The sequence below is a fragment of the Bacillus sp. IBL03825 genome, from assembly GCF_024712505.1.
Lineage (GTDB): Bacteria > Bacillota > Bacilli > Bacillales > Bacillaceae_G > Bacillus_A > Bacillus_A wiedmannii.
The window spans coordinates 1-57,671 of sequence record NZ_JAMXKE010000003.1; the positions used below are offsets into that span (position 1 = coordinate 1).

The window sequence follows — 57,671 nt, forward strand, 5'->3', positions numbered from 1 at the left end:
TCTCTTACAGCTTGATCTTATAATCGTTTTTGTTGCTGTTGTTTTGTTAATCGATGAAAATACATCCGGGAGTTGAAATGCCGTTGAATCTAAAATACGAATACGCTTGAAAACAGAAGTGTATGGAGAAGAAATTGGTATAGATGTGGCCAATTTTTTGCTTAGTAGTTCGGCTAGTAGGTGTTGTAAAAGTTGGACGGCCGCCTTATTAAACCGTTGATTCAGTCCCTCAGGACTGATGAGTACTTCTGTTGATGCTTCTAAACAGCTAGATAACTGAGTTAAAGAAGTCATAGCTACATTTCGGCTCACCCATACACATAAAGCTACTAAATCTTTTGCTTGGTATTTACTGGTTCGTTGTACAAAACCAACATCTCTAGCAAGATCCCGCAAGGTATTTGGAGATAAAAAACTTTGAATCTCTTGAGCAAATAGCTGTAATTCGTCAGACACAGAAACAGACATAAAAAACGCCATCCTTTCCTATAATTCTACAGAAAGGATAACGCCTTTTTTGCTTTATGGATAGTGCAAAACCTTAGCTTTATAGCGATGTAATGCTACCCTATATACACCTTTTTTATATTTTCTTCATTGATTTAGCGATTGTAATTAATTCTTCTTTAGAAATTCGTGAACTAAACAATGTAATTATTGTTCCGTCTTGTACCCAAGTTAATTGACCACCCTTAACATCTTTAATTCTTTTTGTCGGTATTAAGGGATGAAATACACCATCTATATTTTTTACTTTTACCCTTTTCTTATGATTACCAGATTGAATATCATTTCTTTTTGCTGTTTTTTCAATAACCGCAACTTTTAATTTGGTACCAGTTCTATCTAGAAAGTGTATTTGTACTTTTCCCATATTTTCATGTACATGCTTTGGATATTTTAATTCAACTTTCCAGTCTTTTGCAATCTCAGTAGGAATGAAACAATTAAAAGATGTTTTCCCTTTTAATTGTTTCACAGAAAAAGTTTTATTACTCATTTCAGTACTTTCAGCGTAAATACTAGTAACAGAATTACTACATATTGCAAATAAAAAAAGTGATATAATCACTTTTAAAAAAATATTTTTCATGTGTTTTCTCCTAATTGAATAATTTTTACTAGTAGTATTAAGTTTCCTTGGAATTTTTACTCTTTTTTAAAGAAGGGGTTCAGCCGTGATATACACGTTATCTTGACTAAGAAAATACACGTATCTCGGTCGAACCCCCTTATAGCGTGATTGGGTTCCATTGCTACACAAACCCCATGCTCATCAACTTAAGAAAAATAAACGCCCTAAAACGAAAAAAATGAGCTGACTTCTCAAAGTAACTACCTGTAGAGAAAGAAAATTTTCGTTTAGGGGGTACTTCAAAACCTTAGCTTGATGGCGATGGGGTCTCACCAACAAAACGCGAATTTCGTACGCTAAGACAAAAAAAAGCCGATTTCCTGTACGTTAAGGGACCGGCTGTATTGTTGGTTTTGAATAAGGTTCGATCAAAATTATGCTGTGAACATTGATTTTATAATAGAAGAAACCCACGCGTTTTGAACAAAGATTAATCAAAATACGTGGGTTTGATTTTGCTATGGAATCGGCGATTCATATTCTCTCCTTATGGTGTGCCAAGTTCTAAACTATTTCTGGCTATTCTAGAACTTACGCTTTTACTTTTCTGTATTAAATTTTGCCTTCGCTCTATTGAATAATGAATCATTCACCTTTTTTTCGCGATAATTCACGAAATAAATACTTACACCTACTAATAACAGCCCTACGACAAGGCGGTAAGTTACCGGTTCATCTAAAAACACCGTACCAATGAATACTGCAATGATCGGTACAAGAAACGTGAATGTACCGACTTTGCTTGCCTCTCCCGCATTAATAAGTTTATAGTAAATGATATATGCCAGTGGAATGCCAAAAGTGGAGCCGTATCCGAGTCCAAAAAGGTACCTACCATTCCATTCAATAGCTGACCAGTTTTCAACAATTGTTCCAGTACCTATTAGAATAACTCCACCAATAATACACTTCAAAGACACCATCCAGAAAGCATCTACTTCGTTGCTCACCTTCTTCACATAAACCACACCAAGTGCCCAGCTAAATGCCATAAGCAACCCTAAGACAACACCAATGATCGATACATGAACGATTAATCCGTCCACACTTACAACTACAATTCCAAGAAATCCGATAATCAAACCCATAATTTTAAACGGCGACATGTACTCTCCAAGCCAAATCCAAGCAAACAATCCAAGTAGCACTGGCTGAAAATAGACAAGCACTGAAAACAGTCCTCCTGGCAAATAAATGAGCCCTACTGTCTGTAACCCAAAAAAGAGAATCGTATTAAAGAATGCTGAAATACAATATTTCGACCAATTTTCACGCCATTTGATCCTGTTCCTCATTTTATATATGAGGGCTGCTAGTATAAGACCCCCAATTACTGCACGCATACCTGCAAATAATAACGGGGGCGTATAAGGTACAGCCATTTTATAAATCGGCCAACTTCCACCCCAAAGAAAGACTAACAATAGTAATGCACACGTCGATTTTGTAAAGACCTTCGCCAATTGTCTATCCTCCCTTCAATAGTTGAATAGTAAACTAAGTCTATATTTAGAATTAGGCTTGAACTCTCCCCCCACCAATAGATTCTAGCCTATGTTAAGGGAAGATATCTGCACCCTTTTATTTATCCTTATCCATATCGGAAAAATTATCTTACTTCAGAACCCCTCTTTGTCCATTCTCCAACAAATTCAGCCTCATTATAAGAATAGAAGTTTTTTAGAATCTCCTCACGATTATCAGAGAACAGCTGGTCTGCCACAGCTGAAACTAATCTAGGTATCCCATATCTCATTCCCGGAAGCGAAGAGGCTGAGATACCACAGCTAACTACAGCTGAATAGTTAAAAGCAAAAAGCCCATGAAGAAGCTTTGTATCCTTTTTGTCTCGGCATGTGAAAGTAAAGCTAGGGCCAAGGTAAGGATACGCATCAAGCTTACCGTTGGCGATCTCAGCAGGTGCATTATAATAGTCATCCCAACGTGCAATATGGCGTTCGAAAAGCTTTAACTCTGGACGTAAAGAATAATCAGTCACAAGACCAGTGGAAATGATTAGAAAATCAAAAGTAAAATTACCTTGTGGAGTAGTGACAACAGCATTCTCAGCTTCATGCTGTACGTCAAGCCATGGTGCACCTAAGTGTAATCTAAAGCCGGGATATGAAGCTGCACGTTCAAATGTGTCATTTGTAGGAGGTTGATGCTTAAAGTAATGAGCCATAACGGAATATTTATCAGCATCAGATAGAACATGAAAACGTTCAATTAGACCTGATACCCCCATTTGTCGCATTGGGTTAATGCGTGGCATCTCCGTGCGGCGAACAAACACATGAGCCGAACCCACACCTTCAGATAATGCAAAATTCGCATTATCAAAAGCTGAGGCCCCACCGCCTAAAATTGCTATCTTCTTGGCTTTAAGGGCCTCAAAGTCAATGTCTTCTGAGGTGTGTGCATAGAGGTGACGAGGTAATGTTTCGGAAATCATAGATGGTACGTGCCATTCCCCTCCGCCTTGAATACCAGTGGCTAAGATAACCTTGCGGGCCAGTAATGTATTAGAAGATGCTCCTGCTCCTTCAATATGCAATCGATAAACATCTTCCCCTGCAGGCTCAATAAGCTTCATCTTTACCTCATTAACAACAGGTAAATTAAGAACCTTTCGATACCAACGTAGATAGTTCATCCAATCGTTCCGCGGAATCTTATCGATGTCCTCCCAACTTTTTGGTCCAAATTGCGCTTCCCACCAGGAGCGAAAAGTCAGAGAAGGCACTCCAAGATCAATGGATATCAAATGTTTAGGCGTACGCAATGTCATCATACGAGCGTAAGTTACCCATGGCCCTTCATATCCTTCAACGTTTTCGTCGATGATAAGGATATTAGATATTCTTTCACGCAAAAGCCCAAAGGCCACACCTAAGCCACACTGGCCGCCTCCTATAATCACTGTATCGTAGACATGCCCCTCAGGATGGTGGGTTGGGCATACCCAATCCTCTCCCCCAAATGCAAGATAAGAAAGATCCCTTTTTACTTGTTCATTTAAAGCTTCTAAACTCATAATTTTTCATTCCTTTCAATATATGACTTATTAACTTCTGAACTAATCGTTAAGTTATTCTTTACTTTATCTGAATGGCGGCTTTTTCTTACACCGTCTTATGAGCAGCATTGATCGATTTCAACAATTTTATTAAGATTTTCTGAAATCATCGACATTTCCTCACCTCCATAATTCCACAATACTATACCCCTCTATGGTATGTAAAGGACTTTTAATAAAAAGTTTAAAAATAGGTGTTTGACGAAGAATTTTTTTTACTTAGAATTTCCCCTTGACTGAAGTGCATCCTTATATTGTGGAAAGCATATCCCGTTTAGGGATAGTACCAGCGAAGCTGTCATAGACCGCAATAAGGATTTCAACCTTAATATACAAAGATTTTTAGTGTAGCAAAAACGACCGTTTTTGTTACGTTTTGTATTTAAAAATATGAAATATTCTAACCATTGGATTAGTTGTAACAAAATACTGTATCAAAAATAATCCGTAACATTATTAATAAAACGCCTTTTTGTTACAATGAAATCTGATAATGGAAATAAAATACAGACCGTGACCCATTTTTACACGTATCTCGGCTGAACCCCATGCCCATCAAGCTAACAAAGTAAATTACTAGATACGAAATGATCCTTGTTTCAAAACTAGCAAGTGATAAAAAAGTAGGCATGCTAAATAAGCCTATTAAAACGTGATTTTTTCGCTAGGCAGCTTGTCTATGCTTCACCGTCGTTTTATACACAATCCCTAGAATATCAAAGACGGTCATCTTCTTATGTCTATGACATTTACGACCGTTCTTTTTGAGCAGTTGATAAAGGCGATGCAGAATTTTTAAAAATTCTTCTGTGCCAACAGCTATCGCTTGAAACAGTAACGGAAAGTAATCTTTAATTATGTAAATCGCTTTGTATTCACTCAGCTCCTGCTTTTTCTTTTCAAGCAGAAACTGGCGCATTTGAAACATCGTAGAAGAACAGAGGAGAATGCCGATCAGTTGTCCATATAAATGGCACTCTAGGCGTTCTCTTTTTATATTTTGACATTTATCAATTTCAAAGAATGACTTCCACGTTTTAAACAAAATTTCAATCTGCCAACGAAGTGAATATAATGAATGCACGTAGTTCGTCGGTACTTCTTCTAGCGACGTATTCGTGATATATACATTCATGCCCATTAAACGTTTACTTTTATCCTTCATGACAATGCCTTTCTTCTTTTCGCGTATCGCTTGGTTTTTCAGACGTGTTTGTGTTTGATCATCGGTTAAACGATGGATAATGACACGTGCTGGATGTATTCTGTTTGCTTTTTTAACGTACCATTATTGAAGTATTCTGGTTCAGGGTTCTTGATATAAATGCGTGTATTCAACTTCAACCGTGAGATATAGTAAGCCTCTTTATCATGAATGGTTTGTAAGTCTCCTAAATCGAAGTAACCAAGATCACGTAAACACAAATCGCCTGCTTCTACGGTTTCAAGACAGATGGTACCATATGTTTTATCATTATTCTTTCCTGGTCCAAGCTGCACGTTAAGGAATTGACCACTAAGTAAATCATATTCCAATTGGATTTTCACGCCTGCTTTATTACTACTCCCACCTGAACCTTGATAGTCAGTGGCGAATTGATCAGGTAGTTGAAACACTGTTGCATCTAGAATACGGATACGATTGAAAGTAGAGATTATATGTGCAGAAAGTGAGTGATTTGAACAGAGTTTTTGTGTGAGAAGAGAAGTAAAGACTTCTCGAAGAAATGTGACAGCTGCTGGATTAAAGCGTTGATTCAGTCCTTCTGGACTTATGAGTGTGGATGTATTTGCATAAAGCTGACTACATAATCGAGTAAGAGAATCGCTTGCTACATGTTGACTAATCCAGATACATAAAGCAGCCAAATCACGTGCGCCATACTTACTTTTACGTTTTACAAAACCTGTCTCTTGTGCAAGTTGTTGAAGAATATGTGGAGATAGATATCGCTGTAGTTCTTTAGCGAATAACTGAAATTCATCCTGAATCGATAAATTCATAAAAGAACGCCATCCTTTCTGTGTATTTCTACAAAAAGAATAGCGTTTTTTTTGCTTTACGGATACACTTTTTTAGCTTGATACCGACGTTTTATATCTCTCAATCAATTGAAGAACCTCAGCCGTTTGTGTAAATAATTAATATCCCCAAATATCTACTTCAGCTGCTGAAGCAAATCCATTCTGTCCATTCGTTACTTCTACCTTCATATATTTTGCAGTAACTGGGGCGAATGTTGCCGTTTTCTTATTGCTATTATTTTCCCATGTTCCTGATGATACTTTGTTATATTTAACACCATCAACACTCGTATAAATATTGTATCCTAAAATACGGCCATTCTCTGACCCATCTTGTCGTGGAAGATAGTCCACTTTTGAAATTGTTTGATTTTTATCAAGTTCCAATGTTAAATTGTACGGATATTGATTTGGTGTCCAACTGCTGTGCCAAAATGTATCTGTTTTCCCATCAATTGCCTTACTAGCTGACCCACTTGTTTCCTCACTATTTGCACTTGCTTTCATCGTATTTTTAGGCAAGACGTATGGTTTCACAGATGGAGCATCAGTTAGAATATCTACTTCAGCTGCTGTGGCAAATCCATTCTGTCCATTTGTTACTTCTACTTTTACATATTTTGCAGTAACAGGATCAAATGTTGCATTTTTCTTATCACTATTATTTCCCCATGTTCCTGATGATATTTTGTCATACTTAACGCCATCAACACTCGTATAAATATTGTAAGTTAAAATACGGCCATTTTCTGACCCATCTTGCCTTGGAAGATATGCCAATTGTGAAATGGTACGTGTATCACCAAGTTCTAGTGTTAAATTGTATGGATATTGGTTTGGTGTCCAACTACTATGCCAAAATGTATCTTTTTTTCCATCTATCGCTTTACTAGCTGAACCCGTTGATTCTTCACTATTTGCACTTGCCTTCATTATTTTTTTAGACAATACAGCAAGTGGTTTTACAGGGTTAGCATCCGTCGCTTCCCATATAGGTGCAATTAGTATTGGGTTATTTAAAGCTTCTACTTTTTGTCTCGTTTCTTGGGTTGCCTTCAATCCCCACTGATCAAAAAACGGTAGTAAATTTTGCTTTGCTATTTTCGATGTATTGTAAATAAATTCCTGTATTTTATCTTCGTCTGTTTTGGGAAGTTGATCCTCTGGTGTCTCACGATATAATTTGTGGAGATTTGGATAAAAATCATCCCCATATGCCAAATGAAGCTGCCAAAGCATAACAAGTTTTACAAACAGATCGTCAATATTTTTATATTCTTTATTCGTTTGTTTTAAATACGCAAAAGCTCTATTATAATCTCCCGCTGTATCTAAACGTGTTGGTATATTTGGGTATATCTTCTTGAATGCAGCTAAAGAATATAGATTATTAGTTACTTCACCCATACCTCTTAAATCATTCCACGTCCATGGATATTGTTGTCGTGCATGTCCCGCTTCATGCATTTGTCCCCATCCAAACTCATTGACATTTAAAGTGCTTTTGATAGCTTCACCAGCAGTCGTAAAGACGGCTCCATCCCAACTTGCATACATGCCCCAACTTTGTTCGTTAGGATTTTCTACAAAGGCCCAAATACGACGAGTTGAACGATGTAAAGGATTAGGATCTGTTTCAGATAGTCCTGCTATCTTGTCCTGCGCTCGAATCATTTCATCATATTTATTTAATAGTGGCACAGGATCTTGATTTACAATATATTTATTGGCACTATCACGAGTTACAGTTAGTACTGCTCGTTCTGATTTCAATTGTACCGCATGTGCATTTGGATAGTTGTTCATCATGGCAACCCAGTCTTCTTTCGTGTGTTTCCCTAATTGAAAGAAAGGAATAGGACTACCGCCTTGCGTTACCTGCACCTTAACTGTTCCTGTACTTTGAAAATTATCTAACCCTAATACACCGCCGTTTGGTGAAGAGATAGTATTAGAGCCAGGAGAAAGATCAATTTCTTTTCCCCATTCTTTATCATATTGATGTGTCCCAATAATGGCTCTAATCTTTTGCGTTCCTGATACTGTAATAGTAACCTGTTCATTAGGTTTCACATAAATGCCTGTTGGCATATAATTTTTTTGCTCATCTCTTTTTTCTCTTTTTGCTTCATCCCAAAAACTGCCTGTACCTGGGAGGTCAAACTCTCTTTGTTCAAATTGAGTTGCATTTTGTGCAGTTTCAGCATGTACATCTAAATTGCTTGTCATAATAGGTGTAAATAACATAGTTGTCAAAATAGCGGATGTCGCAAGCACCTTTATTGGCTTTTGTAACCTGCCATTCTTTCTTTTATTCATATAAATCAATCCTTTCTTATTCCCGTTTTTTTAAATAAATATTTTAGATGAATTAAGATATCACCTGTATAAAATATACATTTTTTAGTAAAAAGTGGGTATTGAGAAAAAATAATTTACTTTAAGGGCTTTTTAATGGGGGAATAATTTGATTTTGACTATGAACTGTAAAGAAAAAACGTCTTCTATTCTAATAATCTAGCTTGTTTAAAAGTAATAATGATTTTTACACTTGGAGGGAGTTAGTATTCTTAAGTTGGTAGATATGCGGTACCGCCACATAACCATCAAATTGAGATATCAGTTGTTTCAAAACGAGCCGAACTTACATAAATAACTATCAAGAGATAAAAATTTAATTTTGGGGGTACTGCAAAATATTAGCTTGATGGGCATGCGGCTGAACCCCAATATAGCTTTTCCTTTCAGATGCTACATGCAATTGGGTGTCTTCTTGAACTGGTCTAGCGATTGACCTTATAGTACGATAGGGCGCGTTAATCGAGGATGAAGGCTAACGACTCTGAGGTTTTTTAAATATCCCTAATAAAAAATTGGATGTAAATATCAAATGGCTAAGTAAAGCCTTTTTAGAAACAAGCACCAAATCAAGCGCATATTTTCACTCACACAGGTAACATTAGTACTTGTACGATCCAAACACATCCCTTAGGAGGTTTTCATCATGGGCTTTTTTGATTTATTTAACGAAGAAGGAACTCGAAAGGAAACTCGAAAAAAGGTACGTGAAGTAGATCGCACTGCCGATACAGAATTTGCAGCAGAAGACGTACATCTTGATCTTCGTGCTGAAGAATTGGAGATCGACAAACACCGTGTGGAGACTGGTGATGTGACGCTTCATAAGGACATTGTTGAGGAAGAACAATCAGTGAATGTCCCTGTTTTACATGATCAAGTCGTTATTGAACAAAGAGCCGTTGATCACGAACCAACAGATGAACCAATTACAGAAGAAGAAACGATTCACATTCCAGTAACTGCTGAAAAAATTGATGTAGAAAAGCATACGGTCGTCACTGGTGAAGTCTCTGCTCATAAACGTTCGGTTCAGGAAACAGAACAAGTACGCGACGTACTTCGTAAAGAAGTTGCAGATGTTGAATCGCATGGTAATACAGATATTATCAAAGAGGACTAATTGTGCCTACCTACTTAACTTCTAGTTAAGTAGGTTTCTTTCCATTCATATATAAAAAAGAACTTCAGGAGGTCCTATGGGAAAGTATATTACTATTGGTGCGATAATCGGTTGGGTAACAGGTTTTACAATCGTAACGGGACTCGTTATAGGAGCAATCGTAGGCGGCATTAGTTATACAATGAATTCGAGAAGGAACATCGACAAACCGACTAAAAAAACAAATGAAATTAAAGAAAAAACGCTTCAATTACGAGAAGAGCAGCTGGAAATAAAAAAAAAACGAGTACAAACGGGGGAGGTAAAGGTTCATAAAGAAGTCGTCGAAGAACAGAAAACATTCACTGTTCCTATTAAGCGTGAAGTATTAGTAATAGAAGCAGGAAATGAGGAGGAACTTCGAATTCCTCTGAAAGAAGAAGAAATTGAAATAAACAAACACCCCGTGCAAGTAAATAAAGTATTGGTTACAAAACGTCAAATAGAAGAAATAAAACAAATAAAGGAAAAGCTGAAAAAAGAAACAGCACAAGTTTACGTTACAGGTGATGATGCGGATGTCATAAAAAAGCCGCCTTCTGTAACAAAGGACTAAACCATTTCCCGCTTTATTCGGGTAGGATAGGTGAAGGCGCTAACCAACCCCTGCTCCTTTTACGTAACCTTCGAGACCATCTTCGCCTCCAACAATCAACAGCGCTGCATTGATAACACTATTGCAGTCAACTGCATAACAATCGAATGAGGAGGTAACTCATGGTTGTGGCACGGCAAGAATTCGTTCTTTTTTGAGCCACTCAAATAAAAATGATGAATTAACAATGATTAACATCAAGAAAAAGTGTCGTATAACTCGATTAAATGAATTTAGCGTTAAAAAATCTCAGCAAATATCATTTAAATTGGTGGTTTTCTCAATTTATTCTTGAATGGCTCCAAAAAGTAAGAATTCTTGCCGTTCCCCATATATGACGAAACATCTAAAACGTTTTGGCGATTATGTGATTGATTTAAAAAACATTCCACAACCAATAGAAGAGAATATACCTGTATAAAAAATAAATGAGTCATATCATGGAAATAAAATCCAGTCTATGACCCATTTTTACACGTTATCTTAACTAAGAAAATTAAAAAACGAATTTAAAAGGGCCCTTACGTTGAATACATGTACTCAACGTAAGGGCGGATTATGTAAAATGACAATAAAGTTATTTAATTTTTGATGTGAAATACTTCACTGCACTTAAAAATACAACAATAAAGTCGTTTAAATCTAAGTGTTATTGCACAATCGCGCCCTTTAATTGAAAAGACATCTGTTATTTCACCCAATTATAATAAACAAAAGATAAGATTTGTCCATTCATACTAAATTCTTCATCACTTGTTGCTATATACTTAAAGTCGTTTTTTTCCAAGACTTTTTGGGAAGCTATGTTATTCACAGTAGTCTTCGCCGAAATCTGTTTTATTCCTAGCTTACTTGTGGCTTCTAATAAGAGTTTCAATGCTATTTTAGCAATCCCTTTTCCGATATATGCTTTTCCCACTCTATAACCAATATGACCTAAACCTTGGGATTTTTCAATATCTACTAAGTTCATTCTTCCAAGAATTAAACCATCTTTACTCTTAATTAAATAATAATATGATAACCCTTGAGATTGTTCATCCAACAGGGCTTTATTCCTTTTTTTGAATGTCTCGAAGTTATAGTAATCATCCCCGCGACTCGGTACCATTTCCTCAAAATAAGTTCTGTTCTCAAGCTCAAATTCAAATAATTTTTCAAAATCTACGTCATGTAATTTCTTAATTGTAATATCCATCATCATTACCACCAATTCAATGTTATTTTTTACGTAATAGCTAAATACAAAGAATATTTCCGCAATAAACCTACTATTTAGCCTAATACTATTTATTGCAAGCATCTGTTATTTCCACAAGGAGTTATTCCATTATTTGGCCCTTTAACGGAATAACATGACTGGCGTTTTTAAACATTTTTATTGTAAATGTAACGATTTTATTGTTACTCAACAGATTATCCTTCATAAATCTTACCTCGCAGGTGCATCAGTTCTTTTTTTAACCTTTTATTTTCATCTTCCAATTGTTTGATACGTTTGTTTCTAGCGGCAAGCAATATGTCTTTATTCGTATCTGTTATTTCATATTTAACTTGTTTAGGAGAAGGTAATCTCTTTTGCTGCTCACGAAGTTTATCTATACGCTCACGAATATCTAGATGATTATATAGATACGATTTTGACACTCCAGCTGTTATTGAAACACTGTTAAAGTTAATTTTCTCTTTATTTTTTATTAATATTTGAATTGCTTGATCGACTTTACTTAAGGTTAACTCACTTTTGAGTTTAGCGTAATTTTTAATACCTTCGGTATTTTTATAGTTATTTGTGTTCATGTTCACTGAAGTCCTCCCGGCTATATTCCCGTCCCTTTTTTCCTGCTTTATGATGAATTTTACCTTGTTTTAAAATTTCATAAATTGGTTTTAAACGGTCTAATTTCTCCTGATTCTTTTCTATCCATACAGGACGATTTATAGCTTTTCCACGTTCTATAACAGCCTCTGTATCTCTTATTTGACGTTCATACTCTTCCGTGAATTCCGGGGTTGTACATAAATTACGACAAGATAAACATGGATCGGATTGCGTAGGGCAGGGTTGTTTAATTGGTTTTGTACAATAACCAAGTGGCATGCGAACTGCATCTAAATTCGAACGAATATATTCCCATTCAATCATATCTTCATTTTCAATATCCGAAGGATGTATTTTTACCGGTTTACCAGAATCATTTATTCGGAATAGTCCTTTTGCTGTTGCGTCTTCCCATGATTTTCTCAGTGTCGTATCTAATATTTTCGCATAAGTAAGAGTCATTTCCGGTGAAGCATGAGCTAGCCACTTTTGAACATGTAATATATTCATCCCATTATTAATTAGTTCAACTCCTTTGGTATGCCTAAAAGCGTGGCTTTTAAAATGGAATACGTTCCCTTTATCATCGAGAATATTTTTTGTTTTGGCAAGACGATTTAAACTATCTTGAATTCTACGTGATTCTGGCGGGCGACCTTTTCGTCTACCAGAAAGTTGAACAAATAAGAATTTTTTTGAATTATTGTTCATGTCGCTTTTTTTCTTTATACACTCTACTACTGTTTGTACAATAGCTGCTACATCATCCGTAATAGGTACACGATGGTTTAACACTTGTGTTTTCATAATATCACCACACAAATACCATCCCTGTGCCGTTTGTTCTAAACAAGTATCATAATGAAGGTTGAGAATATCAGAAATACGCCAACCAGTCGCTCGAAGTAATATCACTACGGGAATATATTCTTTAGGAGTAAGATGTTCTAAATGGGTTTCTAATTGTTGAAGGATTCCCTCCGGGATATATTTAATATTGTTTTCAGTGCGATTTGAAAGGCGGGGGAGATCTTCCTTAAATAATAGTAATGATATTGGTATTTCGGTAGATTCTGCATATTGGAATTTTTCTGTAGTTTCCAAAAAAACTCGTAGAGTTATTAGATAATTCCGTTGTGCTTTTGGGTGTTGTTCTTGGTCTATCTTCTGCCATTCTAGGTAATTTTCCATATCTTTGCGAGATAGTAATGATAGATTATTCCAGCTTGGATATTTTTCATATATATAATTTAAAAAAAGACTGATAGAACGAATATCAAGGCAACACTGTCCGTGAGATACATACTGAATTCGAAACTTGATATAGCGTTTAACCATGTTACGAAACGGACTTGGAACACCTTTAAAATTTAATAGATAATGTGCTTCATGTTCAACCACTTTTGATTTTGCTATTTTCCTGATATCCCAAATGTCTTTTTCAAAATTATCACGTTCATCATAGAAATCTTTATAAAATAGATAAATCACTTTTAGGAAGGTTTCATACTTGGTAAGTGAGCCATCTCTTCGAATTTTCAATCCTTTTTTAACTAACATAGAACGAAGTTGAATCATTGCTTTGTTTAAATCTACATCAATGATACTATTTATGTAGGGATAATATTGATTTAATAAATCTGCAACATGTTTGAATGATGCTGCATATCGTCTAATCACTGTCTGATATAAACGTACATCATCAACTTTTAAACGATTTAAAATAAAAAACTTTATTTCATCTTTAATCTTGGATTCAAAACAAGAAAAATCAATTTTTTTATATGTCCGATCCCAGACTGTTTTTCGAAATTCATCAAAGACTGGATGGTAGGCACTCCATATATCATTTTCCCAATAGCCTTTTAAGAAATCGTTGATTTCTTGTTGCTTTTCCTTTACGATTGTTAATTTTATCGTACTCATTTCTAACTATCTCCTTTCTGAGAATTTATCTTCATTCGTTCTTTTGTACGTTCCCAATCCTTTCGTAGATCATCATCACTTGGATGAACATACATTTGGAGTGTGGTTTGAATATGAGCATGTCCCGCGCGTTTCATCAAATGTTCATCTTTCCATCCAGATTTTCGTAATTCAGTCAGTGAAGTATGACGAAGCATATGAGGTGTTACATGAATACCTGTTTTCTGTTTTAATCGATTAAATAAAGACACAACGTCTGTATATTCTAAAGGACGGTGCTTATTTTCTCCTGATAACTTAATAAAAACGTGGTTGGTATCTACTTCATCTGTATGTATTTCAGCTATATATTCAAAATAAAGATCCATTAATTCTTCAGATACATCAATTATTCTTGGACTATATACGGTTTTAATTTCCGCAAAATTTTCAAGTTCTCCACGATCACAAATATGAATCTTTCTTGCATCAACTTGAAAATCCTCAAGCCATAGGGAAAGAGCTTCACCGATTCGCATAGAACTTTCCCATAATAATTGGATAAGAAAGTGATCACGTATATTTGAACAGGAGTAAATTAGTTTTGCAACTTGTTCTTTAGAAATAACCTTCGGTTTTTCTTTTGGTACTTTAGCTTTGAGAATGTTAGCTGTAAATTTTTTATCTTTGTTAATATGATATAAGAAGTCTTTAAAATTCCTACGCGAACCGGTCATTTGTTTTTTTAATCGTTCTGATAGTTGAATAGAATAATCCTCATGACGCATTAAATAGTCGTAAAATCCTATTACAGTAGCTAAAACAACATTAATTGTTCTTGGCTTTCTTGATGGGGTAGAAATGGAAATAGATATTATTTTATTGTTTCCATATGGGTTTTGTAGCCACCCCATAAAAGATGCCATCTGATCAATACCAATCTCACGGTAATCCGATTTTTCTTGCTCTAGAAATTCAAAAAATAATTTCAGGTGAAAGCAATAAGACCGTAAGGTATTTCGTGCAGCATTACTATTATCTTTGAATCGTAAATACTGAAGAACAGGCTGAATAGGCTCTCCATTTTTATCTACTAGCATATAGCGTATCTTTCCGTTCGACAAAATGACTTCTTCTACTCTCATAGTAGGCCTCCTCCCGACACTACAACAATTAATAATGTTCTTATAATCATTAGCTGTATCCAGTGAAATTCATTAATACCACGTCCTTACCTTAAAATACTTTAAATACTTTGAAAAATCAATATAGTTATTCTTTATTTAAAGATAAATAAAAACCATAAACCTTACTTAAAGAACTATAAGGACTATGGTTTTATTTAGTATAGTTAATACACGTATCTCGGCTGAACCCCATCGCCATCAAGTTAAGAAAAGCAAATACCCCAAAACGAAAAAATGAGCTTTTTTGTTACAAGTTAGTACAAAATTTCGTTCTGGGGGTACTATAAAATTTTAGCTTGATGGGCATGTGGTGCTACACCCTTTAATACTATTTAGCAGTTAAATCATAGTATAAATATAAAAATAAGGAAACTGGTGATTTTGGCAATTGAGATTTAAGGTAGAATTATATATATATAAGAATCTATATATGCAAAATTGCATTTAAAATCTTCTATATTGATGTTATACTAAGATTAATCGAGAAGCATCTAATTAATTATGATTAATCACTACATTTTCTTAAATAGCATGTCAACGTATAAAAAGACACTTTAAGTAGTGTCTTTTTATACGTTTTGACCCCTAATACTAGGGTAGAACTAACACATAGTTATAAACTGTATAGAATCCCCTATTGTATGTTGTTTGCTTTTTTTATTATTATTCTGGTACGTGAAATTATAATGATTTTGTTTGTTTTTTTGTCACTTGTAAAAATTAATATAGCATTCTATATGGATTATATGGTAATATATAAGTAGAAAATTTGTTACCATTGTTTATACTCTATTGTACGTAGCGTGAAGGACAAACCTTACGCCCAGTTAACTCGGGCGAGGTTTGTCCTTTTTTTTATTTTAAGGAGGAATTTACTATGAAAAAAATGTATAAAATCGGAGCAGTTTTAACAACCTTATGTGTTGCTTGTATCGCGATCTTTACTTTAACTAAGAATGAATCAGTCAAAACAGAAACTGTAACACCAGAAAAAGCAATTGTATCTGCTGCAGATGCAGAAAGAGCACCAAAAAATATAAAAGATATTTCAAAAAAAGAATTAAAGCAAAAAATAGAATCCCATGAAGAGTTTATTGCATATTACTACCAACCAACCTGTCATTATTGCAAAAAAGCTGCACCGGATATCAATAGCATGTCAAAAAATCATGATAGAACCATCTATCGTATTGATATTTCTACACCAGAAAATCAAAGTGCATTTCAAGAGTTTAATATTCCTGGTACTCCAGTTGTTGTAGCCTATAACAGAGGAGAAGAGGTTGAACGCCTTGAAGGAGCAGTGTCAGCTGCTACATATGATGGATTCTTTGCGAGACGTAATTCGAGCGCTAGTTAATATAGTGCTCGTTTTTCTTTGTAAGAAAGGAGAATTTACATGCAACAAAACGCCCGTATTTATTCTTTAGACATAATAAGGGGTATGGCCATACTATGTATCCTATTTGCTAATCTACCTACTATGACGGGACTAGATCCCTTTAATCAAGCAGGTTACTCTGGTACAGATAAAGTGATTCGTTTTTTAGTAGATTTGTTTATACAATCAAAGTTCTATACTATTTTTGCTTTCTTATTTGGAGTAGGATTTTACATCTTTATAAAAAATGCAGAAGCAAAAGGATATCCTATGTATCGGCTATTTAGCCGCAGACTTTGTATCTTACTACTCTTCGGTTTACTCCACTTCATCTTCCTATGGTATGGAGATATTCTACATGCGTATGCTTTAGCCGGCTTTATCCTATTGTTCTTTTATAAGCGATCTACTAAGTTTATTTTTATAGCCGGTTGCTGTTTTCTACTTGCTAGTTATATACTACGTGTTCTTTTAATGCTACAAGCAAGCCCTTCTATTCCTGAAGAAGTACCAAATTACTATCAATATATGTTTACAGGCAACACCGCTAATCACACAGTGAATCTATTTATGCATTATTTACATCAAGTAAAAGCACGTTTCTTCTTTCTTATGACAGTGGAATTTCAGCAACTTCTAATAGGGATTCCGGAATATATAGGCTTATTTTTAATAGGATTATGGGCTGGAAAGAATAATATTTTTAGACGCGTATCGGAATTCAGAGAGGAAATTCAAGTTTTACAGTGGAGTTCGCTATGTATTGCATGCCTTCTCTCCCTCCCTATCATCTATTATTTTATAGAAACTGATGTTTATTACGCTAGCCATATCCAATTATGGATTCTTTTTGGGGGGAAAACGCTAGCTATATTCTATATTTGTTCCCTACTTTTAATTTGCGAGAAGAAAGGAAATGTAAAGTGGCTGCACCCCTTTATGAACGTAGGCAAATATGCTTTAACTAATTACATCACCCAAAGCATACTAACACTTGTCATTCTTTCGTGGTACTTTAAAGATATCTCACACGTATATTACTGGCAACTATGTATCTTCGGCCTTTTTATTAGCTTCGTACAAATTATATTCAGCAAGATTTGGAGTAAACACTTCCGCTATGGTCCTATTGAATGGGTATGGAGAAAAGGAATTTACAAGGGATAACCTATTTTTACTAATTAGATGCCATTAACTGAAAAATATGATAAAATATTATATGAAAGATTAAGGATATATTTGTGGTTTTAAAATGATGTTATTAAAATTAAAGTGGTTCAAGTCAGAGGAAGACACCTTAGGGTGTCTTTTCTTTATAGAATTTATGATTTACCCGTATAACGAATTGTAAGTGCGAATCCGCTGCTGTTTTATTCTGTAAAAGAAAAAAGCAGTTAAATTCCCATGGATATCTATCTTTTAGTTAATTACATACACCATTCCGTGATATAATTACATCTATATATATTGTTTAAAGGGTGATAATAATGAATTCATACAAAAATAAGCAAAAAACAGTACCCCTTATAATAGCTTCATTTGTCTTTTTCAGTTTTGTAGTAACTGGTATATACAATTTTGCACAACCAAATTTCTTTTACGTAAATTTAGGAGGTTTAGTCCTCAACAGTTTCATGTTATTTGTAGCAGCTAAAGCATTAATGAAACAAATTAAAAACTAAGTATATACAACGATAAAATAAATTTAAGCTTATTTGAGGTATCGCCACATCACGATCAAGCTAATAAAATTGACTTGGAGGATTCAACATGAATAATCTAAAAAACTTCTTAAACGAGAATCTTTTCATTAAATATTCTCTATATATAATATTAGGAGCTGGACTAGTAAAAACAGGTTATGAATTTGGCTATTTCATTACAAACTTCACGTTATAAAACAATAAGTGGTGTTAATTAAAATAACACCACTTACTAGTAGTCAGTAGATATAGTAATCTAACAAAATCCCCCATTAAAAATTGCTACATTATAGAACTTGAAACATAACAACAATTAAGTTCATACTAGCATGAACAAGAAATGATACTAGTAACCTATTGGTACGCACATATACTACAGCAAGTATAAGTCCGATTAGAAAGTATCCAAATATAAATGGAAAATCAAAATGCATAATAGAAAAGAAAAATGAACTTATTAGTATACTCCAGGTTTGTTTAAACTTTCGAGTTAAAATATTTATGGCCGCATAACGAAAAACAAACTCTTCTACTAAAGGTGCAAGAATTACAATTGAAATAAGAGCCACAGGAGATATAGTTGCAGCAGCGACTGTACTAGACGTATTTTCTGATTGCGTAGTTAGCTGGAATACACTCTTATCTAACATACTACCAACCATCTGCGCAAGAAATACTAATATAATCCCAATTAAAATCCATACCAATGAATTTCTTGATAATTTAATCGATAACCTTGGATCATTCATCATTTCTTTAATATATATAAGAAAAATGATTATCAACGTAAGTGAATATCCAATTAGTTCCCAATGCACAAGCAGTTGTTGGATTGCCTGCTGCTGGTTTCCCTTAATATCATACCAGCCTGTCTTCGCTAGCAATTGCACTCCTATAATTCCAACAAATTGAGTCATTATAAAATAAATGAGTATGATATAACCTGATTTATGTATATTACTATTATTCATGTTATTATATTCGCCTTTCATTTTTATTATAATATATAATTTTATTGATTACATATTTCCAATAAATCATAAATTGTAGCATCTACATGCTATATTACAAAAATCTTTTTATTAGAGTAACTACTACGTTTACTTAAACTATGGACTTCAATAGAAGGGAAAAATTTAATTTAGTAATTATTCTTGGATGCAATCTGGCTTTCCATCTTGATTTAAAACCGGTGTAATCATAGGCCCACTTGCTGCATCAGTATGCATATACTGACAACCCATCTTTTTATCTTTAAAAATAGTTATTTCTCCGCTTGGTCCTTTTCCTACACTGTCCTTCCCGATAACCTCTAATCTACCTAATGAAGCACCCACGCCTGAGTCTCCACACTCGCCTAATATTATAGCTCCAAATAATGCGACTCCAATTAACTTTTTCATAAATAAATCCTCCTAGCTTTTCAATTGAACATATTGGCAAAAACATGACTGTAGTGAAGCGTATATTACGCCTTTATAACTAAACTTTTATTCAAACATTTTAGAAGTTACTTCTATTCTAATTGTAATTCTCCATTTAAATCGGCATTCAAAAAGCATTTAACACTTTGTTTTGGTAAAGATAGCATTCTGATTCCTCCTATATTATTTCTATAATTTCTATATAGGGATTATATGTTTTTATACTCAAAATACATTCACCTACTACTAAATTCAAGCTGCTTGCAGGTGCTTTAAACCTATCTCTAACGCGCCTGTTCCACCAAAACCTTGATTAAATAAAAGCGGGACATCATACTTCTTTGCGTATTCTTTTGCTACATCAATAGACACATGACCACATGCACCTTTCTGCACTACAATGACATCACATTTTTTAATGACACTACGAAACGTCTTCTTTACGCCACCATGATTCTTTCCGTCATGAAAAATCACCTGACAATCTCTTTTTTTCGCTAGTTTTTCTAACGTCCTACCATTTGATCCACCTAATACTAGAATTGTATTCATTCCCACTCACTCTCCTTATTTTTCTGTTTTGTATATGTACTTGGCGATGTTAGCAGTACAAGGGTACAAACTACAATATTCATTAACACTACGGCTACTACAATTAATATGGCAAAGACCGGCAACAACATAAAAATAAAAGCACTTACGACCAAGCATACAAAGATGAACCCATTACTCATGTCTTCATAACCGTCTAACCCTTGCACTATATTTAAACTATGCATCCAAACCGTGATAGCATCCCAATGTTCTACTAATAGATATCCTCCACCCAAAAACAAAGCCCATCCGAATAATGTCCCTAAAAATCCTGCTCCCCTTCCAGAAGAATATCCCGCAAAAAAGTTTGCTGCTGTTCCAAATAACATTCTCATTTTTTCTTTCCTCCATATCTATTTCAAATCAGTTATATATATAGATTTCATTTAGCTATCGTTTTATTATATCGGAAAATTATGAATATTCAATGAATATTTTTAGGGTACTCTTTATTTTTTTAGAAAGGGTTGTGTTTTTTCTTCCACAACCCTCATTTTCCACCTAATCCACTGGTACTTCTTCTTGCCCGTGCGGAATTTGTTCAATTGGTGTTACAATTTGTGCATATTGATTGACTTGCACTTTAAATTGACGTGGTTCAAGGAAATTCACTTGTTGAATTTGAACTTCAATGTGGTACGTATCTACTTTTTTTCCGCGTTCTATTTTTGTAATACGAGCATTATAGAATTTATCTCCATGCAGGAAATATCGTTGTACAGCTTCTGTAGCAAGCATGCGCTCATTACTTGTCATTTTCATTGGCTCAATACCAAATCCAGCTTTTGTAAACAAATACGGTACATCATAACTACTGGAAGATATTTTTCGTAGTAAGTCTTCTACTGTTCTTGTTTTCGCGATATATTCCTCTTCTTTTGTATCAAATCCCTTTGGCTTATCTCCAAGCATCTCTATTTCATCTTGATTTACTTGTTCTTCCTCTTGTACTTGTGATTTCATCATGTAACGATGAATGGTATTATAGGTAGCTACACCTAGCACTAAAACTATGACCCCCAATACCACCAAGTACTTACGAGGCATATTGGACAAAATATTGATTACTTTCTTCATCTTCTCTCATCCTTTATCAGTCTATAACATTACGAATTTGAGTCATATGTTGTCCTCTTGCCGTATAGTTTAGACCTGTAATTTGTACACCCTTATCATCACCAATATGAATCATTTTCTGGTTCCCCATATAAATTGCAACGTGTCCTGGGTTTTCATAGAAGATGAGGTCTCCTGGTTGTGCATGATTGATGTCTGGTACTTGTTTACCTTGTCCAACTTGAGCACCTGTCCACTCTCCAAGTTGCACACCTATACTTGTTCTAAAGACATACTGCGTAAATCCTGAGCAATCTGAAGTGCCACCCGGTGGATTACGATCCCCTAATACATATCTCACTTTTCCTTGACCAAGCCATTTTTTTGCTTCTGCTAATACTTTTTGTCGTTTGTCATTCATCATAATAGGTGAACCACCAGATGATAGTCCTGGATTATCATTTTTCTTAAAGAATTTCATTGGATCCGTTGGTTGGTCGTTAATACGAATTTGGAAATCTAAATGAACAGCATAACCAGCCATATTAAGGAAACCAGTATCTCTATCATAGTTAGAACCGCCCATCTCTCCAATGATTTGTCCTTTCGTCACCAAGGTTCCTGGTGCAACTGATATTTTACTCAAATGTAAGTAACGGGATACAATACCATTTCCATGTTCTACATAGACACCTAGACCACCACCATTTACATTTCCTGTTTGGGCTGTTACAATACCCGCTTCCATTGACCATACGGGGTCTCCAGCTTTTCCAGCGGTCATGGCCCCAATATCCACTGCATTATGTTGCTTTCCACCACGAACCGCATCAAATGTATCTGTAATGCGTCCTGATTTCGTTGGCCATTTCCAACCTTTATCAGACACCCATTCTCCATCTCCAGACGCTACACAACCTAAATCTTTGTAAAATTTCAAAACTTTGGTAACGTAGGTATAATCCCCATAACACGCTCCAACTTTGGTTCGGAAGTTATTAGGATCAGAACAACCACCCGGATTTAAATGTGCCTTACTTCTTGAGAATTCAATGGCTGTTTCCTCTGAATAACCACCTTTTGCTAATGCATAGCTAATAAAACCACTCCCAAATAGTGATAGGTAAGGTTTTGACATCATCTCCACCTTTTCCCCCACTTCACACCGTACGTGAGACTTTCACCTCATACGGCGCTCCATCTAATTCAATTGACCAACTTTTGTATTGAAGAAAAGATAGGATGTCGACGCGCTGATATTCTCAGCTTGTCAAACATCACTTTCTTATCTTCAATAATGTCGTACTTATTTAAGATTGATTTTGCCTTATCTGAATCATCGCTATGAATTGCTAAGTGTATATCTTCTAGTACAATTACCAGATTCTCATAATTGTCCTGTCCCCCAAATTCCAACGGAATTTTATGATGACAGTGCCAACCTACTAATCCAACTTCTTGTTTCGTAATGGCACATTTTCCATACTGTGCAATAAACTTTGCAATTCTGTTATCGTTGTATTCTACTGTTCGATGCTTCATATAAAAACGCTGTACATGTCGGAGTGTCTCCCTATCTACGGCTTTTAGCGTATCATGTATTTTCTCTCTACCTTCTTTTGTATAATTTGAGATAGACTGAGTAAAATTTCTAGCCGGTTTGTGCTTCTGCGCATGGATAGGTAGTAATACGATGTCTTTGATTTTATACAATTTAGGATTGTATCGTTTATATCTTTTCTTTAATACAGTCGACATGTCACTCTTAGTGGCTTTTTTCCAATCTCGCCTCAGTCGATTATAGAGTGTTCTTATGAGATGGCAACTCATGTGATCTAGATCGTGATTTATATGTGTGGCGGCTGAATAATAATTTTGTATTCCCATTACAGTCGTGTTAAATCGCCGTACTGATTCCGGTGTTTGTTCTCTGCTTATATCTTTAACAGCCTTTTTCAGCTTGCTATACGCATGTTTTCTGGATTTCACACACATTCTGCTATGAGCCACATGTTTGTTTCCTTTCTTATTTGCCTTAACTGTAAAGCCTAAAAAGTGACTCGCTTTTTTCCTCAAATTTATAATCTTTGATTTTTCAAGGCTAATATCCAGATGTAGGCGTGTTCTAAGAAAGTCTTTTGTTGCTTCAAACATTTTTAAAGCCGTTACATAATCACGACATAATATTTTTGCATCGTCTGCATATCGAATTAAGAAACATTCCTTTAATTTGCTTTTCTTTAGCGCTCGATATTTTTCACTATTTCCCTTATATGGATGTGAGGTCTTTATCGTTTCCCATTGGTTACTTACCCACCAATCTAATTCGTTGAGTACGATATTAGATAGAAGCGGACTTAGTATTCCTCCTTGCGGAGTACCTTTTTGAGGAACACCCTCATTTACAATTTCTGCTTTCAGTAGTCTTGAAATGATAGAAAGTAATTTCTTATCTCGTATACCTATCGTCCACAATTGCTTTAGAAGTTTTCTATGATGCACATTGTCAAAGAAACCTTTAATGTCTATATCCACACAGTAGTGAAATCCGTTTCCTTTTCTATTCACTAAAGATTTCATTCTCGCTAGTGCATGATGTGTACTTCGGTTAGGGCGAAAACCGTAACTATGGTTATGAAATTTCGCTTCACATATTGGTTCCAATATTTGCAATACACATTGCTGAAATAATCTGTCCCATATGGTTGGTATCCCTAAAGGTCTACGGTCTCCATTTGGTTTTGGTATAAATACGCGTCTTACAGATTGTGGTTCATACCAACCAAACATCGTTCTTACTTTTTCTATCACTTCATCCGTTGAAAGCATTTTAATATCATTAATTGTCATTCCATCTGTTCCAGCTGTAAGACTTCCCATATTTCTTTTTATATTTCGATATGCTAAACGTATGTTTTCATCCATCTTCATAAGCTCTATTAATTTATAAAAGTTGTTACCGTTTTGACTTTGCTGATACAAGTCATCTAGTGTAGACTGCATATCATAATATTCAGCGTGTCTAAGCTTTTCAGTTTTCTTTATAAGTCGGATCTCCTTTCAGAGTTTACCTTTTTTAGTCTCACAAGAACCTTATAATTCGACTGCGTAGCTTTTTGAAACGGTTGGTCAATCTTTCATCAGACTAACGGCTATCCCTCTGCAATGTTTCCATTGCTTCACCGGTACTATGCCATCACTCTCACCACCATAAATGAAGGTTATACGTTTGCTAATCTCACAAACACCTTCCCTTCAAACACTTCCTCGAAGATAAGTTCTCCATGTTGGTGGCTTTCCACGTTCCATTATTTCTATCTATGCATAACACTTTTAGGGTTCTCCTTTAAGCCTACTGACTTGATGTCGCCTATAACGACATATGGACTTTCATAACAACTATTTTTACTCATCCACATCAGCACCACGCTCGTGGCACACACATTTCTATGTGTCATCGTTCTAGACCCGTACATTCGAAGATTCGTCAGATTCTGCCTACCCGTTGGTTTTGTTGAATCCATTCTACCCATGAGTGCTTTTTAGACTCCCGGCCTATAGGCTACACCATCCACCGCTGGACAGTTTTCGTAGTATCGAGATACTTTAACGGTAGCTCTCAGCCGACTTCACCGAGCTTCACACAACTACAGGCTTATCTTTTGTATGCTGCATGTCGGAGTATCAGAGGAAGCCCTTCAAGGCGTTACCCTATCATTTGACTTCTCGAAATAATAGTTCTGCTGAATATTGAATCAGCGCCTAACCTTTTCAGTTAGGAACGTGTCGCACAATTATATGACTGTAAGGCGAGAGCGACGTCACCATTCGCTTGCCCTAGCACATCTTTAAATTCCTGTACTCCTGCTTCAATAGAAATATTCGGATCTGTAATACACCCCATTCGAGCATTTCCTTTTACACCTATACAAGATGGACTCAAGTCTCCATAATGACCCTCTGATGATTGCATTGGGTCATTACCTGCTCCAGCTGATTCCTGCATCATTTGAGCTGCCAGAATACCAACATATTGAGCAACACCATGTTTTTCTGCCATCTCTTTAATTTTGGGAAGATAACCTGTTACTTTTTCATTGATATTAACAGGCTCTCCACCAGGACTAACAGAACCTACGCACATGCCCCCGATAAATCCACCAGTTGGGGCTAGATGTCCATACATTCCCTCTAACATCCCTGCAGCTAATATCTCACGCGCACGATCTTTTTGACTCTCACTAAATTTTGCAAGTTCCATCGCTTTCTCTAGCCCATGAGAAGAGGTTGTCACCTTTTTACTACCACTAGCATTAATCTCATCTATTTTTTTCTTAAAATCTGTATCTCCTAAAATCTTTTTTACATCTGGTCCGGAGTAACTCTCAGATTTTGTTTTTTGCATCTCCTTTTTCTTTTTTTCACAAGGACCGTTTGGTCCTGCCTCACATACCTCTTTTTCCGTATATTCTTCATATTGGATATCCAAAAAATATGAAATCGCATCATGTGGATCTTTACCGGTGAGATCATTATCATACCGTGCCATGTCAAAAGCAACAATCTCTTTCCAATCCACATTTAGAGCCATTGAAACTTCCATATACTTTTTTACTTGTTCTTCTGTTTTACTTTCATCTTTTGTAAACGGTACAAATGATGCTAAAATGACACACACCACAATAATCAGCGACATAATGATAGCTGCAGGTAATCCAACCGCGGCTAATATTGACCCTACAATTTTAAGTGTTGCCTTTTTTAGCAGTTTGGCAGCAGCTTTCGCTGCCGCCCTTCCTGCTTTTCCTGCCAATTTTGCCATTTTCCCGCGAGCTTGCATCCCTTTTTTCTTGATAAAGTGAGACGCTACATCTTTTAAGGGATTGCTTTTTTTCTGTTCATTTGGATCGTTTGGGTTCTGACTCATAGACTTGTCACACCATACTTTCCATGCTCATTATTTCGTCTTTTTCGCTGTGCTAAACGTGGGTTTGGCGCAAATGGAATCAGATTTTGCGGATCATATTCTGATAAATTCAGGTTTGTCTCTGCACGTACGGTTTCGTCTTGTGTGTGTGTAACCAAAATTTCTTCTCTTGGTTTAATGCTACTATCTTTTACTTCACAATTTCTTTCAATTCTTTGGTTTGTTTGTAAACGTGTATCTCCTTTTCCGAATGGTGAGATACGTGAGATCGTACCATCTGTTGTAGTAGCTACCATATAACTACGGTCTCTTTCTACGACCATTTGTACATTCTTATATCCACCCTGGTCTAAATCGGACATGTAGAAATTCCCATTGTCTACTTTATGATTCACAGTGATTGGCGGTTCGCTCATTACTGGTTTTTGTTGTATTGGTCTTGGATTTTGATTTCCTACCAATTGATTTGGATTTGCATTAATCGAGCGATTTATACTAATTTTCCCACCACTTGAATCTTGTATATATGCTGGAGAAGCTTTCATACCATTTCGGTACTGTGTCAACTGCCCGTCTGCAATATTTAAATCTTGATATACCATTTGTCCGGAACGAATACTGCTATCTCCACTACCATAACGAGATACAACTTGTGTCATCCCACTGGAATCTTTTGCTTCAATCCATGACTTGTTATTCGTCGTAACTAAACGTACAGCCCCTTTGGCAACAGATTGCGTTCCTGTATGGTCTGTTGTCGTTGGTACCATTCTCTGAATCTCCTGAATCTCTTTTGCTTCAGTTTGAACTGCTTTATTGTACGGGTTATATTTACTTACCGTACGTGCAGCTGCTTGGTAAGCACCTGCGCCACCAATCACACCAGCAGCATAGCTTAATCCTTTTGTGACGTTGTAATGGCGTTCTGCCGCGTTACCTCCTAATGAAGTATGAACAGCGGCTGCACTTCCACTTATCGCTTTTTGTACTGCATTCCCTCCTGCCTGCTGAACAGCATCTGACGCATTAAAGTATGCTTTTGAAACATTCTCTAGTGCATTTGTAGGCATAAAATGTTTGACACCTTCCATCACACTCATGCCAACCTTCGTACTTTGCTGTGTCATACGTCCCACAGCTGAAGTGGGGATAGACATTTTGCCAGCACTTTGTGCAATACTTGCTACACCTGCAGACGCATCTGCATACGAACGTTGAATTTCAGCAACGGAAAGATTTCCTGCACTCGCCATACTCGCTTGCGTTTGTGTAGCTGCATACACAGCTTTATTGATTGCACCACCTGCAGCAACACCGTGTGATCTAACTCCTTGAATAGAACTTGTAATCCCAGAGCTTACTTGTTGGCTCACTGTCCCAAGGGTTGCATGACTCTGTAAGCCTTTCGTTAATTGCGAAGCAAAAGCATCCTTATTGATATACGACTGGGCATGTAGACTCTTACCACTCGTATCTTTTGCTTGTACTGGCATCGCTCCAGTTTGTACTGCTGCTTGCTGAGCTACTGCTTTAAATTCATTTCCTTTTTGGTTTAAATGTGTCTGCCAAGCCTGCTCTTTTTGCGGTTGAGACATGGTTGGGGACAAGTTTTTCATAAAGGTTGCTTGTTGTTCTGCCGCATATCCCTGTTTAAAGGATTCCGTAGAAGCTTGGACCAGGTTCCCAACATTACTTACTTGTTTGGCATTCTGGCTTCCATATCCACTTGTCAAACCATGTGTTTTCACGCCATTGACTGCCTTTTGAATGCCTGCAGTACTGGATACACCCATTGCATTTAAGTTTGGATTATTTTGTAACTGTTGTGATAAATGAGAAGCGAAAGCTTTCTTATTCGCATAGCTTGTACCGTCTTTTTGCTGAACAATACCTGCTTGCTCCGCAGCTCTTTGGGCATAATTTTCGAACCCTTGTACTTTGTGACCTACATGCTTGTTCCATGCCGCTTCTTTTTCTTGTTGTGGTAAATCCGCAGGCAATTGCTTCATAAATCCAGCCTTATGATCTGCAGTATATGCTTTCTTAAACGCAGCGGTTGAAGCTCCTACAAGAGCACCAACCTGTCCCATGTTTTGATGGCCACTCTCTAACGTTTCCCCTTTTACATCCTCAACTGCTTTTCCGACTTTTCCTAATGCAAGTTGAGAAGCAAAAGCATCTTTATTCACATAGGACTTATCAAACAAGTTATTTCCTTGCTTATCTTTTGCATCAGCTGGCATTGCTCCAGCTTTTGTTGCCGCCTGTTCTGCATGATTTCTAAATCCTTGTACTTTTGAGTTCAGATGGTCATTCCATTTTTTCTCTTTCTCTTCAACTGGCATACCTTCTGGCAGTTGACTCATAAACGTATCTTTATGGTCTGCCTCATATCCTTTTTGGAATGCATTTGTTGCTGCATTTACTAGATCTCTAGCGTTTCCATATGGTGTAGCGTTTTTCTTCATACTTTGTAAATCTTGGTTACGCTGATTTTTGAAATGAGACATTTGATCACTATTGGTTTTCGCTACTTTCTTAGCAATTTCTGCATCGGAAGCACCAGGAAATGCTTGTTTTAATCGACTCGTAACTGCTGAATCAGGATTATCCGCTTTCCAAGATTCAAAATCTTTTGTAGCTAAATCCTGTGCAATATCTTCATCGGTTAATTCTGGATAGGATTCTCCATTTAAATTTGAATACGTGTCCGCACCCTTCTTCACACTTGAACCAATATGTTTCCCTAACGCTACAGCTCCTTCGCCGACTGTAGCAGCAGTTCTACCAGCCACTGCACCAGTAATTCCACCCGCTTTACTACCAACCATTGTCCCTATTGCCATTCCTTCTGGACCAAGCCCAGCTCCTGCGGCCATACCCGCAAGTCCCGTTGCCGCTTTACCAATTGAACTTCCAATTTGCCCTGCTTTTAACATACGAGCTGCACGAGATGTTGTACCAATATCTGTTCCTAAATTCGCTCCCAATGCATTTTTGGGATTGTCAGCATCTTCTTTTGTCTCTTCTTTATTCCCTTTATCATTAGGTTTCGCTTTCGAATTACGGTAGTCATCACGAACACCTTTAACCAGCCCAGCCACACTTGCTAAGGCCCCCATACCCATCATCGTACCCGCTTTATGAATACCACCTGATGCATTGGTACTAAGACCAATAAAACTTTTCACAATCTCACCTATTGGGATAAACATAGCAAGTAACATTAATTTGAGTAACGGACTATTTGCTGCTCCAATTAAAGAAATAATGAGCCATAAGGTAATCGCATGAATCGCTTGTATGAACACTGCCCCCATAAATTCACGTATCCAATATAATGTCTGTTGTTTCTTTTGTGGGAATAGCCACATACCTACCATTAAAGGACCCATTAACATTAAGACATATAGTGACACCGCACGCATTAAATAGTAAAAGTTTGCCCAGACGATGAGACCAGCTTCTATAAACAAACCAAATATAATAAACATATAGTCATTTTCATGACCCTTCAGACTCAGCTCAGTAATTGTAAGTCCAGCCCCACCAAATCCAGGCTGTAGAAATTTAGTACCCTTATCCGGGTCAAAATTCCCACCACTTACTCCATTGATAGCGTCTCTGAACTCTACTATTACCCACGAATTGATATCAAATATAAGAGTATAGAAGTAATCCAAATGCCAAAGACAAATCGAGATAATCATTAAATCTTTCGCATACTCTATTAATGCCGTTCGATTATTCGGATTAATAGCTGTCGCTGAATATTTTGCTGCCGTAACCACTACACTGATGAGGACACAAAAAGCAACAAACTTAAACATGACAGGCATACCTGTGTCTAATACTTTGGTTAGAGAATCTCCAGAAAATAAGAAATCTAAATTTGTCCCTTTTCCTTCTGTCCCATTTCCCCCAAACACTAAGACTGGAAGAGGATCCAAAGTCGCATAAACCGGACCAAGAAAAGCCTTCACTAAAACAATAATTAGGCCTCCGACCCACTCTACTATTTTCTCAAGCATAATTTCACCTTCCTTTTCAAAGGTACGCTATTACCCCGCGTACCCTTGTACTTTCTTCATGTTATTTAAAAGCTCTTGTAGTACTGCTTCATTCGATTCAATGAACATCATTTCTTTGTCTGATGGATCTGTTTGAATCCAAACCGAACTATCCCCTACACGGAAGATTCCTTCTCCTTTTCCTGGGTTGTTGAGAATAATATCAAGCTCCCCAGCAGTTAAGTTAAAGTTTTCTTGGATCTTTTTCTTATCGATCTTATTTTGTTCTAAGAAGAAATAAGAGAAAGTGGATTGCAAGATACCACGTGCTTTTACATTTTCTAAAATACGAACAAAGTCCTGACTTGCCCAACACATACCTGCATTTCTCTTACGAGAGCGGCGTGCTACTTTTTCTAAGAAGTTAACTGTTTGTTCATAGTCGATAAACTGCCACATTTCATCCACATATAACACTTTTCGTTTGATAGCGTGTTCTGGGCTCTTAATCCAATGCTCCCAGATATAGTTCAGGATAACGTGGAAGGCGATTGGTTTTAAGAATCCTTCTTCTAAATGACTAATATTAAAGTTAACAACACGTGATTCATTTAACTGTGTTTCCACACCACGGCCAAAATGACTTTGTCCATCAAATAATGGTTTTGAACCATCACGTAAGAACGGACGAATCGCGGCAATTAACTCTTCTGCTTTCACATCGTCCCCATGATGTTCTACTATTACATCGTAGATTTCTTTTAACTCTGGCTCAGGCTTTCTCACTTGAGACTGAATTAATTGTCCATCCACCTTTTTTACTTCATCGGTATATAAAGATGAAGGATGAGACGTAATACCATGTTTATCAAACACTTCGCGAATCGCATCTTCCAGCATCGTACGTTGGAATACATTTAATCCTGGTTGATCAAAATCTTGTCCGCGAATAATAATGTCAAAGAATCCTAGTATTTCATTAATTTTCTCTAAAATTGGTACGAACCTTACATACTTCACTCCATCACGTTCTATGAGTTCTTTCTTATCATATTGTTCAAGAGCTTCTAGTTCTTCATCTTTATCTGTAATCTGAAGTTCTGTTACAGCAATCGCACAAGGGTTGATAATGATATTACTTTCAGGTGAAATATTTAAATTAATACCACCTAGACGTTTTGTAATCTTTACGAATTCTCCCTCTGGGTCGATAATCATTGCATGTGTATCTGCAAGTGACGTTTCACGAGCTAACTTCATTTTTAAAAGTAAACTTTTTCCCGAACCCGAAATCCCAGTCACACCAATGTTATAATTTGGTGGGCGATAATCTGCATTCCCGAACGAATTTAAAAATTCTATTTGCCCAGTAATTTTGTTCTTTCCTATTGGTACACCACCATTAAATCTTCCGGATCCTGACACAAACGGTGCAAATGTACATAAGGCTCGTCTATCGATATTTCGATATGTATCTTGCAGTGTATTCGGTGCCCCTAGTGGCATAACCGCTTTTAAACCACTCTTCACACGATTCCAAGTACTTGCTATCTTAAAGTGTGATGCTTGCATTTCATCCTCAAGATACTCACATAAAACGTCTAATTCTTTCTTTGATTCTGCATACGCTACAGCCATCGTACTCACCATATAGGAATCATTCTCATTAAATTGAATTTCATCCATTAAATTGTTTGTATCTTGAATTTTTGCATCTAAGTCTTTTTCTTGGTCAATGTTTCCTCGTGTGCGTTGGAAAGAAAGGTTTGAACGTAACATCGTTAGCTGCATATCTAACGATCGCATCGCTTTCGCTTTTGGCTCCTTATGAATATCAATCATGACATCGACTTCCCCAGCTGAAGTTAACATGTTCAACCAATTGGTTTGCATCATACGAGGGTATCCATCACGTGGAATATAAAACGGACGGAAAAAGGTATTACTTCCTAAAGACTGCTTAATCACCCCGTAGTCTTCTGCATCAATTTTCATGCCTTCTGGGGCAATGACATCAAACACGGTTGTTTGATTATCTAATTGAGTGGGTACCTCTTCTTGCTCCTGCTCTTCCTCCTCTAGTTCCAATTCATCCTTCTCTTCTGCTTCTAATTTCTTTTTTTCTTTTTTCTTCTTTCCAAACAACTTCATATTTACGCCACCCCATTATTTGATTTTTCAGCTTTTTCTTCTGCTAGAACTTTCTTTATTAACTCTAGTTTTCTCTCATTTGTTTCACCTGTTGAATACAGAGAGAAGTTTTCATTTTCAATTAAATCTTGGAAACGTGCTTTCACAGCTTTACGACGATTAAACGCTACGTATAAGAGTTCTATCAATTTATCTTTCGTTAACATTTCTACATTAATTTTTGCTTTTGATAATAAATTTCGCGAAGCATTATAACGACGATATAATTCGTTAAACGCTTTATCTACAATCTTTTCTTCCAATTCTTCCTCTGTATCAGCTGTAATCGTACTAATATCCACCTTGTATGGGTAAATTAAATAACGTTTTTGCTCATATCGGGGCTGCGAACGTTGCCAGTACTCTAAGTTATCGATAACTTCTTGACCATATAGTATTGTCTCTGGTGTAAGGTCCTTCGCACCTTTCATCGTTTCTGTCATTTTTCGTACAGGATCTGTTAAATCTACAAATTTACTTTGTATATATACTTTTGTATTAAACTCTAATGTTGTTAACCATGATTCAATTTTGATATCAATTGCTTCTTGTTCCATGTTGGAAAGTAAGTAATAGTTTACTGGATGTGCTTCCGCGATTAGGACAAATGTGTCATCATGATATCGAATCATATGATTGTCAATTTCCTTAATGTCTTCTACAAAAGCGCTAAAGAAATCAACATTATCCTCATCAATTTCTGATTTAGGAGGCATATTCTTTTTATTTTTCTTTCCGCCGTTTTCAGCAATGTGTTTCTCTATCCCACCCTGGTTTTTCCCCTTTTTTTTAGACCCAAACAGCGGTTTCCCGTTCATTTTCCGATAAAAGAAAAATCCTACAATGGCTATCGCCGCAAAATATATCATTTCTAACATCTATAACGTCTCCTTTACCCATGTAGTTGGCTCGTACCCTTTTCTCCACTTGCCTTTTTCAGAACGGCTACGCATTTTGATAAGGAAAAACTTATCTAGATACATGTGTTGTTTCTCTTTATAAATAAAAGCAAAAGCTATTACACCTACTACCGTTGGTATTGCTAAAATTAAGCAAATAAAAAATGCTACTACCGAATTAAAAGGTGCAAATAGCCGCCATAAGAATGGTACATATAAATAAAGGGATGCTCCGCCACCTAATAGATAAATCAATTGGCGTTTGCTCAGCACACCTAATAGTGTTTTTTGTTCCGAAGTCATATCAACAGGAACGGTTACTTTTCTCATTCTGCTTCCTCCCTTGTATAAGAGAAGCTCTCCCCAAATAGAGGAGAGCTTTTACAAACTCTTATGTTAGATTTTTGTAACCCAAGCAGCGATGTCGTATGCTTTGATCATGACAAAGCCTCCAATTGCCGCACAAGCTAAACCAACCATGGCTTGTGTACGGTTTTCAGGGTTCTTCCCTTGTGCACCAGAAAGTTTAATACTTGCGAATACAACACAAGCAACTACCCAAATACCACCAAAACCAATTAGTGTTGTTACAAGGGTATTCATGCTTTTTTGTACAGTTTCAGCACTCGTACCACTGGTGTGCCCAGAAAGACCCTTCTCAAAACTACTTTTTGCCAGTAGAAAATCTCCTACCGATGTTGTCATAAGCTTTGCAGACAACCAATTCAACATAATTCCTGCACCTCCGGGTGTTTTTGCTCGCAAAACGCAAAAAGACCCCAATACACGCACACGTCCCCTAAGGACATGGCGCATATTGAGGTCTTCTCTTATATGCGAACTGATTAATTTTTTATTTTATTGTTAAATCCTATTACGTTTATATTATAGCAATGCGATTTTTAAAACACAAGACTTTCTTTACATATTTAACAAAAATAAAAGCAAGATAGACATTTCTTCTGCCATCTTGCTTTTATTTTTGCTTATTGTCTTTGTTTGGATCGTATAAGATCATTTGAATTTGGAAAATGTCACTGTCCGTAATACCTAAAACATTCTTTTCTTCTTTAAATGAACGCCATGTTTCTATTTTTATGGATTTTGTAGTTTTGTCCTTTAGCGTATACACATTTATATAATATTCTTCTTCTTTCTTTTTCATAATAACCCCTAACATCTGCATAATGTAGTAATAATTAAGTAAATAAGTATGTGAAAATTACATACTTAGCAAGTATAATATAATTATTCTTTCTCCTCAAAAAATAAATCTAACTTTAATTATAGCGTATTCAAGTTTGTAGCCAAGAAATATACTTTTGATTTATGAGAAAAGAACATAAAAAAACAGGTAATTGTGTGTATGTCACAATCACCTGTTTTTTTTTCTTATATCTACTCTTTATTTTTGTAAAATCTCATTAACCTCTTCTATACTAATTCCAGCAGCTTCCGCAGCATTTTCTGTAGATATTCCTACTTTAATCATGTTTTTGACTAGTTGTTTTTTAACTTTTTCCTTTGCTTTTTCTTCTGCTGTTTCTATTTCAGATATTCTATCTTTAATCGCCTTTTCTTTTGCCTCATAGTAACGCAGAAAACCCTTATTATTTCTTAAACGTTCCCAATCTTCTATTTCTTGTTTGAAAATAGATTCTTTTTCCATTACAATCTCCCCTGAAATTTTTGTTACCTTCTCATGTTCCTCACAATACTACTTACTTTTTAAAATTTCATTAACCTCTTCCACACTTAAATCAGCAGCTTTCGCAATTTGTTCTATAGGCAACCCCATTTTAATCAAATTGTGAATTATCTCTATCTTAGTTGCAATTTTAGTCTCTTCTTCGGCTTTTTTTGCAGCTTTTTCTTCTGCTGTTTCTATTTCAGATATTCTATCTTTTATTGCCTTTTCTCTCGCCTCATATAAGCGTAAAAAATCCTTATCGCTACTTAGACGCTCCCAATCCTCTATTGCCTTTTTCAAAACTGGATCTTTTTCCATCGCGATTCCCTCCAGGATTGTAGTTAATTTCTCATCTTCATATGCAGGAAATAATAGTAGCCAACGTGCTAATATATCATCCCATGGATCCATTCGATCTTCTTGCCATTCTCGAATTACTTTTGGAATCTCAAGAAAGTGCAATTGCATATTTTCAGAAATTATGTGCTCCGATTTTTTGTTCATGACTACACCGACATTATGAAAGTCTTCTTCTTCTGGAAACAAAATGAAATCCACTATATTAATGCAAATAGTTGGTCTTAATTCTGTATACTTCATCCCCTGAGTCATTTGGGAATAATACATGCCAGCCCAGTAGAACAAAGATCGCTCGATCATGTCTTTTTTGTCGCGAACCTGTATCTCTATATTTAATTTTATACCACTATTAAGGGTAGCTCGCAAATCTAAAATAGATAATTTATCATCCTTTTGCTCCCTTGGAAGATGCGGATCATCTAAATGCAAAGAAATAATTTCTTCATCTAAAGAGGATTGTAATACCGCATTTAGAAAACCAATTAATATGTCTTCGTTTCCTTCTACACCAAATAAGCGCTTAAAAGCAAAGTCAATTCGTAAATTCACTAGATTCTTTTTTACATATACACTCATATTTTCCCTCTACCTTTCTACTTTTAAAAATTTTATTTACAGGCATAAAAAAAGATAGAATTACTATTTTATCTTTTTCCCCTTCTATTCACCTCACCAAATATGGCTACTAGTTGTTTAATATATATGAAATATCCTCTTCACACATATTTGTCGCATTTGCAATTGTCGTGATAGAAACTCCCTCATTATAAAATCGTTGAATGAGTTCCCTTCTTTCTTGTTCCCTAGCTTTTTTGTCTACGTCCATTAATTGTTGCATAATATCCATATACTTCATACACACCTTTCTTTTATATAAAATCCCCTAGCTAAAATAATATGATTTATTATAATGTACGGAAAACAGGCTTGAAAGAAGCTTGCATCATCTCATCGAGACCTTTACCTTGTGCTGGATTCCATGCTGCAATAACTACGTTATAGCCCACTCGCTTTAACTCTGTCGCAAAGTCTATAAGAGCTTTCCTTACTTTTTGATTCTCTACTAAATCCGCATCAAACGCTAAATAGACATTTTCTACGCCCATATCCTTTAATACAGGCATAATAATTCGCCAAGCGTTTACACCAGGAATCGCAAGAACCGTCGTTCCTACTTCAATAAGTTCTGCTTTATTAAATCGCTCTGGAATCAAATCAGCAATCAAATCAGCTTTCATGGGTCCTTCTGTGATCATTACTGATTTTGTTTGATGTAAGGTACCAGAATTCCAATGTTTTAAATGAGAACTCGGTACCGCTACATGTACAGGAAGTGGATTTTCACTACCACCTGCACCAGTCCCTTGATTTTTGTTTGCTGATGAGAGCCATAGATATTTTTGCCCTTTATGGATCTTTACAACAATTTGTCCCTCTTGAAATGGAATCTCTACCTTTTTGCTCACTTCTAGTTCGCCTTCAAAGATACAATCACCATTCTTAGTTACCTTTACAACATTAGGTTGTTCAATTAATTCCGCTTGAACTCCAGTAGGTGCAGATTTCACATGAACTGAGTTTTTCACTTCATCCACACGAACCTGCCATCCAACAATTTGATTATACTGGTTTCGAAAAGGAATCAATATACCAGGGGAGCCTGCCATTAAACGAAGCGAAAGTGTACCTTTTTTCATTTCATAAAAGCCTGGCACGCCCTGCCAACAATCTTTCTTCCCAATCTGTTTGAATAACTGCTCCCAAACGGTTGTATACGTGTTATCCTCTTCTAACACAATTTGTTGTTTTAAGAAGGAACGATATTGACGTACTTGTATTTGTTCCTCATTCATTTTTCTATCTCTTAATAAATGTGCATAATGATTCTCTTGCAATGGTATAAAATCGATTAACTTACGATTAAATACATCTAATTCCTCATTGCTTTTCTTATCATGAACCTGAACTTCATCCACTTCAGGCAATTGATACTTATCTTTTCCATTTATGTAGTGAATATAGCTTGGATTGCTCGTATTTTTCCCATAGACCCATTTGCTTTCTACACGGGTACATGCTACCTTCTCTTGCGAAACATGCAGCATGCAATTACCTGTATCATGACAAATCGGACACGTAACACGATAAAACTCCCACCAGCTACCTCTTGGATACGCACTTGTTAAACGAAATTGACCTCTTTGAATGTTATAATTCATGTCTCCCAACTCCTTGTATACTGTTTATTATATATGGAATAGCTACTTCCATTAAACTCTTTATACTTCTATTTAGATGTTCTCTTTGTTCTCCTAACGGATATACAAAAGAATATGTATCACAAACTAAATAATCGCTTCTATGTTCTTGATCTAACAAAGCCGATTCCACGTATGCTTCAAATGCTCTAGCAAACATCTCATGATTCGTAGACCAATACTTTTTGGTTCTCTTCTTATCTAACTTAATGGCTGTATCAAAGTATACAGACCCTTTCGCTTGATAAGATATTTCATCAAGTTTTTCGCCTGCTTTTTTATAATGATAAGCGGCCAACATTTGTGCGGTTTTCTCAAAATCTTTTTCAATCTTACGTTCCATACGCGTCTTAGCTGCCCCCGATAAGGTATCCAGCTTTCTGTACGAACTTAAGTGATGTGATTCTAAAATACCTGACACATTTCCCTTACATACATCATAACTATTGATGACACTACCATAAAAATACCACTTTCTATCATAGGCACTTTCCACGTTAATTACTCTATCCACTTTTCCTTGTTTACAGGCATCTAGCACAGCTTGCATCTTTTCCTTGATAATAGCAGGCAAGATATTCCCGACACTCTTCCCACTTGATAGGTAAGCAAGGCTACCGTTTTGAAAATCATGACTACAATCATACAAGAAATGATCCAATGCATGGCTCCATTCATGACACAATGCTCCAACTCCATTATCACGAGTTAAATTAATAACTTTGGTAGAAGGTTCATAATGTGCTAATGCATTTCCGCTTCCTCTCGCACCAATCGCAAGTCCTAAGCGTCCTCCTAGCCCTATATAATCAGGTGGAATCCCTAATATACGAGCTAAAACATGTAACGCTTCAGATACATGTCCAATATGCTCTTTTGCATATTGTTCGGTGCAATAATGTCCAAATTGCATTCCCTTTAACCCAAACATAGCAACTACGTCTTAAGGTTTGGTAGCAAGTTCTACTCCTGGTCCTTTTCTTTGCAGGGTATCTGGCAGTTTCCTACTCCAAGCAGCTGCGGATTTCTTACGAGTCGTAACCTTCTTCGTAAGTAAATCATTCCATGTTAGTTTATGTGATACACGATGATACGTAGAATTAATACTTTTAGAATTTGTACAAAGTGATATGAATTTCTTTCCTAATATTAATAACTCCATACCATCTGCATCAACAAATTCATCAAAATATTCTTCCACCATTCTTTTAAATGTGTATGTGACACTCTTATTTTTTCTAAATGCAGACCAACCGTTGCTCATTTCCATACCATAAGAAACAACAAGATCTGCCCATTGTTCTGAGGTATGTACTGACTGTATATCATTCCATATTCTTCTACAGGCTTGCACATACAGTTTCCTTGCAGTCGGTGTATCTACAATTGGCTTCTTATTTATCCTGCCCACTAATAGTTGCTTTAACTTTGCAACACGTGGTGGGACATTATTTTCTTTTTCTTGTTCAAAAGAAAATGGAATTAATGTATTTCGATCCAATGCATTAAGTGCCTCTGTCGCAGATTCCTTTTCAATTTCCGCTAAAATTTCTAACGAAAATGATACTAAAAATGATTCTTTTAAAGCACGTATTTCTTTCTTAGCCCCCACTAATTTCTCGCCAACATCATAACTGTACCGGTTGCGAACTTGTTTATCTGTTCTTACATCTTGTATCATTACATTTCCTCCTACCTTTAAATCGAACAGTTCAAATAAATCCATACTAAAAACCTCCTCAATAAAATAAAAAAACAGAAATTCATAGCAATACCTCACTACGGACTTCTGTCATTTCCTCTGTCTGTATACTTCCATATGGTTCTGTAAATTACTCATTACGATACACTAACACCCGTTAAAGAGAATAAGTCCTCTTTTGTCGGATTAAGTGCTTGCAACCAGCTATCTACTTTTAGAAAGTTTACTTTTTTTAATTGTTCGCCCTTCTCCGCGCGCTTAACCACTTCTAAACGCCCATGATGATGTACAAGCAGTGTAAGATCATCTTTCTTAAAAATACAATCTACATCTGAAGACTTTACATGATGGCTACGCAGAATCGGTTTCCATTGTTTGAGCGAATATCCCTCTACATCTAAAAATCCACGGATGGCTGTAAAACGAAAACTCGCCCCTCTAAAACATCTTTCCAATAAAAAAAGGAAATCTCGTATACATCCATTGAAATAGACATGATACAAATAGATTTCCCCTGCTTGTTTTGCCTCTTGTTGCGACAAATTTGATGGTTTAATAGAAAACTGATAACAATCTCGTTCCCAAAACGCTCCTTCTTTTGTAACTCTCATTCGTAATGCACGCAAACTCGGTATAAAGTCATTTGGATGTGCAGAACAAAATATGGATACTTCATAACTCATTTTCACAATAAAATCCCCCTAAATAATAATTTTTGCCCGATATGATAATGGCTCATATAAATTCAACAGACTTGAAAACAACACAAAAAGGGCTTCTTCAAGTCGATTAATAATGTGCATAGCAAAATAAGCTATATATACACTAATCGGCTCAAAGAAGCCCTTTCACAATTGAAACAAGACGCAACTTGCTTCTACAACTCAACCACAACACAATAAGGTGTGGGAATAAACGGAATCAAATAAACAATAAATATAGTTATATATTAATTAATTTATTAAGTATTATCAAGTACCATTATATATTTATATTATTTAGGCGTATAATACAAATATATAAAGGAGGTAGAATATTTTGCCAATAAAGTATGATTCAAGTAATCCCAGATTAATTCCTTCAGTTGTGACTTTCATTGATGTATTAGGATTTTCGCAATTGGGTATGAGAGCGATTAACAATGGTGCAGGAGATGTATTTTTAAACGAAATACATAATTCTTTACGCAAAGCTCGTCGTGCGATTACCCCTTATGAGTTTTTACCAGCAAAAATCAAAGTTTTCACAGACAATATAGTAATAGGATGGCCTATCCGAGGAGACGGAGAAGGCGAATTAGGAAATACTTTCCTTAATTTAGCGGAATATCAATTTTCATTAGCCCTTGATGGCTTCTTTATCCGTGGCGGAGTTAGTGTTGGCCCACATTTTATGGATGAAGAAACCGTTTTCGGTCCTGAATTAATTACAGCATATAATCTGGAATCTCAGGTTGCTGTTTATCCTAGAATCATTTTAAGTAACACAGGTAAACAAAAGGTACTAGATTGTATTAATTACTACTCTCCACAATCTTCATCCCCTTTTAATTTGGAATTACTTGAGGATATGGATGGAGAGTGGTTTTTAAATTACTTACATGTTCTACATGAAATGTACGAAGACAGTGTAGATGAAGGGGATTATACTCCATTTTTCCCCCATTTAGAAACCCATCGCAATAAAATTGTAGGTGCATTACATACCCATGCAAATAACCATAAGTTATTAAAAAAGTATTCTTGGTTAGCAAATTATCATAATTACTTTTGTGATGAATTTGTAGATGGTACACCACTGCATCTTAAAATTGACGCACCAATTAAAATGTCACCACCAAGAAGAATAATTACATAAATAATAAAAGCATTCTTACTAAGTAAGAATGCTTTTACATATCCACTATACTATTTTTCAACAATCTATCTTTTCAAATATTTTATAGTCATATTGCGCTTATTCTTTTTCATTTTCTTGAAATTATGTATAACTAAAGTATCCTACACGAGATATTGAGTCATATCTCATCGTCATTTTTAAAAAACAGAAGTTTTACGTTCTGTCTTTTTTATTTATCTTAAAACAATCCATTCATAGCTTGCCCACTCTTTTGGTTTCTTATCGTACTTGATACGACCAGTTGTACAAAAGGAGGCAATAACCCATTGAATAAGGTTCATCTTTGCATAGGGATCAATACAATCTTCAAACTTTTTCAGCTGATAGCCTGTACTATTTTTCTGCCAAATCACATACAAACGAAAATGTGTAGTAGTAACGAGTCTAGCCTTTGTTGTAACCTGCCACTTTGCAATTTTCGTTAAATCTTCTTTTACCTTTCTTTCGTACTCTTGTCTTACTACTTTGTAACTCTTCTCTTTATTGATTAATCCATTAGAAAATGCAAAAGGCATTTGATGCACCTCATAGACAGTTCCTTCTTCATCTCCTAAGATATTCGATTCCACTAGAAATATATTTTTTAGTTTTAACTGTTCCGTTAATTCTTTTCCGCTCTGATAAAACGGCTTTTTTATCTTCTGAAGCAGGACAACCTGTACAATTAATCCTATAAGTAACGGATACGCTATTATAAAGACCATATTAATAAACATATTTGTAATAAGTACTCCTACTAGTGCGAATATCGTGAAATAAATATACGTTTCTCTTTGATGAATGATTCTACTATTCAAGCCAAGATACCTCCGTTTTGATATATAGTGAAAGCAACATAAATAAGTGCTCCTAATAAAATAGAACAAGCTCCTGGAAAGCTTTGTATTAGCTGTATTTCTTTCTTTGGTAGTTTCACACCAAATATAGACGCAGCATGTTCTAATTGGTCTTTAATAGCTCCCGTAAACCCTAAAATCTTAATTAACCGATACACACTAGCAATCCAAAAGAATAGTAAATGGAAAGCTGTTAATGTAATAGCGGTAAGCATAGCCGATTCTTCTACTACATTGCTAACATATAAAGCTACCACCACAAGCATTTTCGTATCACCGGGTGAAGAAAATTTAAACGTCTCTAACAATAAACCACATACTAAGGCCATGACTAGTACAATCGCAATCTCTTTTCCTGTTCGTATCCCATCAAAATAAATGATTCCTATACCCACAAGTAAGAATAGTAGATGCCACATATTTTTTGTTTTTCTATACTTCAAATCAGTAATTACATTCAGAATCATATACCCTATCAGTATTCCCATTACATATATGCTCATATTTTCTCTCTCCTTATTTCATTCATGTTTAGATGACTTATTAAGGTCCACTTACTAAAGACCATGTGACCGTAGAAGTATAAGTTGCTTGCCGATTCTTCCCTACATAGGTTGTCCCTGGGTCTAGCTGAAGCTGAAATGCATTTTGACCAAAATCTATTTGATATTCTCCAATCGCTACATCTTTTGGAGTCTGAATAATGGTGTGTGCTGCCCCATTATCAATAGGAGCATTTGGAACCTGTACAGTAGGTTTTCCTGTCTCTGGCCCTTTTACTTTTGTTACACTCACTTGATTTTTCAAGTATAGAGAACCCTTTGGCAATTGTTTTGATATGTTCGACTCTGTAAATGGTGATATAGTAACATTCAATCTCCAACCATCCGCTTGATTCCGACTATCATGTATCATGATTTCCCCTAGCGTACCAAATGAATTTTGTTTTTCTCCATTTAATTGGATCGGACTGAATTCCACACTTTTTGGTACAGTGAGCATGTCTACATGCCCTTTTTGTGTGGTAGAAACATGCTTTGTTGCACTTTTATTTCCAGCTTTATCTACTGTTCGGATATGTACATATTGCGGCTTAGAATAATCCGTCGGAAACTGAATGCTAGTCTGACTTGTAAACTGAACACCACTTACTTTATCGATAGATGTATCGAGTTTATCATTTACTACATATTCATATCCCTTTACGCCACTTGTTACAGTTGCAGGAACCTCCTTAGAAAAGTCCGAAGCTCCATTCCTACCAACTCCACGAATTTTATAATGATAGGTACTCCCTTTATCTATCGCGGAATCAAATGTTACTTTTGTTTCCTTTAACTCTCTATTTTCTATTTGAAAACCTTCAGGTGCAGTTGGTACAGCTTGATCCCTTGCTTCTTTATCTACATAGTCAGAAAGTCTACCTTTATATATTTGCTGATTCCCTCGGTATACTTCTGCTTCTGATGCATATCCCACTTTTAATTCATCCACATATGTAATTCCTTCTGAATACGCAAGCATATAAAACGTTACGCCTCGTTGCTCAGTAATATAAAAAGGATTATTTGCAACTTGGGTATTCATACTAAATGTAGACCATCCATTTATGTCTTTATTAGAATCATCCTTTGTGACCGTACGATTATTTGGTAATTGGATAGGTGCTGCCCATTTTCTTGCTTTTAAGCGTTCTCCTTGTTTAATCGGATTCGCAATGGGAGCGTTTAAAATTAATTTCCCCTGTCCAGAACCATCCTGATAAGGAATTACTTTATCTACCATCGGAGAATCTTGATACACATCTTTGTTTACATCCGAAGTTATATGTTTTCTATCCCTTGGTATGTTGGTGCCTGGTTCTCTTTCTGGAAACAAGGATATATTACTAATTTCTAATTCTTTCGAACCGCTCGGCACATCTTTTAAAACAGTAGCGTTGTAGTAATCAAACTCTCTCCCCGTTTCCCAACTTCCATCCCCATAAAAGCTAATCTTTCCTACTCCTTGTGACTTTGCTTTAAAGGTAGCGGAAATATAAGCATTATTAGGCACGTTTAATCGCTTAAAAACAGCAATGGAACTTTCTCTTACTGTATAAGGATATAAGACTCGATTCCCTCCTAATTTTGTATCAAATACTTTGTATCCGCTGGTATCTGCACCATTTGGATAATAGACTTCTGATTGTAAACTTTGATTCCCATTCCCATAAAATTCTCCCCAACCATTCATAAAATTGACATCTTTAGGGTTATTAAAATCAATTTTCCATAGTACATCTTGATCTAAGATATCAATTGCCCATTCCAATTTGACCTCATTCTCTTTTCCACTTGCAGTGAGAGTTGGAATACCATTCTGCTGTTTTTCTACTTGATCAGCTAATATAGAATTATCTTTTGAATCAAGAAATAGGTATGAAGCACTTAAAAGCATGATTGAAGTGAAAAGCTTCCCCCATTTCACCGTTGTCCCCTCCTTTCGTTTTTTTGCTCTCTAAGAGGCTTTCTTTTCCTCTTGCTGTTTTGCATGCTTCTTTCTCCACCATACAAATACAAATATTGAAATGATTACTATAACAACACCAGCCACTATCATATATGTTTGATTAGAAAACGTCGGTAATACCTTTACTGCACCAGTTTGTTCCGCGTACTCTGTCACATTAGAAGCAGTTATCTGGAATTCTTCTGTATATGTTTTGGGTACACCATTCTCTTTTATTGTGACTTTTAGCATATACTTTCCATCTTTGTATTCTTTCGCTTTCCATGGAATAGCCAATCCTACCTTGGATTTCGGGGCAACATTGAACGCTGGGATATTCCCATGAAATAGAACGTTATCCTTAGATAAAACTTCATAGTAAACTGCCACATCCCTCACTATATTTGCATTTGTATTTTGAATAAGTGCATGTACTTGCGGTTGTGTTGGATATGATTCAATCGCTGTGCCATTTAACTTCAAAGATGGGTTATTAACTGAATTTTCAGTCTTATCTACATTCAATTGTATCGCGACCGCATATTCGATACGGTTATGTACAGAGAAGTTCAGTCCATCTTTTTCAAGATCCTGCGATTTTGTATCTTGTGCTAATTGAAATAATAATCCGCCCAAAAATACTCCATCTTGATTAGGTATCGTTACATGTATCTCTACGGTTTTCGTTTGATTTCCTTCTAAAGTAACAGTAGAAGGAGCTTGCACATACTGATCCATATAAAAATCTGTATCCATTAACGTACTTTGTGAAACCTCACGATTTGGCACATACATAATACCACCATTTGTAGAGGTGAGAGCATTGGCCACCTTTATATTCACTTTAATTGGGGTATTAGCTTTATTGTGTATATCCAATTTTACTGTTTGGTTCTGTTTCTTTTTCACCTGCAAATTAAAATAGTTTTTGATATCGCCTAATTGATTATCTGGAACATGAATGTTTACATCAAATGGTAGACTATCTTGTTTTTCTTCTGCATAAACAAGCTGAAAAGGTTTTAGGCATAAGCTCAAAGCGAACACAATACCCACCAATATACTAATAGAAATTTTATACGCATAACTTTTCATATTGCACCTTCTTTCTATATACAGAAGAGAAGCATATCTATAATATGTATCTCTTCTGCACTATAATTTCTAATCAGGGTCCTGTTACAATCGAATAAGTAAGTTTCGACTCATATGAGGTAGCACCAGCCTTATTCTCTACATATGTACTATGTGGATTTAAGGTTAACGCCATAGACTTATCATTAAAACTCACGTTATACTTTCCCATACCCTCATCTTTTTTCGCACTTAAAATTGTCACCTGGTTATCGGTGTCAATTATAAAATTTGTTGATTTAAACTCCGGATTGGGTGAACTCGTCCCTCCTACTTTCGTAATAGCAGCACCGCCATTATTCAATACTAAAGAGCCCTTTGGAAGTGTTCGATTTGATTTGGTATCTCCACTGACCTTAAATTGATCTGCTTTTACATTAATTCTCCAGCCATCTCCTGAACCCGTCGCATCTGTCACTGTTAGTACACCAGGATTGGCATTTGTCACTTGTGTTTCTCCACTTAGTGTCATCGCATTAAAATTACTAACTGGTGTGACAGCAACATTATGTTCGCCACCAGTTATACTTTGAGTTAGCTTTGTCTCCGCTGTTGTCGCCGCACTTGCAGGTGTACCCAATAGTGACATGCCAAGAGCTACTGTTACTAAAGTAGGAATCATTACTTTACCAAATTTCATCATAATACCTCCTAATTTTATTTTATAGAAGGAGCCACACGATACGTGACTCCCCTTATGTGCGAACCTAAAAAGTTTAATTTAGTTCCAAGAATCTACATCTGCATTTTTTGATGCTTTTGTGAATCGTGCTAGAATCGTATCATAACCACCTTGGATTGCTTTCCATACAAATGGTCCAATGACTAGTACAATAATTACCGCTAACGCGATTAGCATACCGTTTTCTGATGATAACTGTGAATCTTCGTTTTTTAACCAATTTTTCGCTTTTACTAACATTTTATTTTTGCCCCTTTATATATCGATTTTAGGAAACTACTAGGATAAGAATTTACCTAATTAAAATTTTATTACTTGTTCCAAGAATCCACATTTGCATTGCTTGATGCTTTTGTGAATCGAGCTAGAATTGTGTCATATCCACCTTGGATTGCCTTCCATACAAATGGTCCAATAACAAGTACAATAATTACCGCTAACGCGATTAGCATACCGTTTTCTGACGACAACTGTGAATCTTCGTTTTTTAACCAATTCTTCATTTTTGCTAACATGATTGAATCTCCCCTATCTATTTATTTGAGCTATTTCTAACAAACATTATGAAACTAACCTTTTATTTCTTGTTCCAAGAATCTACATCTGCATTGCTTGATGCTTTTGTGAATCGAGCTAGAATTGTGTCATATCCACCTTGAATTGCTTTCCATACAAACGGTCCAATGACTAATACGATAATGACCGCCAAGGCGATTAACATACCGTTTTCTGATGATAATTGTGAGTCTTCATTTTTTAACCAATTCTTCATTTTTGTTAACATGTATTTTGCTCCTTTTCCTATTCCATTTGGGGTAATATCTTTTTTATAAACTTGCAAATCCTTGTGTTAAGGATTGAATAACAATGACCATTGGATAAATAACGATACAACCAATAACCGCAACGTTAAATTTATTCATTTCCATTGGTTTATCTTGAATCAGACGGTTGTAGTTCTCATGTTTTAATTCACGCATCATTTTAATTTGCGAATCCATAATCCGAAGACTTTGTACCTTGTCCGTTTTTTGCGCTTGTTGTAACGCAATCGTAAAGGTATTTACTTCTGGACTATTTAGAGCTGCTGCGAAGTTCCTAAACGGTTGATCCGAGCCCGCATACATTTCTAATTCTGCTGTAAGAGTAGATACATACGGACTAAGATGTCTCCCTGCATATATCTGTGCCTTTTTTACTGCTTCTAATGTTGTATGTGTCTTTAACAATTGCAGCAATGGAATTAAATACTCCGGTAACTCAAACTTTCTTGCCTCTACAGCCTGTTTAATCTTTCTTTTTAATAGGTAATCTGGATAGAAGTAAAGCAGTGGTGAAATCAGAACACCTACTTTAAATAAATAGTAATCATGGAACACGGTACAAATTAAAAAAACAGATGTGAAAATGACGGGATACGCAACCTTCATTTTTAAATATTCTTCTGGTTTCGTATCCAAGCCAGCTTCCTCTAATCTTTTCTGAATCTGCTCTTTCTTTTCTTCTGTCAGATACTTATGTGATAACGATTGAAAAGGAGCAAGCATCATTTGATTCAAATTCTTCTTTTCAATACGCTTCGCATTTTCTACATAATGGGTAAGTACACTCTCACTGTCTTTTTTACTTTGTAGAAAGGTGGAGAATACCCAGTACATGACAACAAATATGACTAAACCTAAAAACGCAGCCATCTTATTTCCCCCTTTCTGTCGGGTTATAATTTGCAATTTTTTCTACACGTGTTGCTAGGAAAAATACAATAAACATATTTACTGTTAATGCAATTTTCCCCATCATAGAACCTGCCAAAAATCCATATGCCTCTTTTGACATCAACATAATGACAATCGGCATTGCGATGACTATTAAGCAGTTCTGTACAAAAGCACGTTGCGCTTGGGACAAACTAGAACGCAATCTTGCCAGGTATAGCTTTTGTTTTTCGAAATCTTCTGCAATATCTAGTAAGACTTGCACTGAATTCGCTCCACCTTCTCGGCTACATACTTCCAACATTTCGTGGAAGAAAACCAATTCTCTAAAATTAAAGGTTTCATTAAACCCTCTAAATGCACGATACATCGTGGTTCCACCTTCTAATAAAAGAGAAACTTTTTCTATTTCTTCTTGAATACTGTCATGCATCATCGGTTTCACCTGAAGTAACACACGTTTTGCGTTATTACTAATTTGAAGTGCATTTGCTACGGCCTTCATATAGATAGAAAGACGATCTATGACAACTAAGTAATAACGTTTTTTTCTACGATAGAGAAGAAACCTCGGAACTAAAAATCCACATAAAGCGGAAATCAGTGTAAAAGGATCTCTTCCAAAAGAAAAGTAGAATACAGCTGCAATACTCATGCCTGAAAGTGCCGTATATACCCAGTACATACTTTTCGTCAGTTTCCACTCGTACTTTTGGGCTTCCTGGATAACGGATTGTGGAAGATACATCCGTATTCCTTTGATATTCCGTAATTCTAAGCGTCTTTCTTCTTTCTCATTTTCTTGTACAAATTGGGAAAGGGCAGAACCCTTAGATTTTGTAAAAAGTAAAACTAACAATAGTACACTCATGAATATGAGGAATATACATCCATAAGCTAACAAACTATGCATACTGCACCTCCTGTTGTGAAAGGAATGGTGCATAAAGAGCTGGATTTACAGTAGAAGAACGGAACTTCCTTTCCATATCAGCCGACATTGTCGCTGTAGTGATATGATCTCCATGAATCTTTCCTACTCTCTCATTCATTTCATCATGTTCCTCATATGTCGAGATAAACTGAGAAAGCTGATTGAACTGTATATCATCTTGATAATCCAATAGTTCAATCATCTCTGTAATATAACGATTCCCATCATCTTTCTTCTCTAAAAAGACAATCACATCAAATGTCTGCGAAATTAATTCATATAAATACTGGGCGTCAATATTTGCACCACTTTGCAGACACATGAGCATTAAACGTCTAACTGCTTCTTTTGCACTTCTTGCATGGACAGAAGTAAAACCAGGGTGTCCTGTTTGGAAAAAGTTCAGCATTTTTAATGCTTCTTTCCCCCTTGATTCCCCTACTATTAATCGCTTTGGTCCTTGTCGTAATGCATTTGTTAGCAATCTATCAAAGTCAATTGCATTCTCTTCTACTTCCGATGCCCTACACTGCATCGGAACAAAATGATGTTCTGGAAAGATACGATGCAAATATAATTCAGGGTTATCTTCTACTACGAGAGTACGTTCTTTCTTCTTCCCTTTCGGAATATGAGAAGCAAGATATTTCATAAACTCTGACTTCCCTGTACCTGTTGCTCCCGCCACTAAAATATTCATTTTGGCTTTCACGGCTGCGGCCAAAAAGTCCAACATCTCTCTCGATGCTTGATTTGTAGATAACATCCGCTCTTCAGAGGCTCGAAGGTGATCCGCATTCTTACGAATTGTTATCGTTGTACCCAGTCCACCAAGCTCATCTAACGCAATATTAATACGTATATACGGAAATACACAATCTACATATGGCTTTGCTGTATTTAATGATTCTGACGTACTGTTTACCATCTTGTAGGCTAAAGCTTTGACTTCTTCTTCCGTTTCAAATCGGTAAGGAAATGTACATTCTCCCTCCCCAATTTTTTCGTAAATAATCTCTTTTGTGCCATTTATATAAATATCGGTTACGTCCTTATCCTCTTTCAAAGACTCTATAATCCCGAATCCCACAATGTCATCACATACCATGTTTAATAACTGATCCGAAGGAACATCTGCGATAACAACTTGATTACTTAACAAAAAGTTTTTAATGATCGTTTCTACAGCAGCTCTCTTCTCCTTATTCATAAAGGACTCACTTAAAATATCACGATGTTCTTTTACTAAAAACGCACGAATTTCATCCGTTATGTCTTTAATTTGTTGAGCTGTAGTCGTCCCTAATTTTCGAGCCGATTTGGAACGAATCATGTAACCAAAATGGTATAAATCTACTCGATTTCGTTTTAAGGCCACTTGTTTTGCCTGTAAATAACCCCACATACTACTAACCTCCCCTTTTAATTTCGAAAACCAAAGATACCCTTTTTCATAGAGGATGTATGCTGGGATGCAATATCAAGACCAGCTGCTTCCATAATGTGATGGACCTTTGTATTAATTTGTGGGGAACCAATCTGCATTCCCCATTCGTAACTTGTACGATCTCTATCATATGGAATGGTCACCGCAATTTTTTGAGAAGAAAGCTTTTCAATATCTTCTACATAATTCTCATCCCCCATGTTCAAAACATGAATCATACGAGGTAATGTCAGCTTCGTTTCTTCTATTAACTGAAATTCTTGCTTAATTGCTAAAGCACCACGAGGATTACTATTTAGCACATGAACCACAATATCTGATTGATATAAGATTGGGTAACTCAGTACCTCTGATAATTCAGTTGGTACAGATAGAATGATGTAATCGTATTCTGTGGCTACAAGCGATTCGATGAATGTTGTTACAAATAATTCTTTGTTTTGAATCTCAGGGAAGTGAGCCATGTTATATCCTGATGGAAATACCAGAAAATCCATCTTATCGTGCAATTTTTGTATCAACCTTGGATTCAATTTTTTCTCTACCAAATCTTGTTTTGTACAAATATAATGCAAGAGATTGTACTCATTTTCTTTTTTAACAAGCTCTAATATATTTTTGCTGTCATGGGTAAGACCTGTTCCAACTGCAAAACTTGGTCTCACCTGGTCTGCTTCTACATAAAGCACCTTTTTCCCTAAATGAGCTAACTCATTTGCCATCGCAATACTTAACGTGCTTTTCCCTACATTTTCGTTTGTCGCATAAAAAGCAACCATTCTGATTTGCCGCTCCATCTTAATACCCCCTTTCTTATTTGGATTCGTTCAGATACTGTGCAACATATTCTTTTACATTTTTAGAAATTGGATTGGTTGAATGTTTCTCTACATAATCTAAAATGTTCTTCTGATCAGATATTTGCGAGAACCCTTCTGCTGGTTGTAATTCTTTCCCTGTTTGTTCTACCTTTTGTCCGATTGCAACAGGAATCACATCTCCAAGCATTTTCGCACGATTTAAGTATTGGAGTTGTTCTGGTGAAACAGCTAATGTATATAAACGAGTTACCTTCGGTTTTTGTTTCCCCTCTTGTTCCTCTTTTGATTCTTTCTTTTCTAACACGAATGCATCTTCCGTATTACTATCTTTTGCAGCCGTAACACGTACGCGTTGGAAAAGACCACCGAATACAACCTTCTCATTGTCTCCTTCTTTCACAACCTGTTTGAAATACAAGTCCACGTATGTGTTAGGAATAATACTATTCCCGGAACTTGTTTCAAGATCAACGAGTAATGGGAAAGCAACTTCTTCATTTTTTAGGTTTAATATTGCAGAGTCTGGTAACTCTTCTTTCTTTACCACTTTATTTTTGAAGAGATAGCTATTTTCTGTAATGGGTTGCCCATCATTTGTCCATTTTCCTACGACCTCTTTCTTACTCACGCGTAATGCATTGGGTGGAATGGAATCACCAGGTAATGTGCGTTCAACTAGCATATCCTCTTTAATCTCTGTATGAGCGGGTATATCCTTTGCGGCTACGACAATCTTTGTTGGTTTTACTGCATTCTCCACTGCAAAATGATTGTATCCATAGATACCAGCGACTGTTGCAGCGGCAAGACCAACCGCAGCAATCTGCTTCTTTTGAAACTTAGATGGCTTCAATGTTTGTGCTCCTCCTTATGTAGCCTTTAAACGCAAAAAAAGGACACACCTATGGCATAAAGCGCCTTAGGTGTGTCCTTTTAGCTAATCTAAAGTCTATATGAAAATGTTGGATTTGTTTTCTTTAATATTACAATTTCAATATTATGATATATACGGTTTTATGTCAATCATTTCTAAAAAAAAATCTATTTTTTCTATTCCAACGCACGAATTACAAAAAACAAAAACCTTTAAAAACGTTGTCATATCAAGGTTTTCAAGCTATTAACTACCCAATAAATATGATATAATAGATGTAACGTAACTGAATATTTCAGGGTGGTCGGTTGCTATCCTTTCTCTTTCATTTTATGGAGAAAGGAGGTGACACTATGGACATTCTTTTCACTATAGCAATTGAAATTTTGAAAGTTATTGCTAGGGAAGTCGCTGTATTTTTTGCAAAACGAGTAGGAAAATACCTATCAATGTCTTGGAAGAAAATACAAAAAAAGCGACGAAAAACGAAAAGAACCACCCAACGCCGCAAACGTACTAGGTGGTTCAACAAAAATAACTAAATTCTAGTAACCAACCACCTTGCGGTAGCAGTTACATAAGGCGAGATGTTGAAGCATCTCGTCTTTATTAGTTTATGCAAAAACTATATTTGTAATACTTCTACACATATTATAACATCAACCATGGTACATGTCATGCGGATTCATCTACTATAGTGATAAGATTTAAAAAATCGTGATTAAAATGAAATGAACTTTGTCCCTGTCTCAAAATACTTTGCAGGAGCATAGCTTTTCCCATTCCGATCCTGAAATTCACTGCCAATGCACAGAGATACAATCATTGCGACAACCCCAATGAAAATTGCACGTCTCACACGTTGTTTTTTCTTTTTATCCACTTTAAATTCCCCTTTCTACGAAAAAAAGGCACATCCCAATTAAGGGATGTGCCTTTGGTTTGTCCATTCAGCTACTAGTTTAAGATGGATATATTATTCTGTTGATTCAACTTATTATACAATAATACTTAACTAATTTCTATTCTTCATATAGTACCAGTCTGACAAGTCAGTGATAATATGTTCCTTTCCTGCCCAGTTCCAGCCTGGTGTTTGTACAGGGGAAAAGAGTGACAAGTACATCTCTATCTAGAAAATTATTATACACCGCACCTTAGATTTCCACTTCATTTGTTATACTTGAGCTACTCCCCGTATATTGAATTATATGGATAATTTAATATGATGTGGATTATTTAGGGTACGAAATCAGTATATATATGAAAAATAATAGGATTAGCAAAAATTCAAATAAACAAAATGGCTTTATGCCTCAATGAAAGTAATCAGATTATTAGTTAAATCATAGTTACTTTAAAGCTAAAAAATCTTAATCACGTATTATTCAATTTTTATTGATTAATACGGCATGCGCTTCTATTATTGAGTTAGGTGGAAATTTTAGCCATGAATACAGCATTAAATGTATGATTATGGTCTAGTCTTTGATATATCTGTGTTTTGACTAGTTTTTAAATGATAGCATAGATGTATATTCCATCAGTTGATATCTAATATAGGAGTGTGTGTTTAATGAGTTCTTACTTTAAAACTGCTAGTCCAAATATTGTTGATAATGAGTTTTTAAGAGAGCCGCAAATTGAGGCTTATGAAAGATTAAGAGAGCATTTTATTGAACGTGATAGTAAGGAGCACGCTCTAATTATTTTGCCAACAGGAACTGGTAAGACAGGATTAATGGGTATTGCACCTTACGACATTTCAAATGGAAGAGTTTTAATCATAACTCCACAAACAGTTATTAGAGATTCGGTTTTAGGATCTTTAGACCCGTTATATCCTAAAAACTTTTGGCTATTTACAAGGGTGTTTGACAGTTATTCTGAATTACCCACTGTAATTGAATATGAAAAATCTTTAACTGATGAAGTGATACATAGTTCAGATATAGTCATTTTAAACATTCATAAGTTACAGGAACGACTAGACTCCTCTCTTATAAAACGTGTGAAACCTGATTTCTTTGATTTTATCATTATTGATGAGGCTCATCATTCAGAGGCTACTACTTGGAAAAGAGCCCTTACATACTTTAATAATGCGAAAGTGTTAAAAGTAACAGGCACTCCTTTTAGAAGCGATGGAAAGATAATTGAGGGTAAAGAAGTATACACCTACGGTTTAGGTAAAGCAATGGCAAAAGGTTATGTAAAAAGCTTAGAAAAAATTGATTACATCCCTGGAAAAGTTTATCTAACTCTTGACAAAAACTCCGATGAGCTCTATACAATTGACCAGATTAGAGAAATGGGCTTGAAGGATGAGGATTGGATTAGAAGATCCGTTGCACTTTCCACTGAGAGTAATCTAAGTATTATTGATCAATCAATAATATTTTTAAGTGAAAAGAAAGAGAAAACTAGTAATCCTCACAAAATTATTGCCGTTGCATGTAGTATATGGCATGCAGAACAACTAAAGGAGCTGTATGAGGCAAAAGGTTATAGTTCTTCAATTGTTCATAGTGAATTAGAAAAACACGAAAGAGAGCTTGAATTTGCTAAAATTAATTCTAACAAAGTAGATGTGGTAATTAATGTCGCTATGCTCGGTGAAGGATATGACCATAAATTCTTATCAATCGCAGCATTATTTAGACCATACAAAACATTATTACCTTATGCTCAATTTATTGGTAGGGTTCTACGTTCTATATCTGAAGATGATGTAAACGGAAATCTTTCAGAAGAGGACAATATTGCCGTTGCTATTCATCATAAAGAACTAGGATTAGATGAACTCTGGGACTACTACAAAAAAGAAATAAAAAAACGAGATATTATTAAGAGAATAAGAACTGATTATCCAATCGAGCCAACAGATAGATTTTCAAAGGATGTTAGCTTTGGTTCTGTATCAGAATCGGAAGATTATACAACTGTTAAGGATGCTTTTATCGAGAGTGAATTATTAAAAGTAAGGAAACAAAAAATTGAAGAAGAACAAGAAAAAATCAAAAATCTACAAGCTTTATTAGAGGTAACAGAAGAGAAAGCAAGAATTCTTTACCAACAGAGTCTAAAATCACAAGACAAAGAGCGGTATCTCAGACCTGATTTATACTTAAAGAAAAAGAAAGCTGAAATTGATCAATTAGTAAGAGAAGATGTAATACCACAGTTGTTAGTTGACTTTAATTTGGAGCTTCAGGGTAATGAGTTGCCGGCAGGTAGATATATCCTCCCTAAAAAATACCAGTTCATTTACGGTAGGGCGAAGGATAATGGCTCTTTACTAGGACAGTATTTTAATCTATCATTAAAACATCACATTGGTGAAGGTAGGGACGGTTGGAAAATAGATGATTATGACCGTGCCATTGCACATGTCCAAGAGTTGGAAGCTCATTTGCGTAATGTTTTAGAAAATAGATGACAAGAGGTGTTACCTATGTTAGAAACAATTGAACGTCTTTATGACGAGATACACGGACCAAAATTAACACCATATGAATTGATAGAGAATGTAAAACTTCCCAATTATACCTCGGTAGATTTTAGTAAAGATAGCGAAAATAATATTATCGCTTATACTAAATGTCTACTAGAGGATGGAAGTAATGCAATTTTCACGTATGTATTCAACAAGGAAAATAAGTTAATGAGTTTAAAATGTGTGGTTCGTGGAAGTGAAGAAGAAGTTTACAATCGAAAAATAGAAATTGAAAAATTTTATTTATTAGCTTCACAGTCACTTCAACCTTCTTTAAAAGCTATTTAATAATAAAAAAGAAGCCCAATTTTGCAGTGATCCCTGTAAAGTAGACAGGATTTAAAAAGCGCAACTAAGCAACCTGAGTTCTATATTTATATGGACTCAGGTTATCTAATTTCTTTTCAAATCTTTGATGATTATAAAAATGTATATATTTGCGCAAAGCAAATTTAACCTCATCTGCTTTGCGGAAGGAATATAAATGAAAGCATTCTGCCTTAAAGTGACTGAAGAAGTTTTCCATACAAGCATTATCCCAACAGTTACCTCGTCGAGACATACTTGCCTTCATCTGATATTTTTCAAGTAATTGATTATATTGACGAGATGTATATTGAGACCCTTGATCACTATGTAAGAGGATTCCCGTTACATTTCGTTTTTTCTTTGCCTTTTTAAGTGTATCTAACACAAGCTTTAAGTCGTTTCTACGACTGGTTTCATAGGCAACAATTTCATTGTTGTACAAATCCTTAATAGCTGATAAGTACAGGCGTTGTCCATTGAAGATCAAGTAGGTTATATCCGTTACCCATTTCTCATTTGGTTTTGAAGCTTGAAAGTCTCTATTTAGATGGTTATCTGAAATCACATATGCCTCTTTTTTTCCTAATTACGGCTTTGATGCATAATTCATTCATCAATCTTTGTATGCGCTTATGATTCAAATGAAGGTTATAGGTGACTTTCAGCCACACTTGCACTCTTCTATATCCATAAATTCCTCTTAGTTTTTTATGACACTCCAATATCTTTTTCTTGATTTTAGCGTCTTCTAGTTGTTTTCAGAAGGCACTAAGTGCCGCTTTGTCCACTTATGATACCCACTTCTAGTTACACCAGCGATGGCACATAATAGGGTAACCGTATACCCCTTTTCTAACATCTCAAGTATAGCTTGCATACCTCCTTTTACATCCCTAAGAGCTTTTTTAACATTTCATTCTCGGCTTCTAATCGTTTAATCTTAGCTTCTGGATCTTCTGGTTTTGTTCTTGGTCTTCCTATACCTGGCCCTTTCGCTTTTCCACGCTTTTCTTCTAGTCCTTTGATACCTTCAGCTTCAAAGTATTTCACCCAACGACTTACAACCGAGTGATGAATACCTAATTCTTTCGCAATGGTTTTATAGCTCATGCCTTCTTTTAAGTATAAATCTATAGCTTTTTCTTAAATTCTACATCGTAAGTGACTCTAATTTTTCCCATAGAAAAATCCCCTCCATAGTAAACAGGTTAATGTGCTTTCTTTTTCTTGTCTACTATAAGGGGATCATATCATTTTTATGGGCTTCTTTTTTATTATTAAATTTCTTATTAATATAACGGTAGTTTTAATTGATTAACCACACTACATATTATATATGAATATCGGCAAGTACATCTCTATCTACAAAATCATCATACGCTACACCTTTGATTTCCACTTGGTTTGTCATACTTGAACTACCCCCACTTTCACTTCTAAATGAAGTGAAAGTGGCGATTCCTAAGTAAAGGGTTCTATCGAACTCTAATTTATTAGGCTATCTCCGCAGTCCCTGCGGTTAGAAGCCTTATCGCTTCATTCTTTAGATTGATACTTGCGTTAATATCCCTA

54 protein-coding genes and 5 pseudogenes (1 of these 59 running past the window's edge) are annotated in these 57,671 nt (G+C 35.8%); 10 read left to right on the plus strand and 49 right to left on the minus strand.

Annotation, left to right across the window (positions count from 1 at the left end; translation table 11 throughout):
• The 6 genes and pseudogenes from NHG49_RS29515 to NHG49_RS29540 all read right to left on the minus strand — a co-directional run.
• The coding region (locus NHG49_RS29515) for a transposase (RefSeq protein ID WP_483861636.1) at nt 1–468 on the minus strand (468 nt) is incomplete at its 3' end.
• A gap of 115 nt (nt 469–583) precedes the next feature.
• On the minus strand, nt 584–1,093 hold the full coding sequence (locus NHG49_RS29520) for a DUF4367 domain-containing protein (protein WP_258127032.1): 510 nt from the start codon (nt 1,091–1,093) through the stop codon (nt 584–586).
• A gap of 581 nt (nt 1,094–1,674) precedes the next feature.
• Nucleotides 1,675–2,598, minus strand: a complete 924-nt coding sequence (locus NHG49_RS29525) for a DMT family transporter (protein ID WP_258127033.1) — start codon at nt 2,596–2,598, stop codon at nt 1,675–1,677.
• A 146-nt stretch (nt 2,599–2,744) separates the two neighbouring features.
• The gene (locus tag NHG49_RS29530) at nt 2,745–4,172 is read right to left on the minus strand and encodes a flavin-containing monooxygenase (RefSeq protein ID WP_258127034.1); all 1,428 of its coding nucleotides are present in this window, start codon (nt 4,170–4,172) and stop codon (nt 2,745–2,747) included.
• 706 nt (nt 4,173–4,878) lie between these two features.
• A pseudogene (locus NHG49_RS29535) lies at nt 4,879–6,218 on the minus strand (IS4 family transposase).
• A gap of 138 nt (nt 6,219–6,356) precedes the next feature.
• Nucleotides 6,357–8,558, minus strand: coding sequence for a M60 family metallopeptidase (locus NHG49_RS29540; RefSeq protein ID WP_258127035.1), 2,202 nt, complete (start codon nt 8,556–8,558; stop codon nt 6,357–6,359).
• A gap of 685 nt (nt 8,559–9,243) precedes the next feature.
• Here NHG49_RS29540 and NHG49_RS29545 point away from each other — a divergent pair.
• Together NHG49_RS29545 and NHG49_RS29550 are read left to right on the plus strand one after the other, a co-directional pair.
• On the plus strand, nt 9,244–9,720 hold the full coding sequence (locus tag NHG49_RS29545; protein ID WP_258127036.1) for a YsnF/AvaK domain-containing protein: 477 nt from the start codon (nt 9,244–9,246) through the stop codon (nt 9,718–9,720).
• 76 nt (nt 9,721–9,796) lie between these two features.
• The gene (locus NHG49_RS29550) at nt 9,797–10,315 is read left to right on the plus strand and encodes a YsnF/AvaK domain-containing protein (protein WP_219375196.1); all 519 of its coding nucleotides are present in this window, start codon (nt 9,797–9,799) and stop codon (nt 10,313–10,315) included.
• 727 nt (nt 10,316–11,042) lie between these two features.
• On the opposite strand, the gene NHG49_RS29555 is transcribed toward NHG49_RS29550, so the two are convergent.
• From NHG49_RS29555 to NHG49_RS29570, 4 genes are all read right to left on the minus strand, one after another.
• A complete protein-coding gene (locus NHG49_RS29555; RefSeq protein WP_002189781.1) occupies nt 11,043–11,555 on the minus strand; it encodes a GNAT family N-acetyltransferase in 513 nt (170 codons plus the stop codon).
• Nucleotides 11,556–11,770: 215 nt separating this feature from the next.
• Entirely contained in the window at nt 11,771–12,154 is a 384-nt protein-coding gene (locus NHG49_RS29560) for a DUF6262 family protein (protein ID WP_258126850.1), read from the minus strand.
• Entirely contained in the window at nt 12,141–14,102 is a 1,962-nt protein-coding gene (locus NHG49_RS29565) for a tyrosine-type recombinase/integrase (protein WP_258126153.1), read from the minus strand. Before NHG49_RS29565 ends, NHG49_RS29560 begins: the two co-directional genes overlap by 14 nt.
• Before the next feature lie 2 nt (nt 14,103–14,104).
• The gene (locus tag NHG49_RS29570; protein ID WP_002189778.1) at nt 14,105–15,226 is read right to left on the minus strand and encodes a tyrosine-type recombinase/integrase; all 1,122 of its coding nucleotides are present in this window, start codon (nt 15,224–15,226) and stop codon (nt 14,105–14,107) included.
• 919 nt (nt 15,227–16,145) lie between these two features.
• Here NHG49_RS29570 and NHG49_RS29575 point away from each other — a divergent pair.
• From NHG49_RS29575 to NHG49_RS29590, 4 genes are all read left to right on the plus strand, one after another.
• Nucleotides 16,146–16,628, plus strand: a complete 483-nt coding sequence (locus tag NHG49_RS29575) for a thioredoxin family protein (protein ID WP_258127037.1) — start codon at nt 16,146–16,148, stop codon at nt 16,626–16,628.
• Nucleotides 16,629–16,667: 39 nt separating this feature from the next.
• Nucleotides 16,668–17,816 (plus strand): DUF418 domain-containing protein, encoded by a 1,149-nt coding sequence (locus NHG49_RS29580; RefSeq protein ID WP_258127038.1) that lies wholly within the window; start codon nt 16,668–16,670, stop codon nt 17,814–17,816.
• A 320-nt stretch (nt 17,817–18,136) separates the two neighbouring features.
• Entirely contained in the window at nt 18,137–18,331 is a 195-nt protein-coding gene (locus tag NHG49_RS29585; protein WP_258127039.1) for a hypothetical protein, read from the plus strand.
• An 88-nt stretch (nt 18,332–18,419) separates the two neighbouring features.
• Complete coding sequence (locus tag NHG49_RS29590) at nt 18,420–18,548, plus strand: hypothetical protein (protein WP_258127040.1); 129 nt, start codon at nt 18,420–18,422, stop codon at nt 18,546–18,548.
• Nucleotides 18,549–18,639: 91 nt separating this feature from the next.
• On the opposite strand, the gene NHG49_RS29595 is transcribed toward NHG49_RS29590, so the two are convergent.
• The 20 genes and pseudogenes from NHG49_RS29595 to NHG49_RS29690 form a co-directional block, all read right to left on the minus strand.
• Nucleotides 18,640–19,323, minus strand: coding sequence for a CPBP family intramembrane glutamic endopeptidase (locus tag NHG49_RS29595; protein WP_258127041.1), 684 nt, complete (start codon nt 19,321–19,323; stop codon nt 18,640–18,642).
• Nucleotides 19,324–19,500: 177 nt separating this feature from the next.
• Nucleotides 19,501–19,755, minus strand: a complete 255-nt coding sequence (locus NHG49_RS29600; protein WP_258127042.1) for a DUF6440 family protein — start codon at nt 19,753–19,755, stop codon at nt 19,501–19,503.
• Nucleotides 19,756–20,028: 273 nt separating this feature from the next.
• Entirely contained in the window at nt 20,029–20,328 is a 300-nt protein-coding gene (locus tag NHG49_RS29605; RefSeq protein ID WP_002169762.1) for a DUF2325 domain-containing protein, read from the minus strand.
• Entirely contained in the window at nt 20,325–20,705 is a 381-nt protein-coding gene (locus tag NHG49_RS29610; protein WP_258127043.1) for a hypothetical protein, read from the minus strand. The genes NHG49_RS29605 and NHG49_RS29610 overlap by 4 nt, the downstream gene beginning before the upstream one ends.
• 166 nt (nt 20,706–20,871) lie before the next feature.
• A complete protein-coding gene (locus NHG49_RS29615; RefSeq protein ID WP_147740117.1) occupies nt 20,872–21,447 on the minus strand; it encodes a hypothetical protein in 576 nt (191 codons plus the stop codon).
• Between the two features lie 16 nt (nt 21,448–21,463).
• Nucleotides 21,464–22,540: pseudogene (locus tag NHG49_RS29620) on the minus strand (NlpC/P60 family protein); the annotation flags it as partial.
• 92 nt (nt 22,541–22,632) lie between these two features.
• A complete protein-coding gene (gene ltrA, locus NHG49_RS29625) occupies nt 22,633–24,429 on the minus strand; it encodes a group II intron reverse transcriptase/maturase (protein ID WP_258127044.1) in 1,797 nt (598 codons plus the stop codon).
• Nucleotides 24,430–25,219: 790 nt separating this feature from the next.
• Nucleotides 25,220–26,353 (minus strand): annotated as a pseudogene (locus NHG49_RS29630) (lysozyme family protein); the annotation flags it as partial.
• Nucleotides 26,350–30,384, minus strand: coding sequence for a type IV secretion system protein (locus NHG49_RS29635; protein WP_258127045.1), 4,035 nt, complete (start codon nt 30,382–30,384; stop codon nt 26,350–26,352). The pseudogene NHG49_RS29630 and the gene NHG49_RS29635, both read right to left, overlap by 4 nt.
• A gap of 30 nt (nt 30,385–30,414) precedes the next feature.
• Nucleotides 30,415–32,514, minus strand: a complete 2,100-nt coding sequence (locus tag NHG49_RS29640) for a VirB4 family type IV secretion system protein (RefSeq protein WP_002139684.1) — start codon at nt 32,512–32,514, stop codon at nt 30,415–30,417.
• A gap of 2 nt (nt 32,515–32,516) precedes the next feature.
• Nucleotides 32,517–33,431, minus strand: coding sequence for a hypothetical protein (locus tag NHG49_RS29645; RefSeq protein WP_258127046.1), 915 nt, complete (start codon nt 33,429–33,431; stop codon nt 32,517–32,519).
• On the minus strand, nt 33,432–33,782 hold the full coding sequence (locus NHG49_RS29650; RefSeq protein WP_002139686.1) for a PrgI family protein: 351 nt from the start codon (nt 33,780–33,782) through the stop codon (nt 33,432–33,434). It abuts the gene before it with no gap.
• Between the two features lie 66 nt (nt 33,783–33,848).
• Nucleotides 33,849–34,268: a hypothetical protein gene (locus tag NHG49_RS29655; RefSeq protein WP_002139687.1), complete on the minus strand. Its 420-nt coding sequence runs from the start codon at nt 34,266–34,268 to the stop codon at nt 33,849–33,851.
• Nucleotides 34,269–34,428: 160 nt separating this feature from the next.
• Nucleotides 34,429–34,617: a hypothetical protein gene (locus tag NHG49_RS29660; protein ID WP_016102679.1), complete on the minus strand. Its 189-nt coding sequence runs from the start codon at nt 34,615–34,617 to the stop codon at nt 34,429–34,431.
• A 240-nt stretch (nt 34,618–34,857) separates the two neighbouring features.
• Nucleotides 34,858–35,121 (minus strand): hypothetical protein, encoded by a 264-nt coding sequence (locus tag NHG49_RS29665; protein WP_016102680.1) that lies wholly within the window; start codon nt 35,119–35,121, stop codon nt 34,858–34,860.
• A 48-nt stretch (nt 35,122–35,169) separates the two neighbouring features.
• Nucleotides 35,170–36,078 carry an Rpn family recombination-promoting nuclease/putative transposase gene (locus NHG49_RS29670; protein WP_215596274.1) on the minus strand — a complete coding sequence of 303 codons (909 nt, stop codon included), beginning with the start codon at nt 36,076–36,078 and terminating at the stop codon, nt 35,170–35,172.
• A gap of 109 nt (nt 36,079–36,187) precedes the next feature.
• A complete protein-coding gene (locus NHG49_RS29675) occupies nt 36,188–36,349 on the minus strand; it encodes a hypothetical protein (protein ID WP_179957894.1) in 162 nt (53 codons plus the stop codon).
• A 58-nt stretch (nt 36,350–36,407) separates the two neighbouring features.
• Nucleotides 36,408–37,721, minus strand: coding sequence for a DUF3854 domain-containing protein (locus NHG49_RS29680; RefSeq protein WP_258127048.1), 1,314 nt, complete (start codon nt 37,719–37,721; stop codon nt 36,408–36,410).
• Nucleotides 37,711–39,486 (minus strand): annotated as a pseudogene (locus tag NHG49_RS29685) (LPD1 domain-containing protein). The gene NHG49_RS29680 and the pseudogene NHG49_RS29685 overlap by 11 nt, the downstream one beginning before the upstream one ends.
• A gap of 113 nt (nt 39,487–39,599) precedes the next feature.
• Nucleotides 39,600–40,151, minus strand: coding sequence for a hypothetical protein (locus NHG49_RS29690; RefSeq protein WP_016102685.1), 552 nt, complete (start codon nt 40,149–40,151; stop codon nt 39,600–39,602).
• A 349-nt stretch (nt 40,152–40,500) separates the two neighbouring features.
• On the opposite strand from NHG49_RS29690, the gene NHG49_RS29695 reads away from it, so the two are divergent.
• The gene (locus NHG49_RS29695; RefSeq protein ID WP_258127049.1) at nt 40,501–41,319 is read left to right on the plus strand and encodes a hypothetical protein; all 819 of its coding nucleotides are present in this window, start codon (nt 40,501–40,503) and stop codon (nt 41,317–41,319) included.
• 215 nt (nt 41,320–41,534) lie between these two features.
• On the opposite strand, the gene NHG49_RS29700 is transcribed toward NHG49_RS29695, so the two are convergent.
• The 13 genes from NHG49_RS29700 to cpaB all read right to left on the minus strand — a co-directional run bounded on the left by NHG49_RS29700 (nt 41,535) and on the right by cpaB (nt 52,273).
• Complete coding sequence (locus tag NHG49_RS29700) at nt 41,535–42,158, minus strand: hypothetical protein (protein ID WP_258127050.1); 624 nt, start codon at nt 42,156–42,158, stop codon at nt 41,535–41,537.
• Nucleotides 42,155–42,700 carry a hypothetical protein gene (locus NHG49_RS29705; RefSeq protein WP_258127051.1) on the minus strand — a complete coding sequence of 182 codons (546 nt, stop codon included), beginning with the start codon at nt 42,698–42,700 and terminating at the stop codon, nt 42,155–42,157. Before NHG49_RS29705 ends, NHG49_RS29700 begins: the two co-directional genes overlap by 4 nt.
• A gap of 40 nt (nt 42,701–42,740) precedes the next feature.
• Nucleotides 42,741–44,666, minus strand: coding sequence for a WxL domain-containing protein (locus NHG49_RS29710; RefSeq protein ID WP_258127052.1), 1,926 nt, complete (start codon nt 44,664–44,666; stop codon nt 42,741–42,743).
• A gap of 30 nt (nt 44,667–44,696) precedes the next feature.
• A complete protein-coding gene (locus tag NHG49_RS29715; protein ID WP_258127053.1) occupies nt 44,697–45,782 on the minus strand; it encodes a WxLIP family cell surface protein in 1,086 nt (361 codons plus the stop codon).
• 73 nt (nt 45,783–45,855) lie between these two features.
• Nucleotides 45,856–46,461 (minus strand): WxL domain-containing protein, encoded by a 606-nt coding sequence (locus tag NHG49_RS29720; protein ID WP_016102690.1) that lies wholly within the window; start codon nt 46,459–46,461, stop codon nt 45,856–45,858.
• Nucleotides 46,462–46,542: 81 nt separating this feature from the next.
• Nucleotides 46,543–46,743 (minus strand): hypothetical protein, encoded by a 201-nt coding sequence (locus NHG49_RS29725; protein WP_016102691.1) that lies wholly within the window; start codon nt 46,741–46,743, stop codon nt 46,543–46,545.
• Nucleotides 46,744–46,814: 71 nt separating this feature from the next.
• Nucleotides 46,815–47,018, minus strand: a complete 204-nt coding sequence (locus tag NHG49_RS29730) for a hypothetical protein (RefSeq protein ID WP_002166805.1) — start codon at nt 47,016–47,018, stop codon at nt 46,815–46,817.
• Nucleotides 47,019–47,080: 62 nt separating this feature from the next.
• Nucleotides 47,081–47,287 carry a hypothetical protein gene (locus tag NHG49_RS29735; protein WP_002166806.1) on the minus strand — a complete coding sequence of 69 codons (207 nt, stop codon included), beginning with the start codon at nt 47,285–47,287 and terminating at the stop codon, nt 47,081–47,083.
• A gap of 43 nt (nt 47,288–47,330) precedes the next feature.
• Nucleotides 47,331–48,197 (minus strand): hypothetical protein, encoded by an 867-nt coding sequence (locus tag NHG49_RS29740; protein WP_258127054.1) that lies wholly within the window; start codon nt 48,195–48,197, stop codon nt 47,331–47,333.
• Between the two features lies 1 nt (nt 48,198).
• Complete coding sequence (locus NHG49_RS29745; RefSeq protein WP_258127055.1) at nt 48,199–49,131, minus strand: type II secretion system F family protein; 933 nt, start codon at nt 49,129–49,131, stop codon at nt 48,199–48,201.
• Nucleotides 49,124–50,557 carry a TadA family conjugal transfer-associated ATPase gene (locus NHG49_RS29750; RefSeq protein WP_258127056.1) on the minus strand — a complete coding sequence of 478 codons (1,434 nt, stop codon included), beginning with the start codon at nt 50,555–50,557 and terminating at the stop codon, nt 49,124–49,126. The genes NHG49_RS29745 and NHG49_RS29750 overlap by 8 nt, the downstream gene beginning before the upstream one ends.
• 17 nt (nt 50,558–50,574) lie before the next feature.
• Nucleotides 50,575–51,396 (minus strand): AAA family ATPase, encoded by an 822-nt coding sequence (locus NHG49_RS29755; RefSeq protein WP_258127057.1) that lies wholly within the window; start codon nt 51,394–51,396, stop codon nt 50,575–50,577.
• Nucleotides 51,397–51,412: 16 nt separating this feature from the next.
• Complete coding sequence (cpaB, locus tag NHG49_RS29760; protein WP_258127058.1) at nt 51,413–52,273, minus strand: Flp pilus assembly protein CpaB; 861 nt, start codon at nt 52,271–52,273, stop codon at nt 51,413–51,415.
• 374 nt (nt 52,274–52,647) lie between these two features.
• Between cpaB and NHG49_RS29765 the strand changes: the two genes are divergently transcribed.
• On the plus strand, nt 52,648–52,836 hold the full coding sequence (locus NHG49_RS29765) for a hypothetical protein (protein WP_258127059.1): 189 nt from the start codon (nt 52,648–52,650) through the stop codon (nt 52,834–52,836).
• A gap of 179 nt (nt 52,837–53,015) precedes the next feature.
• Here the strand turns inward: NHG49_RS29765 and NHG49_RS29770 are convergent, their stop codons facing one another.
• On the minus strand, nt 53,016–53,177 hold the full coding sequence (locus tag NHG49_RS29770) for a hypothetical protein (RefSeq protein ID WP_046956947.1): 162 nt from the start codon (nt 53,175–53,177) through the stop codon (nt 53,016–53,018).
• 693 nt (nt 53,178–53,870) lie between these two features.
• On the opposite strand from NHG49_RS29770, the gene NHG49_RS29775 reads away from it, so the two are divergent.
• Nucleotides 53,871–55,733: a DEAD/DEAH box helicase gene (locus NHG49_RS29775; RefSeq protein ID WP_258127060.1), complete on the plus strand. Its 1,863-nt coding sequence runs from the start codon at nt 53,871–53,873 to the stop codon at nt 55,731–55,733.
• 15 nt (nt 55,734–55,748) lie between these two features.
• The gene (locus NHG49_RS29780; RefSeq protein WP_242311919.1) at nt 55,749–56,078 is read left to right on the plus strand and encodes a hypothetical protein; all 330 of its coding nucleotides are present in this window, start codon (nt 55,749–55,751) and stop codon (nt 56,076–56,078) included.
• A 64-nt stretch (nt 56,079–56,142) separates the two neighbouring features.
• Here NHG49_RS29780 and NHG49_RS29785 read toward each other — a convergent pair whose 3' ends face one another.
• From NHG49_RS29785 to tnpB, 5 genes and pseudogenes are all read right to left on the minus strand, one after another.
• Complete coding sequence (locus NHG49_RS29785) at nt 56,143–56,664, minus strand: IS3 family transposase (protein ID WP_258127061.1); 522 nt, start codon at nt 56,662–56,664, stop codon at nt 56,143–56,145.
• Complete coding sequence (locus NHG49_RS31775) at nt 56,651–56,836, minus strand: helix-turn-helix domain-containing protein (protein ID WP_374987942.1); 186 nt, start codon at nt 56,834–56,836, stop codon at nt 56,651–56,653. Before NHG49_RS31775 ends, NHG49_RS29785 begins: the two co-directional genes overlap by 14 nt.
• Nucleotides 56,837–56,847: 11 nt before the next feature.
• Nucleotides 56,848–56,976: a hypothetical protein gene (locus tag NHG49_RS29790; RefSeq protein ID WP_258127062.1), complete on the minus strand. Its 129-nt coding sequence runs from the start codon at nt 56,974–56,976 to the stop codon at nt 56,848–56,850.
• Between the two features lie 8 nt (nt 56,977–56,984).
• A pseudogene (locus tag NHG49_RS29795) lies at nt 56,985–57,280 on the minus strand (transposase).
• 312 nt (nt 57,281–57,592) lie between these two features.
• On the minus strand, nt 57,593–57,671 hold the 3' portion of the coding sequence (gene tnpB, locus NHG49_RS29800) for an IS200/IS605 family element RNA-guided endonuclease TnpB (RefSeq protein ID WP_258127063.1). The gene runs 1,043 nt beyond the window's last position; 79 of the gene's 1,122 nt are visible here — the last part of the coding sequence; the start codon falls outside the window, past its right edge; its stop codon occupies nt 57,593–57,595.

Coding starts and splice junctions, on each gene's coding strand:
- NHG49_RS29520 (WP_258127032.1), bottom strand. CDS start 1,093: ATGAAAAATATTTTTTTAAAAGTGATTATATCACTTTTTTTATTTGCA.
- NHG49_RS29530 (WP_258127034.1), bottom strand. CDS start 4,172: ATGAGTTTAGAAGCTTTAAATGAACAAGTAAAAAGGGATCTTTCTTAT.
- NHG49_RS29540 (WP_258127035.1), bottom strand. CDS start 8,558: ATGAATAAAAGAAAGAATGGCAGGTTACAAAAGCCAATAAAGGTGCTT.
- NHG49_RS29545 (WP_258127036.1), top strand. CDS start 9,244: ATGGGCTTTTTTGATTTATTTAACGAAGAAGGAACTCGAAAGGAAACT.
- NHG49_RS29550 (WP_219375196.1), top strand. CDS start 9,797: ATGGGAAAGTATATTACTATTGGTGCGATAATCGGTTGGGTAACAGGT.
- NHG49_RS29555 (WP_002189781.1), bottom strand. CDS start 11,555: ATGATGGATATTACAATTAAGAAATTACATGACGTAGATTTTGAAAAA.
- NHG49_RS29560 (WP_258126850.1), bottom strand. CDS start 12,154: ATGAACACAAATAACTATAAAAATACCGAAGGTATTAAAAATTACGCT.
- NHG49_RS29565 (WP_258126153.1), bottom strand. CDS start 14,102: ATGAGTACGATAAAATTAACAATCGTAAAGGAAAAGCAACAAGAAATC.
- NHG49_RS29570 (WP_002189778.1), bottom strand. CDS start 15,226: ATGAGAGTAGAAGAAGTCATTTTGTCGAACGGAAAGATACGCTATATG.
- NHG49_RS29575 (WP_258127037.1), top strand. CDS start 16,146: ATGAAAAAAATGTATAAAATCGGAGCAGTTTTAACAACCTTATGTGTT.
- NHG49_RS29580 (WP_258127038.1), top strand. CDS start 16,668: ATGCAACAAAACGCCCGTATTTATTCTTTAGACATAATAAGGGGTATG.
- NHG49_RS29585 (WP_258127039.1), top strand. CDS start 18,137: ATGAATTCATACAAAAATAAGCAAAAAACAGTACCCCTTATAATAGCT.
- NHG49_RS29590 (WP_258127040.1), top strand. CDS start 18,420: ATGAATAATCTAAAAAACTTCTTAAACGAGAATCTTTTCATTAAATAT.
- NHG49_RS29595 (WP_258127041.1), bottom strand. CDS start 19,323: ATGAATAATAGTAATATACATAAATCAGGTTATATCATACTCATTTAT.
- NHG49_RS29600 (WP_258127042.1), bottom strand. CDS start 19,755: ATGAAAAAGTTAATTGGAGTCGCATTATTTGGAGCTATAATATTAGGC.
- NHG49_RS29605 (WP_002169762.1), bottom strand. CDS start 20,328: ATGAATACAATTCTAGTATTAGGTGGATCAAATGGTAGGACGTTAGAA.
- NHG49_RS29610 (WP_258127043.1), bottom strand. CDS start 20,705: ATGAGAATGTTATTTGGAACAGCAGCAAACTTTTTTGCGGGATATTCT.
- NHG49_RS29615 (WP_147740117.1), bottom strand. CDS start 21,447: ATGAAGAAAGTAATCAATATTTTGTCCAATATGCCTCGTAAGTACTTG.
- ltrA (WP_258127044.1), bottom strand. CDS start 24,429: ATGCAGTCTACACTAGATGACTTGTATCAGCAAAGTCAAAACGGTAAC.
- NHG49_RS29635 (WP_258127045.1), bottom strand. CDS start 30,384: ATGCTTGAGAAAATAGTAGAGTGGGTCGGAGGCCTAATTATTGTTTTA.
- NHG49_RS29640 (WP_002139684.1), bottom strand. CDS start 32,514: ATGAAGTTGTTTGGAAAGAAGAAAAAAGAAAAAAAGAAATTAGAAGCA.
- NHG49_RS29645 (WP_258127046.1), bottom strand. CDS start 33,431: ATGTTAGAAATGATATATTTTGCGGCGATAGCCATTGTAGGATTTTTC.
- NHG49_RS29650 (WP_002139686.1), bottom strand. CDS start 33,782: ATGAGAAAAGTAACCGTTCCTGTTGATATGACTTCGGAACAAAAAACA.
- NHG49_RS29655 (WP_002139687.1), bottom strand. CDS start 34,268: ATGCGCCATGTCCTTAGGGGACGTGTGCGTGTATTGGGGTCTTTTTGC.
- NHG49_RS29660 (WP_016102679.1), bottom strand. CDS start 34,617: ATGAAAAAGAAAGAAGAAGAATATTATATAAATGTGTATACGCTAAAG.
- NHG49_RS29665 (WP_016102680.1), bottom strand. CDS start 35,121: ATGGAAAAAGAATCTATTTTCAAACAAGAAATAGAAGATTGGGAACGT.
- NHG49_RS29670 (WP_215596274.1), bottom strand. CDS start 36,078: ATGAGTGTATATGTAAAAAAGAATCTAGTGAATTTACGAATTGACTTT.
- NHG49_RS29675 (WP_179957894.1), bottom strand. CDS start 36,349: ATGGATATTATGCAACAATTAATGGACGTAGACAAAAAAGCTAGGGAA.
- NHG49_RS29680 (WP_258127048.1), bottom strand. CDS start 37,721: ATGAATTATAACATTCAAAGAGGTCAATTTCGTTTAACAAGTGCGTAT.
- NHG49_RS29705 (WP_258127051.1), bottom strand. CDS start 42,700: ATGAGCATATATGTAATGGGAATACTGATAGGGTATATGATTCTGAAT.
- NHG49_RS29715 (WP_258127053.1), bottom strand. CDS start 45,782: ATGAAAAGTTATGCGTATAAAATTTCTATTAGTATATTGGTGGGTATT.
- NHG49_RS29720 (WP_016102690.1), bottom strand. CDS start 46,461: ATGAAATTTGGTAAAGTAATGATTCCTACTTTAGTAACAGTAGCTCTT.
- NHG49_RS29725 (WP_016102691.1), bottom strand. CDS start 46,743: ATGTTAGTAAAAGCGAAAAATTGGTTAAAAAACGAAGATTCACAGTTA.
- NHG49_RS29730 (WP_002166805.1), bottom strand. CDS start 47,018: ATGTTAGCAAAAATGAAGAATTGGTTAAAAAACGAAGATTCACAGTTG.
- NHG49_RS29735 (WP_002166806.1), bottom strand. CDS start 47,287: ATGTTAACAAAAATGAAGAATTGGTTAAAAAATGAAGACTCACAATTA.
- NHG49_RS29740 (WP_258127054.1), bottom strand. CDS start 48,197: ATGGCTGCGTTTTTAGGTTTAGTCATATTTGTTGTCATGTACTGGGTA.
- NHG49_RS29745 (WP_258127055.1), bottom strand. CDS start 49,131: ATGCATAGTTTGTTAGCTTATGGATGTATATTCCTCATATTCATGAGT.
- NHG49_RS29750 (WP_258127056.1), bottom strand. CDS start 50,557: ATGTGGGGTTATTTACAGGCAAAACAAGTGGCCTTAAAACGAAATCGA.
- NHG49_RS29755 (WP_258127057.1), bottom strand. CDS start 51,396: ATGGAGCGGCAAATCAGAATGGTTGCTTTTTATGCGACAAACGAAAAT.
- NHG49_RS29765 (WP_258127059.1), top strand. CDS start 52,648: ATGGACATTCTTTTCACTATAGCAATTGAAATTTTGAAAGTTATTGCT.
- NHG49_RS29775 (WP_258127060.1), top strand. CDS start 53,871: ATGAGTTCTTACTTTAAAACTGCTAGTCCAAATATTGTTGATAATGAG.
- NHG49_RS29780 (WP_242311919.1), top strand. CDS start 55,749: ATGTTAGAAACAATTGAACGTCTTTATGACGAGATACACGGACCAAAA.
- NHG49_RS29790 (WP_258127062.1), bottom strand. CDS start 56,976: ATGCAAGCTATACTTGAGATGTTAGAAAAGGGGTATACGGTTACCCTA.